Source organism: Dehalococcoides sp. UCH007, assembly GCF_001010485.1.
GTDB lineage: Bacteria > Chloroflexota > Dehalococcoidia > Dehalococcoidales > Dehalococcoidaceae > Dehalococcoides > Dehalococcoides mccartyi_A.
The window spans coordinates 1,082,327-1,139,997 of sequence record NZ_AP014722.1; the positions used below are offsets into that span (position 1 = coordinate 1,082,327).

A 57,671-nucleotide genomic window follows, 5' to 3' on the forward strand; every position below is an offset into this window, starting at 1 on the left:
TGAGAGCACTTCCCGTACCTATAATCTATCTGGCTTAAACGGCAGTGCAGTTAAGGTAAAACTGATCTACCATGACGCGCATGACGCGGGCAGTTATTATGAAGTGGTCTCAAAAGCCAGCCTGAACGGCAAATCCATCACCACTCGGGCCACCTTAAAATATCAGCTAAGCGGAGGCGGGCTGTTTGATAATGCCATTACCTCTCTTGACGGTGATGTAATTATAAAGAACAACACCACTGTTTCCTCATTTCCCAATATGGATAATGGTAATATAATCGCCAATGGCGATATTATCGTAGGTTCTTCAGCTAATATTGATATCGAAGGTTCTGCTACCGCCAGCGGCACAATAACTGGTGGGGTAGGCAATATTGAACAAGGCTATTTCCCCAATACCGCCATAAATACTTCAACACTGGATACTTCTTTATTTATGCTTGAGGCAATGAGTGCTGCTGATGGCACTATTAAAATAGCCAGTGCCTACAATTCTGGCGGTACTATAAATGGAGACACCCATCTAATTGGCAATCTCAGCATCAGCAGCAATAAAACCCTTACAGTTAACGAAAACCTTTATATAGAAGGCTCATTCACAACAACAAGCAATTCCACATTTAACTTCGGGGGAACAGCTCTTTACGTAAGTGGTAATCTGGATTTCAAATCAAACTCGCATATAAATTTTACTAACCCTGCCGGTTGTCTTGTTTACGTTGCTGGCTCAATGACTGTATCTTCAAACAATACTTTTAATGGTCCGCTCACATTTATCGCTAACGGCAACCTTACACTGAATTCCAATACAGATTGTCTTCTTACCCCGAATCAACGCCCCCCTCTTATTATTTCCGAAACAGGCACAGTAATTATAGATAGCAATGTTGATATTATCGGAATTGTTTATGCCCCGAATGGGCATCTTGAACTTTCAGCAAATACCGATATAACCGGCTGTGTAATTGCCCAAAGTATCACCATGAACAGCAACTCTTCCATCACTTTCCGCACTGACTGGAATTTATCTGCACTTGATCCATATCTCAATGGTAATTCTGTTGAACTTAAAATACTCACATGGGACACACAGACTGTACTAGGCGGCTAAGGAGTATTTATGAAAATAAGTAAAACGTCGTGGGCACTGCTGGCATTCGGTTTAATTATCATTGCCGGAGCCAGTCTGTTTATCCTCTTCGAAAATGAGGATAGCCGCAAAACAGACCTGGAGAACCGCATTGCTCTGGCAGAATTGTCTATACCCAAAGTAGCTGGAGATATTGCCACCTCTACCGAACAGGCAAACCAGCTGGCCGCCCAGCTAGAGGAAGCCCTAGGTAAACTTGCTCAGGCAAAAGGCCAGTTCCCGGAAATGATTCAATCTATAGAATATGCCAGCGTACTGGTACAACTAGCGGCTGAATCCGGACTGGATGTACTTAGTTTCTCATCATCTGAAGCTACCAAACTGACACTGAATAAACTTGACTTCAAGATAACCGAATTCAAGATTGTAGTCAGGGGGGATATCCACCCTATCCTCAGTTTTATATCAGCTATAGACAAGGGTGAAGATTTTCTGACCGGCAGTATGGATGTTATAGACCTGACCTTTGATACCACCACCGCCGATGATGCACTACCCAAACCTGCAATAACCATTACTCTTTTACTGATAAGTTACGAGGGTTAAATAATATGGCTAAAACAACGACGCTATATATTGAAGATGCCGAAATAAAGGTCCTTGTAAACAATGGTAAAAAGATAGAGAAATGGGCCAGTGCCCCTCTTGAAGCAGGGCTGGTTGTAGACGGGCTTATTCAGGATGAAACCAAGGTTTCCGAAGAAATAAAGGCTCTGCTCAGCCGTGAAAAGATACCGGCAGGCAGAGTTATAGCGGCTATGAGCGGTCTTAAATCTATCTTCCGTATTATTACCTTGCCGGCCGTACCAAAAAATATACTCGACGAAGCTATTAAAAATGAGGCTAACCGGGTAATTCCCACCCCCATGGACCAGAATTACCTGTCTTACCAGATACTCCCTTCCGCTCAGGGAGAAACCAAAGTATTTATTGTAGCCCACCCGAAAAACACCACTGATTCCGTAATAAAAACAGTAAACAAAGCCGGGCTGAGGCTGGAAGTGCTGGATATAGCACCGCTGTCTCTTTGCCGCTGTGCCAATATGGAAAAGGTTATTATTGTAAGCAACTGGCTGGATAACGTGGATATTGCCGTCATTATTGACCGCATCCCACAGGTTATCCGCAGTTTGTCACTGCCTATTGAAAGCCAGTCTCTAGCTGAGCGGATAAGCACCATTACCGAGGAATTGGCCAGGACTATCACTTTTTACAATTCCAGTCACACCGAAAGCCCGCTGGATGAAAGCGTACCGGTGCTGGTCTCCGGTGAACTGGCAAAAGAGCCTGACTCATGGCCTTTACTGCTTGATGAGCTGAGCAATCAGATTTCCAGCCTACCCTCCCCGTTTGTTGCCGGCGAAGGCTTTGACCCCAGCGTTTATATTGTAAATATGGGTATGGCACTGAGAGAACTGCCTGTCGGAGCAGATAACCAGAATTCACTAATCAACATTAACGCCATGCCGGGTTTTTACAAACCCAAGGGCACTTCCCCTGCATCTGTACTTGTCCCCACTGTGATAGCCCTTCTGGTGGGAGGGCTTGTCTGGGGCTGGTTTTATATTGATGATATGAAACAAAAGAACAACGCACTTGAACCGCAGGTACAGGCACAGGAAACTGCCCTGGTACAAAAGAGAGCGGAACTTTCGACTATCAATGCCCAGATTGCCAACACTCAGAAATCTCTTGCCGAGGTAGAACCGGTGGTAACCGTGCTTAACAACATGCTCTGGGATATGTACCAGGGGCGGGAAACCATTACCGGCGACTATAAAGCCATTTACAACCTTCATTCCAGCAATATTGGATTTTACACTATAGATTACGGGCCATATCAAGGTGATAAGATTGTTACAAAAACTAATGTCCTAACCATACGAGGATATTGCTTAACCAAGACGGCTATTTTGGAATATGCCGGCATACTCCGCGGCAGCAACCGCTGGCAAAATGTAATCATAACTGAAATGATGGAAACCATCTTGGACTCCGAACCTATATATCATTTTGAAATTGTTTTAATAAACTAGTCTGGTAAAATATGGATGTTATAAAACTAATCTACGAAGCCGAAGAGAAAAAAGGCTCAGACCTGCATCTGGTAGCCCAAAGCCCGCCGCTGGTCAGGGTACGGGGAGACCTTGAAGCCCTGAACTCCCATGAACAGCTGCAACCGGCAGATATTAAAGCAGCTTTTGAGCAGCTGACTACCCATGAAGAACGGGAATCTTTTTACAAGGAATGGGAGTTGGATTTCGGCTACTCGCTTGATGGTGTGGGACGGCTAAGGTGCAATGCCGCTATGCAAAGGGGAGCTATCAGTCTGGCTATACGCCTGCTTCCGCCCAATATACCCACTATCAGTGAACTGGAATTGCCGGATATATGCGAGAAACTGATAACCAAACCCCGGGGTTTGGTTATTGTGACCGGCCCCACCGGCAGCGGTAAAAGCACTACCCTGGCCGCCATGATACAGCACCTGAACAACACCGAAAATAAACATGTGGTGACTATTGAAGACCCTATTGAGTATGTTCACCCATGTATAAAATGCGCCGTTACCCAGCGTCAGCTTGGTTCAGATACACTTTCCTTCGGCCACGCCCTGAAGCATGTACTCCGCCAAAACCCTGATGTAATAATGGTGGGTGAAATGCGTGATCTGGATACAGCCGCTGCTGTACTGACAATTGCGGAAACAGGCCATCTGGTACTCTCCACCTCCCACGCACCCAGTGCTTATCAGGCTCTGGAACGGATCATAGACCTGTTCCCGCCCCATGAAAGGCATCTGGCCCAGACCCGTCTGGCTTCGCTGATTGAGGGTGTACTCTGCCAGACTCTGGTACCCCGTGCTAATACTAACGGACGGGTAGTGGCAGTGGAAATAATGCTGGGAAGCCCGGCAGTCAGAAACCTTATCCGCGAAGGCAAGTTTTACCAGCTGCCGAATGTTATCCGCACCAGCCATGATGAGGGCATGATAACCATGGACGAGGCCCTGGTAGAGCTTTACCGCCAGCAGGTAATCAGCCGTGAAAACCTGTTTAACTACTGTCAGGATGCGGCCGAGGTGGAAAAGCTGATAAGCAGCAGCTCAAGCAGCCAGAAACGCAGAAAAATGGTTGAGAGCGGCAAGAGTCTGCTCTTCTAGACAGTTTTTTTGCTGATAAAATCAAAGGGGCGGTTCATGTGAACCGCCCCTTTTGTTTGGCCGTTTAATGCGGGTAAATATAATAAAGGCCTGCCGTAAAGCAGACCCTTATTAATTAGCTAATTAATAGAAGTTACTCTTAGGTTGTTGCCTCAGCCCATTTTCCATCAGACCATACTAAATCTCCATATGAAGTACCAGTAATGGTCCCATCAGTACCAATTGTATAAGTACCAGTTAATTCTCCCATAATGTAACTGGACAGAGCAGCAGTATCTGCAGGTACAGTACCGCCATTCTCAGCCATATAAGCTGTTACAGCCAATTGAACATTATGAGCTTCTGTATTGGCAGCTTCTACAGTACCGGAGCCGATGAATTTAGCAACGTTGGGGACGATAACAGCCGCCAGAACGCCCAGAATGGCTACCACTACCAGAAGTTCAATCAGGGTGAAACCTTTCTGATGCTTGCGGAGTTTCTTCATGAATTTGTACATTTGTCTTTCACCACCTTTCGTTTTTGTATTATGTTTTACCATGTTTTGTAATGATAGTTACTTTAAAGATAGTTTATAGACCCTTATATGGTCAATAGTTATATAGTAACACCTTTATACAGGGATTATAATACACCCTATGCCCATTTGTATATATCCTCACCAGTACTTTCGTATATAAATCACTTGACGGTTCGGCAAAAAAAAGCCACAATATATTTTATGTTTATCGGTTGGGTTATTTTCTTTTTCCTGCTGGGGGCTGTCCTGGGCAGTTTTATAAACATGCTGTCTGACCGTTTGCCGGCTGAAAAATCCATCGTCACACCCGGCTCTGTGTGTGATACCTGCGGCAAAAGATTGGGTGTGCCTGACCTGATACCTATTTTGAGTTTTATTTTCCTCAAGGGGCATTGCCGCTATTGCGGGGCGAAAATACCGGCAAGAGCTTTGTGGGTGGAAATAGCCACTGCCTGCCTGTTTTCCCTGTTCTGGGTAATACTGGGTCCAGGTGTGGCACTGGCAATAAGCCTTGTGTACCTTTGCGTATTTATAACCTTGTTTGTAATAGACCTTGAAAAAGGGCTTATCCTGAACGTAATTATTTACCCTTTTATGGTGCTGGCACTGTTACTTTCGCCCTTTTATCTAACGGGGGACAGTCTGCTGGCAAACCTGTCTTCTTCGTTTTTTGGCGGGCTGACCGGTTTCGGGCTGTTTCTGCTGATATATATTGCCTCACGCGGGGGCATGGGAGAAGGGGATATAAAGATGGCCGGTTTTATCGGGCTGGTCTGCGGCTTCCCCAATATCTTTGTAGCTATATTCGCAGGCATAGTGCTGGGTGGTCTGGCAGCCGCCGCTCTGATGCTTTCCGGTAAACGCCGCAAAGGTCAGACTATTCCCTTCGGGCCTTTTCTGGCAGTCGGGGCTGTAACCGCCATGCTCTTTGGCAGCCAGATTATGGACTGGTACCTGAGTTTGGCCTGAGCTTTTCCGCCGCACCCTTTTCAAATTGTCCTTGGCACCTTGATACCTGTCCGGTTTCAGCTTAAAATAAGGCGTATCCGCCGTACCGGTATATTTATACCTGTTTAAAGGAGTTTTCCCGCTATGCGAATTGAAAGCCTGCGCCCCGCCGAACATCTGGGAAACGTAACCATACACGGCGTAAGGCGTTTTTTAGAACTTGATTCCGGTGCTCCCAGCCTGCCGCACCTGCAGGAGAGCCGCGAAGTAGAGATGGTAGACCAACAGGCTATTTCAGATGTTGAAAAGAAAATGGCTATCATCCTGCCTATAAAGGACGAAGACCTGAAGGTTTTTGAAGGTGTACTGAGCGGCGTACCCCATGACTGCCTGATGATAGTTATCAGCAACAGCTCCAAACAGGAAGTGGATAATTTCAAGAATGAAAAAGACATAGTAAACCGCTTCTGCCGTATAACCCACCGCCAGGCTATAGTTGTCCACCAGAAAAACCCCGAACTGGCAAATGCTATTGCAGATGCCGGCTACCCCGAACTGCTGGGGGAAGACGGGCTTATCCGCAGCGGCAAGGCAGAGGGTATGATACTGGGTATTATACTGACTATGTTCAGCGGGCGGGAATACGTGGGTTTTATAGATACCGACAACTACATACCGGGGGCAGTTTGGGAATACGCAAAACATTTCGCCACCGGTTTTAATCTGGCTCAGTCGCCATATTCCATGGTAAGGGTGCTCTGGAAGTACAAGCCCAAGCTGGTAGGAGAACTATATTTCAAACGCTGGGGACGGGTGTCAGAGGTTACCAATAAACACCTCAATCACCTGATATCCAGCAAGGGTAAATTTGAAACCGAGATAATCAAAACCGGCAATGCCGGTGAACATGCCATGAGCATAGAGCTGGCTAAACGCCTGACTTACGGCACAGGTTATGCGGTGGAAACCAAAGAGATTATGTCCATACTGGAACAATTCAGCGGCATATTGCCTATAGAAGACAGGGAAGTAGCTGAAGAAGGGGTGGAAATACTCCAGACTGAAACCATTAATCCTCACCTTCACGAGGACAAGGGCGGCGACCACCTGATACAGGATATGCTTTTACCCAGTCTGGCGGTCATATATCACAGCCCTCTGGCTGACGAAGCCGGCCGGAAAATGATTGAAACCCAACTGGCAGGAATTGAGGGAATGGAAAGCAACCCTGAGATACCCCATATAAAGCTGATTCCTCCCCCCCAGAAAATGGACCTTCCGAAATTTTCAGCCACTATCGAAAAATACCTGCCCCAGATGGTTTTGCCGGACGGAGAGCTCATTTCACGGGTAGCCCGCCCTTCCCGCCTGCCTTCATCAGGACAATTTAAAAAGATTGTATATACTGACTTGGACGGCACTCTGCTGAACCCTTTGACTTATTCATATTCAACCGCACTGGATGCCCTGCGTTTGTTAAAAGACAAAGAACTGCCTCTAGTATTCTGTTCTGCCAAGACCATGGGGGAACAAGACCTGTACCGCAACGAACTGGGTATAAAAGACCCCTTTATAACTGAAAACGGGGGAGCTATATTTATCCCCAAAGATTACTTCCGCCTGCCCTTTGCTTATGACAGAGTAGCCGGGAATTATCTGGTGATTGAACTGGGAATGAACTACAAAGATATCCGCCATATTCTTAAAAAAGCCTTGGCGGAAGCCTGCACCGAGATAGAAAACTCTGAAAAAGCCGGCAATATATTTATTACCAGCTTCGGGGATATGTCTGTGGAGGATGTCAGCCGCCTTACTGACCTTAACCTGAAACAGGCTGAACTGGCCAAACAGCGTGAATACAGTGAAACCGTACACATAGAGGGTGATAAGAGAAGCACCAATATTGTTTTGAACCATATACAGCAAAGCGGGCTGGAATATAGTTTCGGGGGACGTTTTTACGAAGTCACCGGCGGGAATGACAAAGGCAAAGCCATAAAGATACTAAACGAACTTTTCCGCCTGAATTTCGGCAATATCCACACCTTTGGTCTGGGTGACAGCGAAAATGACTATTCCATGCTGGAAACGGTGGACTCTCCCATACTGGTGCAACGCCCCGGCAACAAATGGCACAAGATGCGATTGCGTAATCCCAGTTATGTCAGAGGGGTGGGGCCGGAGGGTTTCAGCCGGGCAGTTACTGACATAATACTGCCCATGGAATAAGTGATAAAACAGCCCGCTTAAAAATTGACCTGCGCTATTTCCTGACAAAATCCGCCTGCGGTAAAATATATTCCGCGGAGATTTCACCGGTACTGTTTAAGCATGTTCTGCTTTCGGGTTACTAGGATTAAGCCCTATTTAGATGTATAATACCCCCAAGCCAAGTCTGGCAGGAGTGTGCATTAATAATGACCCATATAAAAAGCCCTTTAGCTTTGGAATTTGCCGGTTTCTGGCGGCGATTCGGAGCATTTATTATAGACGACATAATTATCAGTATTATCTCTTCGACCTTTGTACCTGTACACTGGTTTGAAATACCGGTTTTCTGGAATATAGACAGCCTATCCGGTATCTGGTGGCTAGCAGCCCCGGTTATAGCATTTACCAATGTGCTTTCGCTATCTGTTTTGGTAGCCTATTTTGTATTTTTCTGGTACTGGCGCGGACAGACCCCCGGTATGATGGTTGCCCAGATAAAAGTTATCCAGACAGACGGCTCAGGGGTTTCACTGGGAATTTCCTTTATCCGCTTTCTGGGGCTTATTCTGGCCAGCCTGCCCTTGGGATTGGGGCTTTTCTGGATTGTCTGTGACCGCCGCAAACAGGGCTGGCATGATAAAATGGCAAATACAGTAGTAGTCAAACTACCCAAACCACCTGAGATTACCGCACCCCAAGCTACCTGAAACTAAATATCCAAACAGCCCTCCGAATGACGGGCTGTATCTATAAGGCAGGACAAAATGACAAATGAAGTAAGAGTACGCTACGCCCCCAGCCCAACGGGTTACCCCCATCTGGGCAATATCCGCACTGCTATGTTCAACTGGCTCTTTGCCAGACACAACGGCGGTAAATTTATTGTCCGCATAGAGGATACTGACCGTGAACGCTACGTGGAAGGGGCGGTGGAATCTATACTGGAAAGCCTGAACTGGCTGGGGCTGGACTGGGATGAAGGCCCGGACAAAGGCGGTGATTATGCCCCTTACTACCAGTCTGAAAGACTTTCCCTCTACCGCAATGCCGCCGAAAAGCTGGTTGCCGAAGGCAAGGCATATTATTGCCACTGTTCTTCCGAAAGACTGGATAAAATGAGGGAAGACCAGATAGCCCGTAAAGAACCGCCGGGTTATGACCAATGCTGCCGTGATTTGTGCCTTGGACAAAAAGAAGGTGCAGTTATCCGTTTTAAAATACCCCGGGACGGACAAACCACTTTTACAGACCTGATACGCGGGGAAGTAACTTTTGACAATGCCAAACAGGACGATTTTGTTATCTTGAAATCAGATGGTTTCCCCACCTACCATCTGGCAAGCGTAGTGGATGACCACGCTATGCAGATAAGCCATGTCCTGCGGGCGGAAGAGTGGCTGCCTTCCACCCCAAAGCATCTTTTACTCTACCGGGCACTGGGTTATAACCCTCCCCTTTACGCCCATTTGCCCATGATACTTGGGCCGGACCGCTCCAAACTTTCCAAGCGGCACGGGGCAACTTCAACTATAGAATATAAACAGGCAGGATACCTGCCGGAAACTATGGTAAATTTCCTGTCCCTGCTAGGCTGGGCTTACGATGATAAGACCGAACTATTCAGCCGGAATCAGCTGATAGAGTATTTCTGCCTGGAAAAGGTCAGCAAAACTGCCGCCATTTTCAACTACGAAAAGCTGGACTGGATGAACGGCATGTATATCCGCACCCTTTCCGCCCCGGACCTTGCCAGCCGGGCTATGTCCTTTCTGGAAAAAGATGAACGCATTGCCGCATCCGGACGTTTAAACCTTGACTACACCACCAAAGTCATGCCCCTGATACAGGAAAGGGTCAAGAAGCTAAATGAACTGGCAGAGCTTTGCTGGTTTATATATTCAGACTGTATCAGCTATGACCCGGCTTTGCTTATTGATAAGAAACTGACTAAAGAAACCAGTCTTTTTGCCTTGAAAGCAGCCAATAACCGGCTTGCAGCATTGGCGAATTTCGATGCCGCAAGTATGGAGGAACATATCCGCCCGCTGGCTGCTGAGCTGGAACTAAAACCGGGACAGTTATTCGGTATGCTTCGAACTGCATCCACCGGCCAGCTGGTTGCCCCTCCCCTCTTTCAGACAATGGAGGTGCTGGGCAGGGAAAGATGCCTTGGGAGGATAGCTCTGGCTATTGCCAAACTGTCTGAAATGCCTTCCTAGGGTAGTTTAATAGATAGTGAAGGGATAAGGCCAAACATACTGTTACCGGCTAGATTACGGGGATTGTTACAGCCGAAAAGATATGGCAGCAGGTACGGAAAAACCCGCCGCAAAGCACAGCTAAACAAACGTTTAGCAGAAACTTGACCATCAGTTATTTGATAAACAGTGACGGAGAAGTAAAGTGATGGCAAACGAGGGTTCTAGATTTCAAAAGGAATACCCCTGTATTGCCCTGTGCGGACTGGAGTGCTATGCCTGTCCGCGCTACCACACCAGCGGCTCATCACGCTGTCCGGGCTGTGCCGGCAAAGATTTCGCCGAAAAACACCCCTCCTGCGGCATTATCAGCTGCGCTTTTAAACACGGCAAACTGGAGAGCTGCGGGCTTTGCCCTGAGATAGATACCTGCAGCCGCATAAGCCGCCTGAAAGCCGTTACCAAAGACTTACCCGGTTATCCGTCATACCAAACCCGCATAAACAATTTATCCAAGATAAAAGAAAACGGTTTTGAAGCCTTTTTAGATACCTGTCTCCGCAAAGAAAGTCTGCTGAAAACCCTGCTCGGTAAATATAATGACGGCCGCAAGAAAGCATTTTACTGCCGCGCCGTTCAGTTATTGCCCCTGACAGACCTTGAAAATTTACTTGATGAAAACAGCAAAAAGAGGTATAAATCAGTAGGAGATGCCACTCTGGCTGTAAGTAACAGCCTGAAAGAACTGGCAAATAAACTTGGCATAGAGGTCTGCTGAATATGACAATAGGTCACTCCTCGTTTATCCCCCCGCCCGGCAAGCACTGATACCCCCACATTTTCCCTATATAACTTTGACTGACGAGGAGTATATATGAGCCAGCAGGTAAATAAAGAAGAAGCTATTAACTGGTTGATAAAAATAGGCACCATCCCCTACTGGGATTCTATAGATAACCGCCCCCTGTTCCGCCGGATTGTAAAGAAAAACGACGGCACTAAGGTTGACCGGGTAACCGAAGAAGAAGCCTGGCCGTTTATAATAAACGCTTTGGGTATGAAAACCGAGGCTGAAACTGAATCTGTACGTAAAACCATTGAAAAAGCCCTGAAACTGCAGGGAAGGATTTAGGTTGAATAGGGATACAGACGAGTACACTCCCAGGTACCTTGAGCTTTATGAATCCGGAGAGCTTCAAAAGAAGCTCTTGCGGCTTGAGGAGCGTATGGCGGAGTGTGACCTTTGCCCCCGTAAATGCGGAGTAAACCGCCTTTTAAATGCTGAAGGGGGATACTGCCACAGCGGAAACGCCCCTTTGGTAGCTGCGGTTTGCGAGCACTTGGGTGAAGAACCGGCTATATCCGGAGATTACGGCTCCGGCACTGTTTTCTTTTCAAACTGCAACTTGCGGTGTGCTTTCTGCCAGAACTACCAGATAAGCCAGGATTTTGAAAACCAGCAGAAAAACCAGACAGACTGCCAGACTCTGGCCAGACAGATTGTAGACTTACAAAATACCAAAGGGGTACACAATATTAACTTTGTTTCACCCTCTCACTTCGTCCCCCAGATGCTTCGCACCCTGATAGAGGCCATACCTCTGGGACTGAGAGTGCCTGTGGTCTACAATAGCAACGCCTATGACTCTCTGGAAACGCTGTATGAGCTGGACGGAGTGGTGGATATATACCTGCCGGACCTGAAATATGCCAATAACGAATGGGCGCGCCAGATTTCTGGCTGCAAAGACTACGTCGGCCATGCCCGTGCCGCCATACGGGAAATGTTCCGCCAGGTGGGACGGGTACGTTACAACGCAGATGGCATTGCCGAGAGGGGGCTTATTGTGCGCCACCTCATTTTGCCGGATGATTTGGCCGGCAGCAAAGAATCACTCAAATGGATAGCAGATTTATCAACCGAGATTACAGTCAGCCTGATGGCCCAGTATTACCCCTGCCACCGGGCTTTAGATATGCCCCCGCTTGCCCGAACTATATCTGTGGCCGAATACCGCACCGCCATAAATATGCTGGATATTTTGGGAATAGAAAACGGGTGGCTTCAGGAACCGGATGCCAAGGACTACTGTATCCCTGATTTCCAGCGCAACGGCCACCCGTTTATAAGTTACTAGTTAAAGTTTTTTGAAAACTAACCGTGGCGTTTGCGGTTGCAGAAAGCAAAGTGAATCTTCAGACCGCTGACCTTATCCTTTTTGTTTACCCCGGTTATAAAGGTTTTGAGGTCAGGCAATTCCTGAGCAGTTTTGGTATTTTCAATCTTTTCGGTTTTGACAGCCATTATATTTACTCCGTAATTATTTACAAACTGAAGAAGCATTATAGCATGTATTCGCTTCCAACAAAAGCCGCTTCGCCGCAGACACCGCTTAAAGCCTGATTGTACCACCTTTCGGGGCTGTGATATTATTTAGGCATATGGAAATAAACGTTATAGTTAAACCGCCTTTCAAAAAACTGGTATCTTCCCAATTTCTGAAAAAGATAGCTTCCGAAACCCTTAAAACCCAAGCCGCAGACCCGAATTCGGAGCTGGGTATAGTTATTACCGGTCAGGAAGAAATAAAAGATTTAAATTTCAAATACCGAGAGCTTGACGAGCCTACAGATGTGCTTTCGTTTTATATGCTGGAGGAAAACCCTGAAAATCTGACCGCATCTGATGATTTTCCCACCCCGCCTGACGAAAATATCCATCTGGGAGAGGTAATAATCTCTTACCCCCAGGCAGAAATTCAGGCAAGTGCCGCCGGTCACAGTGTCAATTATGAAATAGCCTTTTTACTGATTCATGGGGTGCTTCACCTGCTGGGCTATGACCACCACGAAGTTGTGGCCGAAGCAGTTATGAAGTCTCACCAGGATATAGCCATGAAACATATACGGGAGATACTGGAATGAGAGTACTGGGTTTATCCGGCAGCCCCCGTTTGGGCGGCAACAGTGATACCCTGCTGCACGAAGCTATCAGAGGGGCCAAAGACAAAGGGGCGGAAACCCATATTATTTACTTATCAGACCTGACCATCGGCCACTGCCCTGCCTGTGATGACTGTTTTTATACCGGTGAGTGCCGCTACCGCGATGATATGGACGAAGTAATCAGCCAGATGGAAAAGTCTGACAGAATAATAGTATCCAGCCCTATTCACTTTATGGGTGTAAGCTCACAGCTTAAGGTTATGATAGACCGCTGCCAGTCACTCTGGGCACGCAAATACAAGCTAAAAACCCCGCCCCTGGGTGACGACCGTGAACGCAAGGGCATGTTTATGGCTACAGGCGGTATGAAAAAGAGTGATGTTTTTGAAGGTGTCAGAGCTACCATGAGGTCTTTTTTTGCGGTATTGAACGTAAAATATTCATACGAACTGCTGGTAAGCGGAGTGGACAATCTGGGTGCTATCCAGACCCAGTCTGATACCCTCAAGAAGGCTTATGAACTGGGCCAGATGCTGGCAGAAAAATAACCTAGCTTCTGGCTATGCCCACTATTTCCCGTATGCTTTTCAGCCCCTCGGCTCTGGCATAAGCTTCCAGACCCTCAAGCACCTCTATAGGGGCACGCGGGTTGACCAAGTTGGCTGTGCCTATCTGAACAGCGGTTGCCCCGGCCATTATAAATTCAAGCGCATCTTCGGCAGTCATAATACCGCCGCCACCGATAACAGGCACATTTACCGCACCGGATACCTGATAGACCATACTAACAGCCACCGGTTTTATAGCCGGACCTGAAAGCCCGCCGGTATGGTTACCCAGTATGGGACGCCGTTTTTTAATATCTATACGCATACCCCGCAGGGTATTTATAAGCGAAATAGCATCAGCCCCGGCATCTGCCACTGCCCTTGCCAATTCGCTAATACTGCTGGTATTTGGGGTAAGCTTTATTATCAGGGGCAAAGTGGTAGCATTCCTGACTGCATCAGTCACCCTGGCGGCAGATTCGGGTGAAGAACCGAACTCTATACAGCCGCACTTGACGTTTGGGCAGCTGATATTTACTTCTATACCGCTTACACCGGGCACTTTATCCAGCCGCCGGGCAAGCTCAGCATAATCTTCTATGCTTTCAGCCGCAATATTTACTATTACAGGCACGTCCCAGGTGTACCACTGGGGCGCTTTTTCCCGGATAACCGCCTCCACCCCCATATTTTGCAGCCCGATGGAATTAAGCATGCCATTTGGAGTTTCTGCTATGCGCGGCTGGGGGTTTCCCTCCCTCGGTTTCAGGGTAGTGGCTTTGCAGACAATGGCACCCAACCGGTTGCGGTCAAAAAGGTGAGGGTACTCATCACCATAGCCAAACGTCCCCGAAGCCACTATAACCGGATTGGCAAGCCTAAGCTGGCGGGCGTTATACGGGGCGATATCTACATTTAAATTAAGTTCAGCCATACGCCCAAGATTATAAGGCTTGGAGACAACAGAACACAACATTTCCTTTAAAGCTAAGCAATAATATTTTATCTTGCTTATTTGGGTTTTATAGACTACACTGAAAACATAAAGCGAAACACCTCCTGTTTTGGCTTTGTTGTTATTAGGGGACACACAAAATCCTATTTGGGTAGTTTGTTTGTTACGCATACGGGAGAAGGACAGGCAGATTTCAACCAGGCTTCTTCCCGAATACTGAGTTAAAAAACCGTAGCCCGGTTTTTCATTCGGAATTTTCGGCAAGCCGGCACAGTACCGAAACATACCCGAAGGTATCATAGCAACCAGGAGGACCCGATAGTGGCAAAGAAAAATAGTGGATTAAGCCCGATATATCGCTCACGGCTGGAAGCAGACCTTAAAAGGCTGACCGACCAGCTTGAACAAATGCGTGCTTTACGCGTGGCTGAAGACCGGCGTGAAGGAAGTCCTTTTGGCAAACGTGAGGAAGAAGCAACCGAAACAGCCGAGCTTGAAAACGGGCTGGCTATGGAAAAGAAACTGCTTGACCAGATTGCCGAAACTGAGTATGCACTGGATAAATATGACCGGGGTGTTTACGGCCTCTGTGAAATGTGCAAAGAGCCTATAGACCCTGCCAGACTTGAAGCTTTGCCGCAGGCCAGACTGTGTATGCAGTGCAAGTCCAAAGCAGCCAAGTCTTACTAAATCAGGTTTAAAAAGGTTGGGGGTTAATGACCAGGGGATTTGTGTTTTTTGTCAGCGCCGCTTGCGGCATTCTGGCTGACCAGTTTAGCAAATTTATTATCACCGCTAACCTTACCACAGGCACAGCCATACCGGAAAATAGTTTTTTCCAGATTGTCCACGTGCATAACACCGGTGCGGCCTTCAGTATTTTCCGGGGACATATAGAGTGGCTTATTGCCGCCAGTTGCCTGGGAGTAATACTGGTCATGGCAGCTTTTTTTATCAGGAAAAAGCTGCCATTTTTAGATACCCGCCCCGGTTTAGCTGCTTTAGGAATTATTCTGGCAGGTACAATAGGTAACCTGATTGACCGGGTGCGGCTGGGTTATGTTACTGATTTTATACAGGCAGGGGATTTCCCTACTTTCAATATCGCTGATTCGTGTCTGACAGTAGGCGTTATCTGGCTGGTGCTTTTATACCTTACATCTTCCAGTTCGGGAGGAGATGCCAGTGAAAACGCGTAAACTGGTTGCCGAATCTGACGGTGAACGGCTGGATAAATACATAGCCCAAAAGGAAACTGACCTTTCCCGCAGCTTTATACAGGCACTGATAGACTCAGGCCATGTACAGGTAAACGGGAAAACCGCCAAACCCAGCCTGAAACTTAAAAACGGTGACACTATAACTATAGAAATACCTCCTGAAACCCCGCCCGAACTCAAAGCCGAAGACATACCCCTGGAGATAATCTTCCAGGACAAGGACCTGCTGCTTATAAATAAACCGCCAGGGCTGACCGTTCACCCTGCCCCGGGGCACCCTGACCATACCCTGATAAACGGAGTGCTGGCACTTGAACCTGAAATGGAAGACTTTGACGACCCACTTCGTCCCGGAATAGTCCATCGTCTGGATAAAGATACCTCAGGGTTGCTATTGGTAGCAAAAAACCGCGAAACGCTGGCTAATCTGTCTGCCCAGTTTAAAGAACGAACAGTACGCAAGTACTATCTGACATTGGTGAAAGGGGAACTGCATCCTGCCGAGGGATTTATCGAAGCCCCTCTGGGGCGTGACCCCCAAAACCGCCAGAAAATTGCGGTGGTATCTAACGGAAGGCATGCCCGCACCGGTTATAAAGTGCTGCGTTATATTCAAGGATACAGCCTGCTTGAGGTTAAACTTGAAACCGGCCGCACTCACCAGATACGTGTCCATTTTGCAGCTATCGGACACCCTGTAGCAGGTGATGCGGTTTACGGACAAAAAGAGACTTGGTTAAAAAGACAGTTTTTGCATGCCCACCGTCTTAGCTTTACACTCCCTTCAAACGGACAGACCGTGGAATTCACCTCCCCCCTTCCGCCAGACCTGGAAGAAGCTTTGAAAATACTGGAAAACCCCTCCTGAAAATATTTTTAAAAATATTTGAAATTAGGGGGTTATATTCGGCTTGCATGGCATAGTATAATAGTAACTCCGTAGTAGATAGTAATGGGTCAAAAGGGTTATGAGATTAGACCGCAGACGTTCTAGTATAGAGATTATCGCTGACATGCTCAGGCTGGGTGAAGCCGGCAAGACTGAGATCATGTACAGCGTCAATATGTCTTATTTCCAGCTTCAGAAATATTTGAACTTCATGCTGGACAGGGAGCTTATTGACCGTGTACAGCTTGGCAACCCTTCTGTTACCTACAGGGTGACTGCCAAGGGGCTTGAACTTTTGCGCAGTATTGATAATATATTAGACACACTGGACCTTAAAGATAATGAACAGGACGAAGCCTAACTTACTGGGGCAGTAAAAGGAGATACCATGTCTGACAAACGAATGCTGATTGTACCGGCGGAGCTGGTAAGGCGGATTGATGAAAACCGCGGCGACCTGAGCCAGGCGGATTTTCTGAATTACCTTATTGACTCTCAGCTTGGCGGTGAAAACCGCAAGGAAAACGGAATCTCCAACCAGGAGTTTGAAGCCCTTAAGCAGGATGTCAAGAAACTGCTTGAAAAATCCAACAAGTCCGCCAGCAAAGAAGAACTGGTCTCCTTCCAGGAAGATACCAAGAAACTCCTCAAGAGTTTCGTGGATTTCTTTGTAGGCTACGGATTGGAACTGGGCAAAGGATCTTCCGCCATGAGCGACCTTGAAGCCCTGAGCAAACTGGGCGGTGCCGGCAGCAAAGATGAAACCCCCGGCGGTGAAGTAAAACTCAAGTGGAAATAATCTAAAACAGGTTTTTAAAAGCCTTTTTAAAGCCCTCTTCATACGGAGAGGGCTTTTCTTTTTTCCCTCAGCTTTAATAGAACATTGTTCTAGTATTTAAAACCTTCCAAGTGTATTTTCTGTCTGCCATATTTAGAACATGTTTTATGTATTTATCGGCGCAGTCGGTTTTTCTCTGGTACATATCTTTGACTTTGTGGCCTTGAAAAAGCTGCCGCTCCTTAAACCCATACTCTGGCTTTCGGGTTCGGCTCTGCTGGTTTATTCGGGTTTCATGGTCTGCTTCAACGGGAATCCATTATCCTTGCCCGCCTGGCTAAATGCCGCCGGTTGGGCGGTATTTGCAGTCGGCATATATTTCTTTCTTTATTCCCTCTTTATAAATCTGCCCTTCGGTAAAACTTATGTCAAAACCGGAGTGGGAGACAAACTGATTACCAGCGGGTTTTATGCCCTGGTACGCCACCCCGGCGTACCCTGGTTTGTACTGGCGATGGCCGGTATGGCATTGGGTGCGGGTACTGACTTTGCCCTGTGGGCGGCCATTATCTGGAGCCTTTTGGATATAGCATTGGTATACGTACAGGACCGCTGGGTATTCGGAAAAATGTTCCCGGGCTATGCCCAATACCAAAAAACTACCCCCATGCTGATACCCAACCGCAAAAGCATTGCGGCTTATATAAAACAGCGTAATTTTTCAAATACTATACAAGGAGAAGTAAAATGACCCAGCTTGGTGAATTATTCGTACAGGGTAAACTGGAGGAAATCTGGGACCGTTGTTGTGGATTTATTGACCTGAGCATTGAAGACTTTATGAAGATACAGGAAAGACTCCTTCAGGAACAGTTGGAGCTTCTTAAGAAATGCGAACTGGGCAAGCATATCTTCAACGGGGCAACACCGACCAATTCGGAGGAACTGAGGCGAAGCGTACCTCTGACCACTTATGCAGATTATGCTCCTTTCCTGACTAAAAGGCGCATGGATATACTTCCCAAAAGACCTATTCTCTGGCAGTATACCTCCGGCAAAAACGGTGAATATGCCCATCGCTGGGCTCCGGTAACCGCCCGCCAGATGGATGAAGTAGAGTCACTGGTATGGGCAATGGCTCTTTTCAGCAGCTGTAAAAAACGAAAAGATATAAATATCCGCCCCAATGATGCGGTACTCTACGGCATGGCACCGCCGCCTTATGCTACAGGGACTATTGCCCGCTGTTTCCCCCATGAAAAGTTTAATTTTCTGCCCAAAGTGGAAGAGGCCGAAAGAATCCCCTTTGAAGACCGCATAAAGAAAGGTTTCCAGATGGCCCTTTCGGAAGGATTGGATTACTGTCTGTCCATGTCCAGTGTAACTGTAGCCATGGGTAACCGTTTCAGCCAGAGCAGCGGCAAAATAAGCATGAAATTCCTCCTCTCCAATCCCAAAGCCATGCTGAGGCTGGCAAAAGGTAAAATCAAAGCCAAATTGGCCGGACGCCCCATGCTTCCCAAAGACCTTTGGAAAGTTAAAGGGCTGATGACCTACGGCATTGACGGCAGTGTTTACCGTGAGAAAATCAAGGAGCAATGGGGACGCTATCCGCTGGATTTCCACGGCTGCACCGAGGCATTTTTAATAGCTACCCAAACATGGGACTATTCCAGCATGACCTTTGTCCCTTATATGCAGTTCTTCGAGTTTATACCTGAAGAAGAAGCAATAAAAAGCTGGCGTGATACCAGTTACCAGCCCAAAACCCTGCTGATGAACGAACTGAAACCCGGCAACTACGAAGTGGTCATAACCAGCTTCCATGGAGGCCCCTTTGTCCGTTATCGCTTAGGACATCTGGTACAGATAACATCTCTGCGCAATGAAGCTTTGGATATAGATATCCCCCAGATGATTTATCTGACCAGAGTGGATGACCAGATTGATATTGCCGGTTTTACCCGCCTTTCCGAAAAGGGCATCTGGCAGGCTATAGAAGACAGCCACGTGGAATATGTGGATTGGGTAGCCTGCAAAGAAAGGGTAAACAATACACCCCGCCTGCACCTGTATATTGAACCCAAAGACAACACTACCCAAGACAAGGAACAGGTGATTGCGGCTATTCACGAAGAATTGAAAAATGTGCACCCCGGCTATGCAGACCTTGAGTCTTTCATAGGCCTGATGCCGCTGGATGTAACTTTCCTGCCCAAAGGCGCCTTTAAACTGTATAAAATCCGCCAGCAAAATGCAGGCGCAGATTTGGGCAATCTAAAGCCGCCTCATCTTAATCCTTCGGCCGAAGATTTGGAATTTATGCTGCGTACTACAGCTAAAGTAACTGTGAAACAGGGAGAGCCTGTAAGCGTTTAAACCGAAAAGTAAACAATATCAGCCACAAAGGGGCGGTAGCCAAAGCTACCGTCCCTTTGTTTTATCAGTTGTCCGTATTTGACAACAACCTACTTGTACTTCATAATGGCTCAATACAAGCTTAATTCTTGACTATGCACCCGGATATTACGGGTAATAAAGAGGCATTTTCGTGACTATCTGGGCTCTGGTACCGCTTGTAACCAGTATTGCATATATAGTGCTGCTGGCCGTCGTTCTGCTTTCAAAACGGCAGCCTATCACCAGAGTTTTCTCTGTTTTCTTAGGCGCGGCCACTTTCTGGAGTTTCACCTCTTTCATGCTCCATATTGACGCCCCACCGGAACAAACCCTTTTCTGGCACACCCTGCTGAATATCGCTCTGTTTGCCGCCATGCTTATGTACTACCAATTCATCCGCGCCTATACCAACCGCAGAGGCAAACTTTTTCTGATAATAGGCTACCTAGCACTGGCGCTGGATATTTTCTTTAACCTCACCGGGCGGCTGGTTACATCCGCTTATATAGAGGACAATGTTGTTTACCACACAATAACCCCTATATTTTATGCCGTTTTTATATTTGCTTTATTATTCATTGGGGTAATTATTTACCATCTGGTGCAGAAATACCGCCAGTCTACAGACCCGGCTGAACGCAACCGCACCCTGTACCTGGTATTGGGATGGGTAATCGTAGTACTCTCAAGTTATACCAATTTAAGTAGCAACCCCAAAATCTACGGGCTCCCTCTTGATCATGTGGGTAACTTTATAAATGCGGGAATTATTGTTTACGCCATTACCCAATACCGTTTGATTGACATCAAACTAATAGCCCGCAAAACCCTTACTTACGTGCTTCTGTTCTTTTCCATGATAGCCATATACGCAGGTGCTTTGTTTATAGCTACGCGGATATTCCCGGCGGAAGAAATATCCACTATTATCCTTATGGCAACCCTGATTGTACTGATACTGGCTATGACAGCCCGTCCTTTAAGAGCATTTATCGAAAAACGCATAGACCAGCTGTTTTACCAGGAAACCTATGAATCCCGTCTGGCACTTATGGGCTTTTCACGCAAGATGGGCAATATTCTTAATCTGGAAGAATTGGCAAAATCACTGCTGCCTGACTTAGCCAAATCTCTAAATGTAAATAAAACCGCTTTGCTTTTCCCGGATGTTGCCAGCGGTGAATTTTCACTGCAATATATTCACCCCGCAGACGAGCACCTTAAAACCCAGTTTAAGCTGGCTTCGGATAACCCTGTCATTGCCTGGCTGGATAAAAACAATGCCCAGCTCTACCTGAATAAACTGGACAGCCTGCCTGAACTGAAAGGTCTGTGGCAGATAGAGAAAGAACAACTTCAGAAATCAGAAATGGGGCTGCTGTACCCCATTAAAAGCCGTGAAAAGCTGATAGGCATTATCGGACTGGGAAATAAAAAACGGGGAGGCATATACTCCACCGAAGATTTAGACCTGCTGATAAGTGTGGCCAATCAGGCCGGTATCATAATAGAAAATGCCCAGCTCTATACTCAGGCTACTATCCGCGCCAATACCGATGAGCTTACCCGCCTCTACAATCACCGCCACTTCCATGAACGCATAGAACAGGAAATTGCCCGCGGTTCACGCTTTGGCAACACCTTCTCCTTGATACTGCTGGACCTTGACCTGTTTAAGGTCTACAATGACGTATACGGCCATCTGGCAGGTGACCAACTGCTCCGCAGGCTGGGTAAAATACTGGAAAACTCCATCCGTTCTATTGATATGGCTTTCCGATACGGCGGCGAGGAATTTGCCATTATGCTGCCCGGCACCAAGATTGAAGACGCTTACCATGTAGCTGAACGTATCCGCAAAAATATTGAATCCAAATCTTCTTTCCGTGATATGCCCATAACCGCTTCTTTGGGTATGGCTAACTGGCCCAATGACGGGGTAATGAAAGAGGAGATTATAGCCAAAGCCGATGCTGCTCTGTACCGTTCAAAAGAGACCGGACGAAACCGCACCAGCCTTCCCGCTGACCTTAATAACAACCCCACTCAGGTAATCAGCTCTGAGTTGGAAGCCCGCCCCAAAGCCATGTCTATTATCTATGCTCTGGCAGCTACAGTTGATGCCAAAGACCACTATACCTACGGGCATTCGCGCAAGGTTAGTGAATATGCAGTGGCACTAGCAGAGATATTAAAACTGTCTGAGGAAAAAGTGGAAAACATACGGGCGGCAGGCCTGTTGCATGACATTGGTAAAATAGGTGTGCCGGACCATATCCTGACTAAGCCGTCTGCATTGGATGACGAGGAATGGGAACCTATCAAGACTCACCCCGAACTGGGTGTGGAAATATTAAAACGGATAATGGATTTGGTGAACTGTTTGCCGGCTATACTTCATCACCACGAACACTTTGACGGCAGCGGGTATCCGTTTGGACTCAAGGGAGAAAATATACCTCTGGAAGCCAGAATACTGAGCATTGCAGACGCCTATGATGCAGTTACCTCGCCACGCCCCTACCGTACGCAACTTCACACTGAGCAAGCTATCGCCGAACTAAAACGTTGTGCCGGCTCTCAGTTTGACCCGGAGCTGGTGGATATATTCTGTCATGTCATAAAACCAGAAGACCACCCCCAGCTGAAAGCCTCACCGTAAACCGGCACTTGGGAATTCTGTACCAAGTATTCTTTTTAAGCGCTAATCTAAGCTATTATTCATTTGCCTGCTGTTGAATGGGAAATTCCAAACTGAAATCCAGCGCTGGAGCAGAGTGAGTCAAAGCCCCCACTGAAATAACATCTACCCCGGTCATAGCCACTTCGCGTATATTATCCAGTGTAATATTGCCCGAAGCTTCTATTTTAATGTTCTCCGGTATGATATCAACCGCTTTTTTCATATCTGCAACGCTCATATTGTCCAGCAAGATAGAGTTCGGCGCACCCTCCACGGCCTGGGCTACCTGTTCCAGTGTATTTACTTCTACAGTCACCGGCAATTTGCTTTTATTGGTTTTTGCTTTCTCAATAGCTTCTTTGATACCGATACCCTTAGCAGACAAAGCCATCAGGTGATTGTCTTTTATAAGTACTCCGCAAGCCAAATCAGGCCTGTTACTTTTGCCGCCTGCGGCATACACGGCATATTTTTCCAGTATACGCATACCGGGTATAGTCTTACGGGTATCTGCCAGAGATACATTCAAACCTTCCACCTTGGATATGTATTTGGCGGTCAGAGAGGCAATACCGCTCAGGTGGGTAAGGAAATTCAGAGCGGTACGCTCACACTTTAGTATGTTTATCACTCTGCCGTTAAGCACCATGACAACATCTCCGGCTTTTACCTTCTTGCCGTCTTCTACCAGTATTTCAATTTCCATGGTGGGATCATGTTTTACAAACACAATCTTGGCTACTTCAGCTCCTGCCATTATTCCATCTTGTTTGGCAATTATAATAGCCCGCCCTGCTAAAGAAGACGGGATAAGTGTTTCAGTGGTAACATCACCCCGGGCAAAATCTTCGTCACAGGCATTGTCAATAATTTTCTCAATTTGAGACTGGGACATGTTAATCCTCCTTAATAAAGACTATATGTTTTTCCCACTCGGGCTGGTGGTCGGGAAAATCTGTACGGTAATGCGCTCCGCGGCTCTCCTGTCTGAGCAGGGCTGATTCTACCATAAGCCTTCCAGCCAGAATAAGGTTTGCCAGCTCTATTCCTTTGCGATTGGAAACGTCACCCAGACTGTATTGCCAGCCTGAAAGAATCTCCTGAGCTTTCGCCAAACCGGCATAGCTTCTTATTATACCAGAGTCTTCCCAGAGAAGCTCCTGGAGTGCCGGTATTGAAGGTTCAGGCAGATTGCGTACATATTTCCCCCACCCCAGCAGGCGTTTGGTCAGTTGGGGAATAGGTGCCAGCATTTCAGGCTGGTTTTCACCTGCACTGTATTCTATAATCCGCCTCCCGAAAACCAATACTTCCAAAAGCGAATTTGAAGCCAACCGGTTTGCCCCGTGAACACCGGTGCAAGCTACTTCGCCGCAGGCAAAAAGCCCCTTGATATTGGTTTCTCCCCAGCTATTCACCTTTACCCCGCCTATCATGTAATGGGCAGCCGGGGAAACAGGTATAGCCTCACGGGTAATATCCAGTCCATGGTCCAGACAAAAACGGTATATCTGGGGGAAGCGGCTGCTTACTTTGTGGGAAGGCAGGTGAGTTACATCCAGATAAACGTGGTCAGATTTGGTTTTAAGCATTTCAAGGTGAATACTGCGGGCTACCACATCTCTTGGGGCAAGTTCGGACTGGGAGGAATATTCTGGCATAAAACGTTTGCCTTCTATATTCCGTAAAATTCCGCCTTCACCTCTGACTGCCTCGGAAATAAGAAACGGGGCAACCCCAGGCAGGTGAATGGCAGTAGGGTGAAACTGGTAAAACTCCATGTCCTTTATTTCTGCCCCTGCCCGAAAAGCCAAAGCTACCCCATCTGCGGTGGCAACCTCCGGGTTGGTGGTAAAGCTGAAAAGCTGTCCTGCACCACCGGTTGCCAGTATTACAAAACGGCACTGGTAGTGCTGTATGGCACCGGTATTGGTATCCAGTGTTGCCACACCCTTGATACGGCCGTTTTCCACAATCAGCTCTTTGGCCAGAGTATCTTCCAAAACCTCAATCTGGGTAGTGCGCACCCAGTTGTTCAGGGTAATTTCAATGTGTTTACCGGTGGCGTCTCCCCCGGCATGAAGGATACGGGGGCGGCTGTGGGCAGCTTCCAGCGTAAGAGATATTTCGCCGTTTACACTATCAAAAGGCACTCCCAGATAAACTAGCTCGGCGATACGCTGGGGGGCTTCTTCAGCCAGCAAGCGCACCATCTCACGGTCACACAAACCATCTCCGGCTATCAGGGTATCTTCAAAATGCAAACGTGGAGAATCATCCGGGCCGATGGCGGCGGCTATGCCGCCCTGAGCATGGCGGGTATTGCAGTCTTGTATCTTGCCCTTGGTGACCAGCAAAACACTTCCCCGCCCGCGCGCCAGCAAAGCGGTATATAAACCGGCAATACCGCTGCCAATAATTATATAGTCGTAGCTGGAACTCAAAATATTCCCGTCCTGGGGATTTTACTTTTTATCTTCGGGGGTTTTCTTGTAGCCGATAGCACCTCTGGAAACCTTGAGCAGAGTGCCTGATTCCACTTTGATAATTACACTGTCTTCAGCTACAGATTCTATCACTCCATGAATACCGCCTATGGTAATAACGCCATCCCCCTTTACCAGTGAAGACATAAGATTAGCATGATCCTTCTGGCGCTGGCGCTGCGGCCTGATGATAAGAAAATAGAACATACCAAAGAAAAGTGCCAGTAAAACAAACATCGTAATAGTCTGCTGATCCATATTTTCTCCTTTAACTTTCCAGTATATTTACCAGCTTTGCCTGCAAAGACCAGGGGCTGGCTTTAAATATCTTTACACTTATGAGACATCCTTCAAGCGGCTGGTCGCTTTCCAGAAATACCAGTTTACCACCTAAAGTGCGTCCCTGCCACTTATTCTTTTGCCTGCCCTCCACCAGCACCTCGGCAAAGGTATCTACAAGGGCAGCATTTGCTTTGGAAACTGTTTCTTTCTGCAAGTCTTCTATAAGCTTCAGGCGGCGTTTTTTCTCGGCAACCGGTACATTATCCGCCATATCACGGGCAGCTACAGTTTGGGGGCGGGGCGAATATGCAGCCACATGGATAGCGTCATAACCGATATCTGACATAAGTTTATAGCTTTGGTCAAACTGTTCCGCAGTCTCAGACGGGAAGCCCACTATCAAATCTGTCTGCAGGCTGATATCCGGCATGGCGGTTTTCAGACGCCCCACCAGTTCTCGGTACTGTTCACTGGTATATCCCCGCCGCATAGCCGCCAGAATAGTATCAGCGCCTGCCTGCACCGGTAAACTCAGAGAGTGGCATAATTTGGGCAGGCTGGCCATAGCATCTATAAGTTTCTGGCTGATATCCTTGGGGTGGCTGGTTAAAAAACGTATCCGGAGTAAACCCGGTATGTCATGAAGGGCATGAAGCAAATCTGCCAGACAGGGCTTTTCAGGCAGGTCATGCCCGTAGGAATCAACATTCTGCCCCAGCAGCACCACCTCACGGCTACCCCTCCTGACCAATTCGGCCGCTTCACAGTAAATTTCGGCTATGGTACGGCTTTTTTCCCGCCCGCGGCGGTAAGGCACAACACAGTAAGTACAAAAATTATCGCACCCCTGCATAATAGTCACGCTGGCACTTACCGGCGGCTTAAGCGGCAGAATAAACCCTTGCGGAATTTCATGCCAATCAGGTATACTGCCCGGCTGGAAAATATAATCTATAAACGGAAACTTTTTACGAATGGAAGAGATATCCTGCCCCACCAGGCAACCAGTCAGAGCTATTTTCAAGCGGGAATTTTTATCCTTCAGTTTACGTAACAGATGCAGACGGTTAATCACCTTGTTTTCGGCATGCTCGCGGACAACACAACTGTTTACCAGTACCAATTCGGCATCTTCAGCCTTATCTGCCGGGGAGTAGCCCCACAACTCAAAAAGCCTGCCCAAGCGCTCGGATTCGGCCTGATTCATCTGACAGCCAATAGTCCACAAATAGTAACCGGGCATAAGCAAAATATCTCCGCATTCAGATTAAACTAAATATAGATTATACCCTAATACGAAGCAATATCATAAATATCCATACAGAATATCACAGGAGTCTGACCTAGATATGGTTGCGGTAAGCCGTAATCAAACTGGCAGCGAATACAATTATCCCCAAACCCCAAAAAAACGGGTTGAAAGCCAAGCCGACTACTAAAAAAATATATCCCATAAAAAACAGAGCAGAACCTACTGCCGCTCTGGCATTCAGGTTATTTTTAAGAACCAGAAAAAAACTTGTCCCCAATACCAATCCGGTTATCAAATATTCTATCCCTACCGAAATATCCACATCGGTAAACAGCTTAAAAAAAGCCATAAGGGTGAATAAGACGGAAGCTACCCCAAGCAGTACAAGCCATACCCTGAATAATTTTTGGTCCAGAGTAGTGTTTCCTTCAGTCATAAAATTCTCCTTATGGCCATTGCAGGCCGTATTTTTGCCTGAGCGGCACTTCCCGTTTGCCTCTAAACCGAATACCGGTAAACAGACCCGTTATCTCAAGTAGTGTATAAACCGGCATACCGGTCTGTCAATGCCACTCAGGCAAACTGGGCGGTACTTTTATCTTTTTGGGTCTTGTATTTGCACCTCTGGCGGTATTAGTATGCTATCAAACCGGACGATGGGAGGGAATATGTTTAAAGAATTTAAAACATTCATTATGCGCGGCAATGTAGTGGATTTGGCGGTAGGTATAGTAATAGGTGCAGCCTTCGGGGCAATTGTCAACTCACTGGTAAAGGATGTTTTAATGCCTCCTGTCGGGTTACTATTAGGCAATGTTGATTTCAGCAATCTGTTTATAGTTCTTAAAGAAGGTGCCGCCAGCGGACCATATGAATCACTGCTGGTTGCCCAAACCGCCGGAGCAGTAACAATAAACTACGGGGTATTTATTAACGCGCTTATCAACTTTCTGATACTGGCTGCTGCTATTTTCTTTTTTATAGTCAGGCCGCTGAACCAGCTGGCCGCCCGCCAGAAAAGCAAAGATGCCGCCGCCCCTGCTCAAACAGATACCAAAGATTGCCCTTACTGCGCTACCCGCATACCCTTGAAAGCCAAGAAATGCCCATACTGCACATCAGAGCTGAAACAGACAGGATGAAAAAACAGCAGGGGATACAGAAAACTGGTGGCGGAGGGGGAGGGATTCGAACCCTCGACCCCGGTTTCCCGGGGCAAGCGCTTAGCAGGCGCCCGCACTAGACCACTATGCGACCCCCCCAGTGTCTAAACAAGAAGATAATATAGCATAAGAGCCCATTTGATACAACCAAAAGCCGCTTTTAAACAAGCTTGCGTATTATGATTGGCAATGAGGACAGAAGTAGCAGGCCCGTTGGCGTATCAGCTGGCGGGTTATAGGTGCACCGCACTCAGGGCAAACCTCACCCCGGCGGTGGGCAACGTTAAACTCCAGCTGGGCGCCTCCCTTTGAGCCGTCAGGACGGTGATAAGTGCTGACACTTGCCCCCTTGTTCTGTATAGCTTTATGTAAAACTGACTGGATTGCCGAATGGAGTTTTGTTACCTCTGCTTCGCTCAAGCTGTCAGCCGGGCGGAGCGGGTTCAGACAGGCTTTAAACAAAGCTTCGTCCGCATACATATTACCCACCCCAGCCAGCACCTTCTGGTCTAGAAGAACAGCCTTGATAGGCCCTTTACGCCCTGAAAGACGTTTACTAAGCATTTCCGGGGTAAAATCCCCTTCCAGAGGTTCAGGGCCAAGCTTTTCCAAAATAGTATCCAGACTGGTAAGCAAGTTTATCCGCCCGAATTTGCGTATATCCGTGAAATATACTTGCTCCCCGTTTTCCAAATGGAAAACCGATCTGGTGAAACGGGGAGGCTGTCCGTTCTCGGCCTTGACCGCCGTCAGCCCGCCGCTCATCTTCAAATGCACACTGATAAACAGCCCGCCGCTTAAGCTGATGATAATATACTTACCGCGGCGGCTAAGCCCGGTTACCTGCAAACCTGAGACCAGTTTGTTAAACTCGGTTTCAGGCGGGCAGAGCGTTTTTGCCCACAACGCTTCCATGCGGGTTATCTTTTTGCCCAGCAAATGGGGCATTATTTCGTTTTTTACCGTTTCCACTTCAGGCAGTTCAGGCATGATTTACTCCTTTGGTTAATTTGTGCTTCAGATAGGTCAGCCCTATTCCCAGCACTGCCCCCGAAAGCAGGTATGCCCCCAGCACATCACTTGGCCAGTGGGCATTTAAATATACTCTGGAAATACCCATAAAGACTACCGGCACAAGGCAAAGCAGCCGGAGTATAAACCTGAGTACAGGGCGGCGGATAAATTTGGGTATGATAAAAAATATCACCCCGTAACAGGCCAGAGCATAAGCGGTATGGCCTGAGGGGAAACTGGTGCCGCCGTCTTCCAGACTGCCGGGACGGGGGCGGTCAATAAGCCATTTGAATATATACCCCAGGAGGGCGGCAATGCCGGGCACCAGAGCACAGATTACGGACTGTAAACGGTAGCCTTTGCACCACAGCCAGATTACCGCCGCCCCCGGCGGAATAATCCAGACCGGAAAACTGCCCAAGCAGGAAATAAACTCCATAAACCCGTCAAAACCGGGCAGTGAAATGTCCTGAATAAACCCTGAGATAGATGAATCCGTGGCTAAAACAGGGTTTAAAAATACCAGCCATGCCAAAAGGATAAACACACCCAGCAGTATCAGATACGGCAGGTAATCACGCAGTTTTGCCAAGTCCGGTTTTACTCCATATCTCCCCAGTTAGCCCCGGACTTAAGCTCAACCTTGAGCGGTATTTCAAAGGCAACTGCACCTGACATGGTTTCTACAAGCAAATCACGCATCCGCCCAAGCTCTGCTGTGGGCACTTCAAATATAAGCTCATCATGCACCTGAAGCAGCAGGCGGCTTTTCAGCTTTTCTTCTTTAATCTTTTCGTCCAGCCGGACCATAGCCAGCTTGATAATGTCAGCAGATGTCCCCTGTACCGGCATATTGATAGCCATACGCTCGGCTGATTCACGCAGAATACGGTTGGGTGAATTGATTTCCGGAATATAGCGGCGTCTGCCCAGCAGGGTTTCCACATAACCCTGAGTACGTGCCTGCTGCTTAATTTCCGCAAAGTAAACAGCCACCCGCGGATATTTTTCAAAATAAGCCTTTATAAACTTGTCAGCTTCTTCCAGCGAAAGCTCGGTAGCCTGTTCCAGCCCGTAGCTGCTCATGCCGTATATCACCCCGAAATTTACGGTTTTAGCCAAGCGGCGTTGTTCTTTAGTCACTTTGGACGGGGAAATGTTAAGCAATCTGGCGGCGGTAGCGGTGTGAATATCCTGGTCACTTTGGAAAGCCTCTATCAGGGCGGGGTCTTGGGAAAGATGGGCCAGCACCCTGAGGTCTATTTGGGAATAGTCTCCAGCCAGCAGCACTGTGCATGGAGGTGCAATAAATGCCCGCCGTATCTCCCTGCCCATTTCCCCCCTGACAGGTATGTTTTGCAGATTAGGCTCGGAAGAAGATAACCTGCCGGTAGCTGTACGGGTCTGGTTGAAACTGGTATGCAGCCGCCGGGTATGCAGGTTTACCATACGCGGCAAGGTATCCAGATAGGTAGATTTCAGCTTTACCAGCATACGGTATTCCAGTATCAGGTCTACAATACGGTGCTTGCCCTTCAGCTCTTCAAGCACCTCTGCCCCGGTGGAATAACCAGTTTTGGTCTTTTTGATAACCGGCAGTTTCAGTTCGTCAAAGAGTATCCGCCCCAGCTGCTGGGGGGAGCCTATGTTAAAGCTATGCCCTGCCTGGGCATAGATATCTTCTTCCAGTTTAAATATCTGCCTGCCTGTCTTTTCAGCCATAGCCTTCAGCAAATCTGTATCCAGCATAATGCCTGTGCGTTCCATACCCAGCAGAATGGGCAAAAGGGGCATCTCCACCCTGGCAAATAAATCCATCAGCTTGGTTTCGGCAAGCTGGGCGGCAAAGATACCTTTGAGGCGGAAAGTGTAATCAGCCGCAAGCTGGGCTGCTTCTGAAAGCTGAACCTCGCTGAAAATGGTTTTTTTGCCGTTTCGGGTCAGTATATTTTCAATATCCGCAATCTCTATGCCGAAATGCTCAAAGATAAGATCTTTGATAGCCAGATTTTTTTCACCCAGCAGATGGGCGGCAATCATGGTATCAAAATCCAGCCCTTTTACTTCTTGCCCGGCAGATAAAAGCAAATTCATAAGGTACTTGGCGTTATGGGCGGTTTTACATATTTTTTCATCACCAAGCAGAGCTGCCAAGCCGGAATGCCCTTCGGTGGTAAACATCTGCCCTTCTGAAGCACTGCCGATAAACTCAGCGGGTACAAAACAAGCATCACCCGCCACACTTGAAAGTGCCAGTGCCGTCAGGCGGGCATCCATAGCTTCTTCGGGAGTACCAGAAACCGCCAGCGCCAGCTCTTTGGCATTTGCCAGGCGTTTAACGATGCTGTCTATATTTTGGCTGTCTGCCACCGTATAGCGGGTTTCAACCTTTGGAGCGGCAGCGAACATATCCGGCGTACCCTGAAGCTGGTTTTCCCCTCCCGGCAGGCGGTCAATCAGCCTGAAAAACTCCAGCTCGCGGAATAGGTCTACCACTTTCTGGCGGTTATAGTGCTCTGCCCGGCATTCCTCAATACTGAAATCAAGCGGCAAATCACGCACGATAGTTGTCAGTATTTTACTGTCACGGGCTACTTCGGCATTGTCTGCCAGCTTTTTCTGAAGACCGGGCGGGCTTATTTTATCCAGATTTTTATAAATATCTTCTATGCCGCCGTACTCTTCTATAAGTTTCTGGGCGGTTTTCGGGCCTATGCCGGGTACTCCAGGGATATTGTCAGACGGGTCACCCATAAGGGCTTTGTAATCTGCAATATGCTCCGGCCCCAAACCGTATTTTGCCCTTACCGCCGCCTCGTCATACAAACTGGTGCTGGCAAAAGAACCTGCCGGACCGGGATACAAAATGCGGATATCCGGCCCGACCAGCTGCATGGAATCTGCGTCTCCGGAGGCTATAATAACCTCCATACCTGCGGCAGCGGCTCTGGTTGCCAGCGTACCCAGCACATCATCAGCCTCAAAGCCGCTCTGTTCGTATACCGGCATATTAAAAGCATCTACAATCTGGCGTACCCGCCCCAGCTGGCTGACCAGTTCGTCAGGCATAGGCGGACGCTGGGCTTTGTAATCTTTGAACATTTCATGGCGGAAGGTTGGGCCTTTTCTGTCAAAGGATATGGCGTAACAATCCGGTTTAAGGTCTGTTAAGACTTTAATCAGTATGGAGGCGAAACCAAAAGCGGCACCCACTACTTCACCTGTTTTGCGGATTGCAAGCGGAGGAAGTACATGATACGCGCGGTGGACCAGATTAGTACCGTCAAAGAGGACTATTACAGGTTTATTCATAAACACATTATAGCAGATGAGACCAAAAGAGGTTCAGGTATTTTAGCCACTGTGAAGAAGCCTGAGCTAGGTTTCCAGCTGCAGTCCGCCGGATATCCAGACGTTTATGCCACCCTGCATGTTATATATGCTGGTAAAACTGTTCTCCAGCATAAGCTGGGCAGCAGATATAGAGCGGTTGCCTGAACGGCAGTAAACCAGGTAAGTTTTATTTTTATCCAGCAGGAAAAGCGAATTTTCAAAGGAAGCGTAATAATCCAGATTTACCGCACCCGGAATATGCCCCTGGGCATATTCGGATGGGGTACGCACATCCAGAATGACAAAGTCCGCAGAGCCGGAATTCTGGTCTATAAGGGCTTTGGCTTCGGCAACAGATATATTCTGTACAGCGGGCAGATTTACATCATCAACAGGAGAACCGGTAGCACAGCCTGTCAAAATCCCGGTACATACCAGCATAAATGCCAACAAGGCGGTTAAACCACGTTTGAAAGACACAGAGCTAAACACCGATAAAATTAGGCTGGAGCTTAACCCCGGAATAACCTGCCATAGTCTGCAAACAGGTTTCTTCCCGTTGGGTAATCCAGGTAGATACGCTTGTCAGCCCGAAATCAGACAACTGGCAGAAAGTAACCATAAGCTCATTGCCATAGCCGTAATAACGTGAAGAACGGTTGTCAAAGCTGACATTTCCCGTATCTGCCATCTGCTCTATTAAAGTGCGCAGTTTCAGGCGATTATAATAGGCCGCCCGCATTCCCGCCAGCATACCTTCGAAAAAAAGCTGAGCACGGAAGTTTATCATCTGACCTTCATTATTGAAAACCACATCAAAAGAGCCTCCAGTAGCACCGGATTCCTTAAACTGAAAAACCTTCTGTTCATAACCTATGGGCAAAGGAGGAGTAAGCTCAGGCAAGCGGATTTCAGGTGCTTCGGTAATGTCGGTCAGGCTTTTACCGCCGAAACGGCGGATTATATCCTGAGGAGACTGAAAGGTGCTGTAATCACCCAAAATTTCTGACACGATTGTCAGGTAAGACAGTGATTCTTTCGGGTCATACTGACGCAGTCTCATACTTCCTCCATGCATACTTGAGTAAAGCTAATTGAAACAGGTGTAAAATGTATCAAACTGATACGCTTGTCTTTTCCATCTCCCTGGGATATTCGGTAACCACCAATATCAATCGGATAACTATACGGAGCGGAATAACAATAAGAACCCGCCATTTATTAAATAAGCGGACACTTCTTACGCACATTTCACGGGCAAGTCCTTGAGACTTGTCCCGCAGATGAACAACGGGGATTATAAACTTATCTTCTGTCATAGTTGCTGCAAGTGATAGATACATTATAATACCCCTTGTGAACAGGGTGTCAAGTGTAACCCCATAGCCAAAGTCTGACAGTTACTTTAACGGTAAATACAACCGTTTTTTACAATTATTTCCCAGACACCCATGCTAATAATATATCATATATCAGTTGTTTGTATAAATATTCCTACAAACAACTCTAAGCCCTGACGGCTAAAGTATCCAGAAAAGTACTTTAATGCTATAATTAAATGTAATTATGTGCCGGAGGCTAAAAGTGAACACCAAGGATCTGCTCTCTATTTCAGACCTTTCCCCTGACGATATCGGGCGTCTTCTTTCAGATGCCGTTGAACTTAAAGCCAGGGGTTGGAATAACAGCCTCTCAGGCAAAACTTTGGCTCTGGTCTTTGAAAAACCGTCCCTGCGTACCCGTGTCAGCTTTGAGCTGGCTATGAAACAGCTGGGAGGGGAAGCGCTGTATCTTTCACCGGCGGAAGTGGGCTTGGGCAAACGCGAACCCGTTGCTGATGTAGCCAGAGTTCTTTCCCGTTTTGTAGATGTTATCGCCTGCCGCACCTTCGGTCATGATACTCTGGTACAGCTGGCAAAATATGCGGATATACCCATCATCAATGCCCTTTCGGATTTGGAACACCCCTGCCAGGCGCTGGCGGATATCATGACCATTTACGAGAAAAAGGGCGAACTCAAGGGACTTAATCTGGCATATATAGGTGACGGCAATAACTGTGCCAACAGCCTTTTGCTGGCCTGCGCCATGACGGGTATAAACTGCCGTTTGGCTTCACCCGAAGGTTATCTGGTAGACAAGAACATATTTGCCAAGGCAAAAGCTTATGCAGATGACAGCGGAGCTGAACTATACAGCGGAACAGACCTTAAGACCGCCCTCCGCGGGGCTGACGTAATCTATACAGATGTCTGGACCAGTATGGGGCAGGAAGCTGAATCTGAAAAACGTCTTAAGGATTTTGCGGGTTTTCAGGTTAATGCGAAGCTGGTTTCCCTGGCCGATAAAAACGCCATCATTATGCACCCTTTGCCAGCTCATTACGGCGAAGAGGTTGACCGTGAAATACTGGAATGCCCCCAGTCTGTTATTTTTGACCAGGCCGAAAACCGGCTGCATGCCCAAAAAGCTGTTTTAAGAGATATGCTGGGTGGATTGGAGATAGGCGGCAGGCACTAAGCTGCCGTGAAAATATATGAATAATACTACCCCTATTATTGCAATTGTGGGGCGGCAGAACGTGGGTAAATCCACTTTGCTTAACCGCCTTGCCCATAAGAATCTGGCTATTACTGAAGACCTGCCCGGTACTACCCGTGACCGCCTGTTTACTACCGTAAGCTGGTTGGACCGAAAGCTGATTATGGTGGATACCGGAGGGCTTGACCCGGATTTTGAAAGCGTTATCGGCCAGCAGGTGAATATCCAGATAAGTCTGGCCATAAAAGAAGCTGACCTGGTACTTCTGGTAGTAGATGTAAAAACAGGTTTAGTTACATCTGACTACGAAATGGCAGATATTATCCGCCGTACCGGTAAACCGGTAATACTGGTTGCCAACAAGGCTGACAACCTGAAAATGGGACAGGATGCCGCTGAATTTTACAGTTTGGGTTTTGGCGAACCTTCGGTTATAAGCGCTTTCCATGGAAGCGGCATCTCAGACCTGATGGACCGGGTACTGGAAGAATTGCCTGACCAGCCTATTGCCAGCCCCGAAGAGGACAATTCAGTAAAGCTGGCACTTGTCGGAAGGACCAATGTAGGTAAATCCACCCTGCTTAATACCTTTCTGGGACAGGAACGCTCAATAGTAAGCAATATACCCGGTACTACCAGGGATGCTATTGACACACCCCTTGACTTTAATGGTACTAATGTGTTACTTATAGATACTGCAGGGATAAGACGCCGCGGCAAAGTTGAAAGCGGTGTTGAAAAATACAGTGTACTCAGAGCCCTGAAAGCCGTTGACCGGGCAGACGTAGTCCTGCTGGTTATGGATACTGAAGAACTGGTTACCGCTCAGGACACTCACATTGCCGGATATGTCCGGGATACCGCCAAAGGTATTATAATTATCCTGAATAAATGGGATCTGGGTAAAGGCCAGGACAAAGCTGAAGTGACGCAAACTATCCAGAGTAGATTTAAGTTTCTAGATTACGCTCCGATATTGTTTGTTTCAGGCAAAACAGGGCGTGATGTTGATACTATTATCCCCATGGCTCTGAAGGTACAGGAAGAACGCAGCAAGCGTATCCCCACCGCCAAGGTAAATAGCGTAGTTACCGAAGCTCTTTCCGCCCATACTCCGCCCCGTCAGGGAAAAACCCAGCTGAAAATCTTTTACGCTACCCAAGCGGAAATCAATCCGCCTTCTTTCGTATTTTTTGTCAACAATCCCAAACTGGTTCATTTTTCTTATGAACGTTTTATTGAAAACAGGCTCAGAGAGTCTTTCGGATTTTTCGGTACGCCTATCCGTTTAACTTTTAAAGCCCGAGGTGAAAAATGTTAATTGTCAAGCTGCTGCTTGTTGTTATAGTCAGTTATATCCTTGGTTCAATACCCTTCGGCTATCTGGTCAGCCACCGCGGTTCGAAAATAGATATCCGCAGTTTCGGCAGCGGACGCACCGGTGCTACCAATGTACTGCGTACTATGGGCAGAAAAGCCGCTTTGCTGGTGGCCGCTTTGGATGTTATCAAAGGGGCTTCGGCTGTAGCTTTTGCAGGGATGGTTATCGGTACTGAAGCACTGGCTTTCGGCACCAACGGCATGGCCATATTATTTGCCCAGGTACTGGCCGGGCTGGCGGCAGTTGCCGGTCATATCTGGCCGGTATTCCTCAAATTCCGCGGCGGCCGCGGTGTGGCTACTTTCTTCGGAGGCATGATTGCCTTGTGTCCGGTAGCGGCCATATTCGGAGGCGAAGTGTTGATAATAGGCGCAGGGCTTTCCGGCTTTGCTTCCCTGGGTTCAATAACCGGGGTAGTCGGGGCGTATGCTTTACTGGTGCCCCTTACTCTTATCAGCGGATTTCCCACCGAATATATAATATACGCAGTGATAGGGTCACTTCTCATCACCGTTATGCACCGCGATAATATTAAACGGCTGTTGGCGGGTAAAGAACGCAAGCTCAACGAAAAAGCCCGCTAAATACCCCTTGGCTAAAACCGATTCGGCATTAGAAAGCTTGGATTTTTCATGTCTAAAGTTTGTATTATAGGCACTACTACCTGGGGTATTACTCTGGGTACAGTTATAGCCCATAAAGGGCGTGAAGTAATGCTCTGGGCACGCACCGAGGACGAAGCCGCACTTCTTTCTGCCCAACGCCGCCCGGCTGACTTTTTGCCGGAAGATTACCGTTTCCCTGAATTTATGAACGTAACCGCCAATTTGGAAGATGCTATTACAGGTGCAGATATGATTCTGATGGCTGTACCTTCCCAGCGGATGCGTCCCAATATAAAGCTGGTTGCACCCCTGCTGACCAAAAACATGCTGGTCTGCAGTGCCGCCAAGGGGCTGGAAATAGGTACTGCCAAACGTATGAGTCAGGTAATTGCCGATGAGATTTCCCCGGATTTTGCTAAAAATATCTGCGTTCTTTCGGGCCCAAACCTGGCTATGGAAATATTAAAGGGGCTACCGGCTGTGACTGTACTGGCTGCAGATACCGAAAAATCAGCTAAAAAAGCCGCCAGGCTGGTAACCGCCAGCAATTTCTGCGCCTACACCAATACCGATATAATAGGGGTGGAACTAGGCGGCTCACTTAAGAACATTATAGCTCTGGGAGCAGGCATAGTGGACGGGCTGAATTTCGGCAACAACGCCAAGAGTGCCCTGATTACCCGCGGGCTTACTGAGATTTCTGCATTGGGAGCGGCTTTGGGGGCTAACCCCCTGACTTTTTCGGGTCTGGCAGGTCTGGGTGACCTGATTGCCACCTGTTCCAGCAATCTCTCCCGCAACCATTTTGTGGGGGTGGAACTAACCAAAGGCCGCAGTCTGAATGACATTATGTACAGTATGAGTAATGTAGCTGAGGGTGTTTCTACTACTGCGGTAGCCTATGAACTGGCCCGTTCTATGGATTTGGAAATGCCGGTAACCGAAAACATATATGATGTGCTCTACAATAATGCAGACCCGAAGGAAGCCGCCAGAAAGCTTATGGATGCCCAAGCTACCCATGAGTTGGCAGGACGAAAATGGAACCTGTTTAAAATGTTCAGAAAACGCAGAGCCCGCAAAACACCCGAACTTAACCCTGATTAAGAGTTAAAATCCGGCTACTTTTTATCCTCGGCAAAAGACTTCTCCAACTCTTCAAAGAGCTGCTTCTGTTTGCGGCTAAGCTTCTCGGGGGTAACAACGTTCAGGTGAACCATCTCGTCACCGCTGCCAAAGCGATTCAAATGGGGAATACCCTTGCCCTTCAGGACAAAGTATTTGCCGTTTTGGCTGCCAGGGGGTATTTTCAGCTTGTGCTCCGTATTAAGACCCGGCACATTTACTTCAGTGCCCAAAGCCGCTTGGGCAAAATTTATCTTAAGTTCATAAACAACATCATCACCGTCACGTTTGAAATCCGTATGCTCGGCAATGCTTACGTTTATATACACATCTCCTGCGGAAGCGCCCTTGTCACCTACACCACCGTAACCATTAAGGCGTATTTGGTTTCCGTCTGCCACGCCGGCGGGTATTTTTACCTGAACAATCCGTTTGATATATTCTTTACCAGTACCCCGGCATTTAGTACAGGGTTCGCCGATTATAGTACCCTCGCCACGGCATTTAGGACAGGGAGTTACACTGGTGAAACGCCCGAAAACACTCTTTTGCACCTGATATACCTGCCCTGTACCATTACAATTAGTACATTTTACAGGCGAAGTGCCGGCTTTGGCACCGGTACCGCTGCACTCGGTACAATATTCAAGTCTTTCGGTAGTAATTTCTTTTTCAACACCGGTTGCGGCTTCCTCAAGACTTATCTGTATATCATAGGACATGTCAGGCCCGCGGCGGGGACCACGTTTGGCACCCTGAGTAGCACCGCCAAAAAAGGTTTCAAAAATACTGCCTAAACCGCCAAAATCAAAGTTTTCAAAGCCGCCCTGTCCAAAAGCATCTGCTCCGGCACTAAACCCAAACCGGTCATAAGCCGCCCGCTTTTCGGGATTGGAAAGAACCTCGTAGGCTTCATTTACTTCTTTGAATTTTTCGGCAGCACCCTCTTCGTGATTACGGTCAGGATGATGCTTCATAGCCATCTTGCGGAAGGCTTTTTTTATATCTTCGTCAGAAGCACTGCGTTCAATACCCAGTACCTCGTAATAATCTCTTTTATTAACCATAATTTGTCATTATAACCTAAATTTTCGTTTTATAAAAATAAACCAACTTAAACAGTGCCAAATTTTATTTGCCAGAAAACTGCCAAATAAAGGCGGGAGGGGGCATCAAACCCCCTCCCAGAGGCCGCAGAGCCAAATTCCCGGCCTTTATTTAGACTTCGCGGAATTCTCCCTCTACCGTGCCTTCATCATCAGCCTTTTTGCCTTCTGCTGAGGGTTCTTCCTGAGCAGAAGCACCCTCTTGCTGCTTACCATAAACAGCGCTGCCAACACTCTGAAGAGCGGTGGAAAGTTCCTGAGTGGTCTTCTTTATTGCTTCCACATCGGTACCCTGAAGGGCAGTGCGAACGGCCGCTATCTTGCTTTCCAGTTCGGTATTCAGCTCCGCCGGTATCTTGTCCTTGTTGTCACGCAGGGTCTTTTCGGCATTGTAAGCCAGATTATCCGCCACATTACGGGCTTCGATTTCTTCCTTGCGTTTATTATCCTCAGCGGCATGAGCTTCCGCCTCGCGAGTCATCTTTTCGACTTCTTCCTTGGAAAGGCCTGAAGAAGCGGTGATAGTTATCTTCTGTTCACGCCCAGTGCCTTTATCTTTGGCTTTGACGGAAAGTATACCGTTGGCATCAATGTCAAAGGTCACTTCAATCTGGGGGACGCCGCGGGGGGCGGGTAAAATACCATCCAGCATAAAGCGACCCAGAGTGCGGTTATCTGCCGCCATGGGGCGTTCACCTTGCAGGACATGGATTTCCACGCTGGGCTGGTTATCAGCCGCGGTAGAAAACACCTGGCTCTTGGAAGTGGGAATGGTGGTGTTGCGGGTAATGAGGGAAGTGGAAACACCGCCAAGTGTCTCAATGCCCAGAGTCAGGGGGATAACATCCAGCAGGAGTACATCACTTACTTCACCCTTAAGCACACCGGCCTGAATGGCAGCACCGATAGCTACCACCTCATCAGGGTTTACACCCTTGTTAGGTTCTTTGCCGAAAAACTCTTTGACCTTCTGCTGTACCAGCGGCATACGGGTTTGTCCGCCCACCAGAATAACTTCATTGATTTCTGAGGCAGTTTTGCCCGAATCTTTCAAAGCCTGACGGCAGGGCTCAAGGCTCTTGTCAACAAGATCCATTACCATCTGTTCCAGCTTTGCACGGGTAAGAATAATATTAAGGTGCTTGGGCCCCGAAGCATCTGCTGTGATAAAGGGCAGATTTATTTCTGTCTGCTGAACAGTAGAAAGCTCTATCTTGGCCTTTTCAGCCGCCTCTTTCAGACGCTGCAAAGCAGTCTTGTCTTTGGAAAGATCAATGCCCTGGTCTTTTTTATATTCAGCTATCAGCCAGTCAATAATCTTCTGGTCAAAGTCATCACCGCCCAGGTGAGTGTCACCGGCAGTGGATTTTACCTGGAAAGTGCCTTCGCCCAGTTCCAGTATGGAAATATCAAACGTACCGCCGCCCAAATCATAAACGGCGATAGTTTCGTCTTTCTTCTTATCCAGACCGTAGGCCAAAGCAGCAGCAGTGGGTTCGTTTATAATCCGCAGAACTTTAAGTCCGGCAATAGCCCCGGCATCCTTGGTTGCCTGACGCTGGGCATCGTTGAAGTAAGCCGGTACGGTAATAACCGCTTCGGTTACCTTTTCACCCAAATAGGCTTCCGCATCTGATTTTAGTTTCTGCAAAATCATGGCGGAAACTTCGGGGGGGCTGAAATCCTTGTCACCCATAACTACCCGGACTTCATTGTTATTACCCTGAATAACCTTGTAAGGTTTGCGTTTTGCATCTGCCTCCACCGGCAATTCACGCCCGGCGGGTTCGCCCCATTTGCGTCCCATAAAACGCTTGATGGAATAAACAGTGTTTTCAGGATTTAAAATAGCCTGATTTTTGGCCTGACGGCCAACAATGCGTTCGCCGTTTTTATTTATCGCCACTACCGAAGGAATAAGGGTGCTGCCTTCGGCAGAAGGAATAACTACCGGCTCGCCGCCCTGCATGACGGCAACTTCGCTATTTGTAGTACCAAGATCTATACCAACTACTTTACCCATTTAATTTTTCGTCCTCCTTGTTTATTTAAAGAAATTTATCTCATATCCGAATCAGACCGGCAGGGCTGGTTTCCGTTCCCCACCACTACCAGCGAGGTTCTGAGTATCCTATCCCCCACTGTATACCCCCGGCGGGCTTCATGAAGAATAATTCCTTCCGGTCCGTCTTCACAGGCAACTGCTTCGTGTAAACGGGAATCAAACGGCTCACCGGCCGCCGGAATAGCCTTGACCCCCTGATTATCCAGAATAGCCTGAAACTTACGTACTATCAGATCAAGCCCTTCAATAAAAGGCTGGCCGGCAATATCAGCGGGAACAGATGTCAATGCCCGTTCCAAATCATCCAGTACCGGCAGTACCAGCATAAAGGCATTTCCTCTGGCCATATCGCTCTGGATATTTCTTTCCTGTTCTATATACCTCTTGTAGTTAACAAATTCGGCTCTGGCCCTTTTCAAACTGTCCAGATATTCTTCTGAATGTTTCTTTTCCTCTGCCAACTGGGCATTCAGATTTTCCGCTTGGGAATCAGATTTAGCCTGATTATCTTCAGGGTGTTCACTTCCTTCTTTATCGTGCATTTTTCTATCTGTCATAATACCTTCCTAAATTGAAATAAAAATGCATTACGCACCAAAGGCGATTTTATTCATCCTTGTCAACAGGTGCTTTACCGTAAAGCTCGGCAACCAGAGTGCTCATAACCAGAGACAAATAACTGACCGCTGACAATGCTCTTTCATAGGCCATACGGGTAGGCCCTATCACTCCAATAGTACCCACTGCTTCGTCCGGTATACCGTACTGGCTGACTATCAGACTGTAATCACGTATCTCAGCAGAAGCATTTTCTTGCCCGATGTATACCTGCACGCCCCGGTTAAAAGGTGCAGGCGGTGCAATCATCTTGGAAAGCTTTTTCTGCTCAAGCAGCTGCATTATCTCCTGAACCCTTTGGTTCTGGTGGAATTCGGGTTGTTCAAGCATATAGTGCAACCCGTCAAAAAACGGCTCACGGCTTTCCTGCTCGTCTTCACCCCGCATCATCTTTACCAGACTGTCCCTGACTTTGAGTTCATCAGGGTTAAGATTAAAAAGCTTTTGCTCTATCTGGAAACGGGTCAAGCCAGCATAGGCATCATTCAAGCGGTTGGATATAAGCGTAAGCTCGGGCTGGGAAACAGCATCCTCAAAGTTTATAAGCTGCTGCTTTACCTTGGCGCCGCGCAGTATCAACACTACCAGCACCAGATTATCCTGCAGGCTGACCAGCTCGATATGATGCACTTTGCCCTGTGTCTGGCGAGGCATGGTGACAACAGCCATGCTCTGTACACGCTGTGAAAGGACTGCTACCGTCAAGTTCAGCCATTCTTCCATCTCTTTTTCAACCTGATGAAAAAGGTGGCGGATAAGAAACTTGTCATTGGTGGGCAGTTCCACATCTTTCAGGGATTCCACGTAATAACGGTATCCCTTGTCAGCCGGTATACTGCCGGCAGAGTGATGGGGACGGAGAATATACCCCTCGGTTTCCAGCCGGACTACCTCATTCCGTATAGTGGCAGAACAAATATCAAGACCGCAATCTTCCAGTATGGAAGATGACGAAACCGGCACCGCTTTGGTTATGTACTGCCTTACTATAGAACGCAGTATTATCTCTGCCCGTGATGTTAGCACTCTTGCTACCTCGTTAGCACTCTGTTGGTTAGTTTGCTAATACAGGTATAATTTAGCATGACTGCCAATTGGCTGTCAAGGGTAAAAATGACACCCTGAGGTAAATTATAATAAACCGGCCAGCTTCAATTGACCCTCTGAAAGGGGTCTGATATAATTCAGCCATATGGAAATTAAATGGTTAGGTCACTCGTGCTTCCGCCTTAAAGGCAAAAATACTACTGTAATTACTGATCCGTTTCCCCCGAATCTGGGGTATGCGATGGGCAAACAGAGTGCTGAGGTAGTTACTGTAAGCCATGCCCATACCAATCATTCTTTTACCTCAGCTATTGACGGTAATCCCCGCATTGTCAGCGGACCCGGTGAATATGAAATCGGAGATGTCATCATTCTGGGCCTTTCCACCTTTCACGATGACTCCAAAGGCAGTGAACTGGGTAAAAACACTGTTTACCAAATGGAGATAGACGACCTGTCCATCTGCCATCTGGGAGATATCGGCCAGGGGCTGACTGACAGCCAGATTGAAGAGCTGGGACGGGTGGATATACTCCTTCTGCCGGTTGGCGGCGGAAATGCCATCAGCCCAGGTAAGGCCGCCGAAATCATGCGAAAACTGGAGCCGTCCGTTGTTATCCCAATGCACTTTCAGAGTGATTTATCAACCAGCTCCCTTTTGCCGATAGGCCAGTTTCTAAAGGAAATAGGGTTAAACAGTCTTGAACCCCAAGCAAAGCTGAATATAACCAGAGGCAATTTGCCTGTTACCACCCAGGTTATGTTACTGCAGCCATAAACACCCGGAAACCAAGAACTGTGCGGGAGGATAAGCGCTGAATGCACTACCTGAAACGGGTTACCATTTCCCTTATTCTGGCTCTGGGTCTTACCGCAGGGCTTCTTCCCCAAACACCGCTTGCGGCTGCCTCCTCACATGAATACTGGGCGGTAGTAGTAGGCATATCCGATTACCAGAGAATTACAGATGTAATAGGCCTGGCTAACGGCGCCCAGAAATTTGCTGATTCTCTCAAGGAAGCCTGGGGTGATGACCACGTAACGCTGCTGACCAACAGCAACGCAGACAAACACTCTATAAAGTCAGCCCTGGACTGGATGATAAACCAGGAAGATGACAATGATACGGTGGTCTTTTTCTTTGCCGGACACGGCGACAGCCATTCATATATAGCCCCTTATGATGCTTATTACGCCTCGGAGTGGATTTCCAGCCAGGAGCTTTCAAACTGGCTTTTGCCGCTGGAGTCTCACTATCAGGCTGTGATACTGGAATCCTGCTACTCAGCCAGCTTTGCAGATGATTTAAACCAGCCAGGGCGTATAATCCTGTATTCTTCACTTGCTGCGGAAGTTTCCTGGGCGGATGGAGACAGCGGGCTTTTTTCCGGATATATAAATGATGGACTAAGCTATATACCCAATGCAGATATAAACGGCGATAACATCATATCTCTGGAAGAGCTTTTTTACTACGCCCAGCCACGTACTACAGACGAATCCCGAATAACTTCCTCTCTTCAGCACCCGTTCCTGTCGGATGGAATAGGCGGAGAGCTCAGCCTTATCGGCAAACTACTATTAACGACCTCCATACCTATATCAGGCAACTATAACTATCTGATAGTAGACGGCAGAACCTATTCACTCAGCACCACACAATTTAACTTTACCCCTGGCACAACTCATGAAGTTACCGCTTTAAATATAGAAACCCTTCCTGGTATCCGTTATTTCTTTAAAAACTGGGCGGATGGAATTACTTCAGCCAGCCGCTCATTTACCAGCGGTGCAAACCTGCAAGCGGTTTATTCGCGCCAGTATCTTTTAACCATAGACTCCCCTACTTCAGCGGTTACCGGCGGTGGCTGGTATGACCAAAACACATTTGCCAATCTTTCCGCCCCGAATATTGAAGAGGGCGGCATACGCTATATATTTACCGGCTGGAGCGGAGATATTACCGGGCCTTTTGAAAGCACCCGCCTTGTGATGGATAAACCAAAGACAGTCAAAGCCAACTACGACACCGAATACCAGCTTTTACTATCTTCACCCTACGGCACACCTGACGGCGGAGGATGGTATGCCGCAGGCAGCGCTGTAAAGCTAAGTGCACCCTCAGCACAAGGGTTTTTAATCCGCCAGGTATTTGAAAGCTGGAGCGGGGATTACACCGGTACAGATACAAGTGCAGTCATCACCCTTAGCAAACCAATGAACATAACCGCCAATTTCAAAGCAGACTATACTTTCCTGTATATTGCCGTTGGATTAGGGGCAGTCATAATTATCTGGCTGATACTGGCAATATCCAAACGCCGCAAGAACTATTACAATACTATCTGACAAACTATTCCCCGTGTTTGAGAAAAGGACAACTTAAAGCCCGCATGGAAGCATATTTAGATATTGAAACAACCGGTCTTTCCCCCTATCAAGCAGACCTGACAGTCATCGGCATCCACCTGGTAAATGGCAGTTCCATACCGGGGCTGATTCAGTTGGTAGGCAAAGAATGCACCGCAGAGAATGTCATGTTATCTCTTGCGGGTGCGGATACACTATATACTTATAATGGCAAAGGCTTTGACCTGCCGTTCATTCACCGCAAACTGGGAATAGACCTGAGCCGCCATTTCAATCACCGTGACCTTATGTTTGACTGCTGGGCTAAAAACCTTAAGGGCGGACTGAAGAAAGTGGAATGTCAATTGGGTATTCCACGCGAGTTGACCGAGGTAAATGGTTACGTTGCTGTTCAGCTATGGTGGAACTACATAAACAAGGCTGATACCGGGGCGCTGGAAACATTGCTAGCCTACAACCGTGAAGATATAGTAAACCTTAAAACCCTTAAGGACATATTATTAAATAACTGTACCTATTGACTGGCAGGTGAGTCCTAACTATAATCATCTATAATTTAGTTTTGGAGGCGTAAATATGGAATGGTATGAAATCCTTCTTATTGTGGTTGTACTCTGGGCAGTAGGTCACACTTACATGGATATGCAGATTAAGAAACAGGTTGAAAAACTCCAGAAAGAGTTTAATTCCCACAAACATTAATTGGTTTTTGGTTTTGTCTATAAGGCCGGATTTTCCCGGCCTTTCTTTATTCCATTAAAGTCTGTTTCAGGCCGATATCCTCACCCCCCAGTTTGCCATTTCAGACGTTTTTCTTTTCTTTTCAGTCTAACTCTTTGCCGTCATTCAAAATGTCCAGTTTTATCCTGTAGCCATTTTCAGACGCTTGTTCTTACTTTATGTAGAGTTTGTAAATCTTAAATCATTCCAAATTTAATATTTCATCCAAAATATAAGAGCCCCCCGTTTCCGGGGGGCTCTTTGGTTACTTTCGGACCGTTAGTCCGTTTTCACTTTGTAGTTTATTAGACTACGCGGCGAGTGCGAACAATCAGGACGATTACAGCGACGGTCAGTACAGCACCGACAGCCACAATCAGCCAGATGTAGGCAGGAGTTTCAGCCTGAGGTACGGTCAAAGTGATAGCCGGAGGATTATTGACCTCTACCGGGGCTGCATCAGCCTTAACGGTGGTAAAGACAGCCGGGAACCATTCACTGGTGCTGTTGGCGGTATTGACGCGAACCTTCCAGTAGTAGCTGGTTGAGTTGCTCAAAGTGCCGTCATAGGCCCAGTAATTGGTGGTCAGGTTCTTGGTAGCCAAAACCTTGGTAGCATCAGCGAAGGTAGGATCGGTGCTGAGTACGAGGTCATAGCTGACAGCAGTAGAAACTGAATCCCAGGCGAATACGGGTTTAACGGGTACATTGGAAGCACCGTTGGTGGGCATCAGGTTGAAGGTGTAGGTCAGTTTTTCGGGCTGGGTGGAGACTGAAGCAGTACCCACGAAGCTCATGACCGGGCTGACAGCCCAGACGCTTACCTGGTAAACAGTGTCTTCAGCAATCACGAAGGCACCAACGCCATCTTTAAAGGTGGCAGAAAGAGTAGTGATACCATTTTTCTGGTTGACATCAGCAGCGGTAACAGCGTAGGCAACTTTGTAAGCGGTAGCATTATCAGTCACAACCACAAAGTACTTAACAGTTACATTGCTGTTATCAACAACCAAAGCGTCCCAGGTTACCTTGATAGAATCAACGGTAGAGGTAGCTTTGACGTTAGCTACAGGCACAGCCATCTTGTCGGTGTAAACATACAGTTCGGCACCAAAGATACCATACAGCATGTTAGCGCCGGGAGAGGCTACACCAATCAGTTTGGTAGCAGGGCCAGTAGCGGTGGAAGGTTTAGCAATAATACCGGCGGTATAGTTAGTACCAACATTGGTGATACGGATCAGGTTGTCCCAATTACCATCCAGTACATACAGGACGTTTCCGCCTGAAGCAATACCGGAGAAGATACTAACGCCGTTATCAACATCAGCATAGCTGCTGCTGTCAAAGGCATAAGCACCGGTAACAACGTTATCAATCTGGTCCCATTCAGGAGCGGCGGCAGCGAAATCATAAACATATGCACCGCCAGCGTCACTGGTCAAGTAGACAACGCTGTTGCTGCCATTCTGGAAGGTTACTGTAGAAGTACCAGCAATAGCGACATCAACAGTGGGGGCACTCCAGGTAGCGCCACCATCGATAGATTTGGAGATTGCGCCAGTGGAACCGCCGGCTACCAGAGTAGAACCGTCAGTTGAAACGGCAAAGGATGTAACAATGCCAACAGAACAGGTGCGGATAAACCAGAGAACGCCATTGGTGCTGGTCTGATAGACAACATTATTGCCGCCAATCAGGATAGTGTTGGCATTGGAAACAAACCATGAATTGATAAGAGCAGCACCATCAACTGTGGTTATGCTGCTTACCTGAGCGGTAAATATTTGACCCAATTTACCAGTAGTCTGATCAACCAGTGAGCGCCAAACCATAGTACCATTAATGGTCGCTACGAATAAAGCATCACCTGCGGGTGAAACAGCTACATCAATAGTAGAACCATCTTCAACAACCATAGAGGTTGAGAAGACACGCTCGTAAACACCATCAGAGAAACGCCAAACGCTCTCTTCGAGATAGTCACTGGTAACAATAAATAAATTACCAGCCATATTGTCAACGCTGACAATAGCCTGACGCATCATGGAAATAGTATTCCAAGTTTTGCCAAAATCAGCTGTGTAAGAAACGCCACAATCCCAGCCAGCAGTGCCAGCAAGAGCCTTGCCGGAAGTATTATAGTCACCCATGGCAAGTACGGTTACAGTAGCAACAGAAAGACCCCAAGAGCTTGCAGCACCGGTAGGGGCTTTAACATTAGCTGAGAAGGTAAGGCGATCAGAAGAATACCAAGTAAGAGGTGCAGAAGCAGCTGCGATATTATAACCACCAATAATCAGTCTGGCATCAGCAATACCGCCAATACCATCAATATCGGTTACTTCTGTAGCAGTGCCAACACCGGCAGAATAACCACGGACGTTAAGGTCTATGGTTGTTAAGGTATTACCATACCACAAATACACATCACCTTGACCACCAGAAGTCTGCAGAGCAAGCCAACCCTGGAATTTGCCGGAGGCTATGTTGGAGTTGAAGTCAGAGGGCAGCCAGAGTTCGGCATGGTAAATACCGGTGATAGAATCAGTGTTGTTTTCTTCGACTGCGGTATCAATGCAGGTTGAAGGCATATTCCACTGGTTGCCAAAATATTTGGCGGTTATGTAAGTAGCTTCGGCACCCAAAGTGGTGTCTTCAGCAACAGCAATAACACCCTGTTTGGTGGCGAAGTCAGTGGGATCAACAACTACATCCCAAACATTACAACCATCCCAAGCGGCTTCACGTTGATTAATAACATCAAGATCGGTCCAAGGCATACCGAAGGCGGTTTCCTGGCACATATACACGCCGTTAGCGCCCGGAGCTACGCCAAGGGAAGCAGTACCTGCAAAGACGTATTTTGTAGCGCCAACTACAGCGGTGTCCAAAGTAACAATGATACCATCAGGAATAGCTGTTACAAAATTGGAAGCCGCATAAGTATAAAGGTTTGACATTTTGTTCCAAGTTGCACCACCATCTTTGGTGGTAAAGATGTCATGACCGTCAGTGAAGTAAATTTCATTGGCATTAACGCTAGAAGCGACCATATCAAAAATACGGCCACTAGCTGCCAAAGTATAAACATCACCGTCTTCAAAGACCATCTTCCAAGAGCGACCGGAGTTAGTAGATTTAAATACACACATAACACCATCATACTCGGCAGTGGCATAGATAGCAGATTTATCTGCGTTCCATTCCAAAATGCCGATGTTGTCAAAGCGGACGCTAGGAGTGCTAACTACATAGCCGCCGGTTGCGCCGGAGCCAGGCAGGGAGATCTTGCTCCAATCCTGGTTGGCAGCAGCTACGGGGGTAGCGACTGTGAACATGGAAAGAACCATGGCAGCAGTCAGGACTACGCCCAGAACTTTACTTATTTTTGTCTTAAACATCGACCTATAAATTTCCTTTTAAAATTATTTTATGCAAATGTCTTCATATTATATATGTATATATGAAGACCAAGAGTGGTCCAATTCAGCATCAATCAAAGACGCTTCCCCTTACGGGTGCACACCAATTACACCACCTCCTTTCAAGGTTTAACCTATCTTATATAATAACACAGCCTGTCAATACTTTATTAGTATTTTGACCCAATTTGGCTAAGAAGTACTATAGTTTTTATACGTTTTACGTTTGAAAATATTTTTTTATCCCTTTTAGCTTACATTTCTTTCTGGAGGTTAGCCAGGAAGTCAGCATTGTTTCTGGAGCGGCGCAGGCGGTCCAGCAGGCGCTCATTAACCTCTGTATAGTGGTTAGCGTCATCAGCGATAATGGCAACCATCCTCCGCAAAAGCTGTACCTGCTTGTAGTTATCACCCAGCAGCAGCTCTTCACGGCGGGTGCTTGAGCGGGATATATCCAAGGCAGGGAATACACGGCGTTCGGCCAAGCGGCGTTCCAGATGAAGTTCCATATTGCCGGTGCCCTTGAACTCTTCGTAAATAAGGTCATCCATGCGGCTGCCGGTTTCCACCAGACAGGTGGCAATGATGGTAAGCGAACCGCCTTCCTCAGTATTGCGGGCAGCCCCGAAGAATTTCTTGGCGGGGTGGAGGGCGACCGGGTCAATACCGCCGGAAAGGGTGCGGCCTGATGAAGGCATAGCCAGATTGTAGGCGCGGGTAAGGCGGGTAATACCGTCCAGCAGTATAAAGACGTCTTTGCCGCTTTCTACCATACGCTTTGCCCGTTCCAGTGCCAGTTCGGCTACCCTGGTCTGGTTTTCCACCGGTTCGTCAAAGGTGGCGGCCATAACTTCGCCCCGTACGTGGCGGCGCATGTCGGTTACTTCTTCAGGGCGTTCACCTATAAGGACTACCATTATATGTATATCGTTATAATTGGTAGCGGTTGCATTCGCTATGTTTTTAAGAATAGTGGTCTTGCCGGCTTTGGGCGGGGAAACAATAAGCCCGCGCTGTCCCCGGCCTATGGGGGCTATCAGGTTTATGAGGCGGGTGGCAAGTTCGGTGGGAGAGGTCTCCAGATTTATCAGGCGGTCAGGAAAAGTGGGAACTAAAGCACCAAAATTCGGGCGGCGTTTGGCCATTTCGGGATTGAGGTCATTTATGGCTTCCACCCGCAGAAGGCTGTAATATTTTTCACCCGGCTTGGCAGGCCGTCCCTGCCCTATTACCATATCACCAGTACGAAGCCCGAAACGGCGTATCTGGGACTGAGACACGTATATGTCTGACGAGCTGGGCAATAAAGAGGCCTGCCGCAGAAAGCCGTATCCGTCCGGCATTATTTCCAGAATACCCGAACAGAATACATTCCCCTGTGATTCGGTATAAACCTGAATAAGGCGCATCACCAGGTCCTGCTTTTTAAGGGCAGTCACCCCGTTCACACCCATTTCTTTGGCAATATCCAGAAGCTCTTCCCGAGTCTTCTTTTCAAGTTCACTCAGCTCAAATTGTCCGATTTCCATTGTGTCTCACCCCCTATCTACAACGAGTTATCTGTATTTTAGTTTCTATATATAAAGGAAGCACCTGTGATAAACAACCTTAAATATTATTTCTGGACACTTTTCCAGTCAGCCATGAAACGGGCAATACCCGAATCTGTCAGCGGGTGCTGCATCATCTGCATAAGCACCTTGTAAGGTACGGTGGCAATGCCGGCACCAGTCTGAGCCGCCTGAGTGCAGTGAAGCGGGTGGCGGATACTGGCAGCTATCACCTGGGTTTCAAACCCGTATTCCTTATATATACTGACTATATCATTTATCAGCATCATACCGTCATGCCCGGCGTCATCCAGCCTGCCCACAAACGGGCTGACAAAGGCTGCACCTGCCAAAGCCCCCAGCAATGCCTGATTAACCGAGAAGCAGAGTGTCATATTGAAACGGACACCTTCTTTGCTCAGCTTGGAAATAATCTCCAATCCCTCAGCGGTTGCGGGTATCTTTACCACAACGTTGGGTGCCCACTTGGCGATTTCACGGGCCTGCTTGAGCATTTCGGCGGGGTCTTCAGCCGTAATTTCGGCGGAAACATCACCCTCCGGCAGCAAGGCACATATCTGCTGGACTACGGATTTATAATCACTAATGCCTTCTTTAGCAACCAGCGTGGGATTGGTAGTTACACCGCTCACCACTCCCAGTTTCAGGCCTTTTTTAATCTCTTCAATATTAGCGGTATCCAGAAAAATACGCATTTCTACCTCAGGCTCGGTTTTATATTCATGCCCACACTTTTAGGGCGAAAGCGGCAAAGAAGGCTGTTCACCGTCACGTATAACCTTTTTAGCAGCATTTACAAATTCACGGAACAAAGGATGTGGACGATTAGGCCGGGAGAGAAACTCCGGATGGAACTGCGAACCAACCATAAACGGATGGCCGCTAACCTCGCAAATCTCTACCAGCTTGCCGTCAGGAGACAGTCCGCTGAATACCATACCTGCCTTGGAAAGGGTTTCACGATAATCATTATTAAACTCAAAACGATGACGATGACGCTCATTTATCAGCTGATTCCCGTAAGCCTGACCGGCCATGGTATCAGGCTGGATAAGACAAGGATAATTGCCCAGACGCATAGTCCCGCCCTTGGAATCCACCCCCCGTTGCTCCGGCAAAAGGTCAATAACCGGGTAAGGAGAATCAGGTTCAAATTCGGTAGAGTGGGCTTTGTCAGACTGAAGCACGTGGCGGGCAAATTCAATAACCATAACCTGCATACCCAGACACAAACCCAGATAAGGTATGCTGTTTTCACGGGCATACTTGACAGCGGTTATCATGCCCTCAATACCCCTTATGCCGAACCCGCCGGGTATAATAATACCCTGAACGTGTTTCAAATATTCATCCGGGCCGTTTTTCTCAATATCTTCAGCATGCACCCAATCTATCTGAATATCCCGCCCGTTATGAATGGCGGCATGGCAGAGAGACTCCCGCACCGAATAATAGGCATCTTTCAGCTCCACATATTTGCCAACCAAAGCAATCCTGACCGTAGGGGTAGGTTCTTTAATTTTCTCCACCAAACCGCGCCAGATACTGAGATCAGACGGGGAAGCATTCAGGTGAAGGCGGCTGACCAATAAATCACCCACACCCTCAGACTCCAGCTTCAGGGGGACTTCATATATAGTGGAAACGGTGGGCATAAAGATAACCGCCTTACGTTCCACATCACAGAACAGTGAAATCTTGTCACGAATACCTTCGGATATAGGGTAATCTGCCCGGCAGACAATGATATCAGGTTGGATACCTATCCGCCTGAGTTCGTTAACGCTATGCTGGGTAGGTTTGGTTTTAAGCTCCTGGGTAGACTGTATATAAGGAAGGAGGGTTACATGGATATACAGAACATTATCCCTGCCGGTATCGTTGCGCATTTGGCGGATAGCTTCCAGAAAGGGCTGCCCCTCAATGTCACCTACAGTGCCGCCCACTTCCACTATCACCACATCGGCTTTAGACCGGTCTGCCAGACGCTGTATTCTGGCTTTTATCTCCTGGGTAACATGCGGCACTACCTGTATGGTACCGCCCAGATAATCACCCCGGCGCTCTTTGTTTATAACCTCGGAATACACCTGCCCTGAAGTAACAGTGGAATCAGCAGTAAGCTCAATATCTATAAAGCGTTCATAACTTCCCAAATCAAGATCAGTCTCTGCCCCGTCCTGGGTTACAAAAACTTCGCCGTGTTGATAGGGAGACATCGTGCCGGGATCTACGTTCAGATAGGGATCCAGCTTTTGAACCGAAACGCTCAACCCCCGGCTTTTGAGAATATTCCCCAGTGAGGCAACGGTAATGCCTTTGCCCACAGAGCTAACCACACCGCCAGTTACAAAAATAAATTTTGACATAATAACCTGCTAAGACTTGATAAGATGAGAGTAAAATAGAAAGGCAAATTTTGAACCTTTGCCACAAATTTGGAAACCCATGGAAAAAGCAGAAGTCTGATTCATTAAATCGTGTTTTATTATAAGGATGTACCAAAGGCTTGTCAACATTATATATAGGGAAAAGAGCCGTGTTTCTTAAACAGATTTAACACTATTTTATTAACTTTAATAATACCCCATTGACACTATTTATAGCATCATAATATAATATTAAACAGGTATTTCCCAAGGGGGAATTATATGGCTAATGAAAAAAACTTGTACGAAACACTGGGCGTTTCGAAAACCGCCAGCGCAGACGAAATAAAAAAGGCATACCGCAAGCTTGCCCGCAAATACCACCCTGACTTAAATCCTGGGGACAAGGCGGCTGAAGAAACATTTAAAAAGATAAACCAGGCTTACGAAATACTGAACAGCCCTGAAAACAGGGCTAAGTATGACAAGTATGGTGACCAGTGGCAGTATGGCGAACAGTTTGAAAAGGCCCGAGCCAGTCAGCAGCAAACCCAGGGCAACCCCTTTGGCGGGTATGATTTCAGCTTTGGCAGTTCCGAAGGCGGCGGGTTTGAAGATATTTTAAGCCAGATGCTGGGCGGCCGCATGGGCGGGCGCCGAAGCCGCTCCCAGCCTGGACAAAGCATTGAACAACCCGTAGACATTTCGCTGGAAGAAGCCGCCAGTGGTACCAGCCGTCTGCTAAGTTTCCAGATGCAAAAACCCTGTGAAACCTGCGGAGGCAGCGGTGTAAAAGATAAAAAGACCTGCCCAACCTGCCAGGGTACAGGTATAAATCCGGGTATTGAAAGACTGGAAGTCAAAATACCAGCGGGTGTAAATACCGACTCCAAAATCCGTCTGGCAGGCAAGGGAGGGTATGGACAGGCGGGTGGACAAAGGGGTGACCTGTACCTGCGCATTAATGTCCGCCCCCATGAAAAATTTGAACGCAAAGATGACGACCTGACAGTAAATGTGCCGGTAAACCTGACTACCGCCATGTTGGGCGGGGAGATATTTGTCCCCTCTCTCAAGGGTAAACTGGCACTGAAAATACCGGCTGAAACTCAAAACGGACGCACTTTCCGCCTGAAAGGACAGGGTATCCCCCATTTGGGAAAGGATGGAAGTGGAGATTTGCTGGCGAAAGTCAGCATCATACTGCCGGAAAAACTTACCGATACGGAAAGAAACCTGTTTGAAAAACTGCGCCAGCTTCGGCCGGACAGTTAAAGGGAGACAATCATGGAAAATACTAATCAACCGCGTTATGTAATCTCGGTAGCCGCTGAAATACTGGGCATGCAAACCTACACCCTGCGCTATTACGAACGGGTAGGTATTATCAAGCCATTCCGTTCGCAGGGCAGAATAAGATTATACTCGGAACAGGATATTGAACGGTTAAAACTGGCCAAGACCCTGCTGGATGAGCTGGGTATAAATATGGCCGGGGTTGAAGTTATTTTAAATATGCGTAATCGTATTCAGGAGCTTATGTCAGAAAACGAAGCCCTGAGGGAAGAAATACAGCTACTCAGAGAGGGGGAGTAAACCCGTGAGACAGGAGAAATTTACCGAACAAGCCCAGGAAGCACTCAGCGCTTCACAGTTACTGGTGCAAGAATATCAGCACAGCCAATGGGATGTGGAACATGTGCTGCTGGCACTTATCCGTCAGGAAAAAGGACTGGTGGGTGAAATAATAAAAGAACTCAAAATAAACTCAGAGGAGATAACCAAACAGCTGGCAGAAGCTTTAAAACGTTCGCCCAAAGCAGTAGGCGGCAACGTCCAGATATACCCCACCCCCCGCATTATCAGCCTGCTACAAACCGCCAATAACGAAGCAGACCGCCTGCGGGACGAATTTATAGGGACAGAACACTTGCTGGTAGCTATAGCAGGAGATACCCAGGGAGAATCCGCCCGAATTTTGAAGCAGTTTGGTATTGACCAGGAAAAAGTATATTCCGCTCTCCAAAAAATACGGGGCGGACACCGGGTGACCGATGCCAGAGCTGAAAGCAAATACAGGGCACTGGCTAAATACAGCCGTGATTTAACTGAACTTGCCAAACAGAACAAAATAGACCCGGTAATAGGCCGCGACCAGGAAATCCGCCGGGTTATGCAGATACTCTCCCGCCGCACCAAAAACAACCCGGTCATTGTGGGTGAAGCTGGTGTTGGTAAAACCGCCATTGCCGAAGGGGTTGCCCAGAAAATTGCGGATAATGACGTACCCGAATCCTTGCGTGACCGCAAGGTAATGGCCCTGGACATGGGCGCTTTGGTTGCCGGAAGCAAGTTCCGCGGAGAGTTTGAAGAACGCCTCAAGGCCGTGATGGACGAGGTGCGGCAATCCGCCGGTGAAATTATTCTTTTCATAGACGAAATCCATACCGTAGTCGGGGCAGGAGCGGCTGAGGGGGCTATAGATGCCTCAAACATGCTCAAACCGGCTTTGTCCAGGGGTGAACTCCAGACAATAGGGGCTACCACTCTGGATGATTACCGCAAATATATAGAGAAAGACACTGCTCTGGAACGCCGTTTCCAGCCGGTATTTGTAGAAGAACCCTCAGTCGACCAAACTATCGAGATATTAAAGGGTATCAGACCCAAGTACGAAGCCCACCATAAGCTGAAGATAAGCGATGCCGCACTGGAAGCAGCCGTCAGGCTGTCCAGCCGCTATATTACGGAGCGCCAGCTGCCTGACAAGGCCATAGACCTTATTGACGAAGCCGCAAGCAAACTCCGTCTGGATAGCGAAAGTGCCCCGCCGGAAGTAAAGAAACTGGAAAATGAACTCCGCCAGACAGGCATTGAGGAAGAAGCAGCTTCTCAGTTGCAGGAATACGAAAAAGCGGCCGAACTCAAAGCCGAAAAGATGCGTCTGGAAGAGAAATTCAATACAGCCCGTGAGGAATGGCTGAAACAGGAAAAAATTGCCGAAGAAGTCACTGCCGAGCAGATAACGGCACTGGTTTCATCTATGACTGGCATACCGGTCAGCCAGATGCTGGAAGGTGAAGCTTCCAAACTGCTGAATATGGAAGACCGCATACACGAGCGAATGGTAGACCAGGAAGAGGCAGTAAAAGCCGTAGCTGAAGCTATCCGCCGCAGCCGGGCAGGGCTCAAAGACCCGCGCCGCCCAATAGGCAGTTTCCTGTTTTTAGGCCCTACCGGCGTAGGCAAAACCGAACTGGCACGCAGTTTAGCATGGTTTTTATTTGATGATGAAACCGCTATGGTCAGGCTGGATATGTCTGAATACCAGGAAAAACACACTGTCTCCCGTCTGGTAGGTGCACCTCCCGGATATGTGGGCTACGACGAAGGCGGGCAGCTTACCGAACTGGTCCGCCGCCGCCCGTACCGGGTTATCCTGCTGGACGAGATTGAAAAAGCCCACCCGGATGTATACAACACACTGCTCCAGCTGCTGGATGACGGCCGCCTGACAGACGGGCAGGGCAGAACGGTGGATTTTAAAAACACGGTTATCATTATGACCTCCAACGCGGGCATAGAAACTATCAAACGCGAATCTGCCCTGGGTTTTGCCGTCAGGAATGATGACTCCAAGACCCGGCAGGACAGCTATGAACGCATGAAAGACAAGGTCATGGCCGAGGTTAAAAAGACCTTCCGGCCGGAGTTTATAAACCGGGTGGATGAAATAATTGTCTTCCACGAGCTGGCTGAAGAACAGATACGCAAGATAGTAGATTTCATGATAAAAGATGTCTCCAAACGCCTTGATGAACGCAAACTCAAGCTGGAGCTGACCGATGCCGCCAAGGGCTGGCTGGCCAAGGTAGGGTATGACCCGGCCTTTGGTGCCAGACCCCTTCGCAGAGCCATTGAAAGATACATTGAAAGCCCGCTGGCTGGCAAGCTGCTTCGCAATGAGTTTAGTGAAAATGCTACAATACTGGTGGACAAGGCGGATGAAGCTCTGAGCTTCAGCCAGAAGACCGCCTGATACCAGGAAGGCCTTAGATGGCGGATCTGCCCGAAGAAGATATTTCAATATGCGCAACCGGTGCCGAGCTGAAGACCCGTGCATGGTTTAAAAGATGGGGGATTTGGCTCGGCGTTCTGGTTATAATTATCAGCATTGCCCTTTCGGTCTGGCTTATTATCCGCCGGGATATTATTCAGGATCTGGCCGGTTACGGATATATCGGCATGTTTGCCATAAGTTTTCTGGGCAGTTCCATCTCCATAGTTCCAGTGCCTATGCTGGCCATCCAGTTTACTCTGGGAGGGGTCTTGCCCCCGCCGGTGGGAGACCCGATACTGGGTCCTCTTTTTGCCGGAATAGTGGCCAGTCTGGCCGAAGCCCTGGGCGGTTTCTCCATTTACATGACTGGCTATTCGGGCAAATCCAGTCTGGCAGGAACAGATTCAGGCAGCAAATTAAACCGCCTGTACTGCAAAATGATGCACCTGATGGAGAGACGGGGTTCACTTATGGTTTTTATTCTCTCAGCTATCATTAATCCGTTTTTCTACCCTATGACTCTGGCTGC

56 protein-coding genes and 1 tRNA gene (2 of these 57 running past the window's edge) are annotated in these 57,671 nt (G+C 47.8%); 34 read left to right on the top strand and 23 right to left on the bottom strand.

Going from position 1 to position 57,671, the window contains the following annotated elements:
* The 4 genes in view from UCH007_RS05745 to UCH007_RS05760 are tightly spaced (at most 11 nt apart) and all read left to right on the top strand, a layout consistent with a single transcriptional unit that may run on beyond the window.
* Nucleotides 1–1,111, top strand: the 3' portion of a protein-coding gene (locus UCH007_RS05745; protein ID WP_046961297.1) for a DUF7305 domain-containing protein. Its footprint begins 233 nt before the window's first position; the window shows 1,111 of its 1,344 coding nt (coding positions 234–1,344); its start codon lies beyond the left edge, outside the window; its stop codon occupies nt 1,109–1,111.
* Nucleotides 1,112–1,120: 9 nt separating this feature from the next.
* Complete coding sequence (locus UCH007_RS05750) at nt 1,121–1,696, top strand: hypothetical protein (RefSeq protein WP_015407204.1); 576 nt, start codon at nt 1,121–1,123, stop codon at nt 1,694–1,696.
* A gap of 5 nt (nt 1,697–1,701) precedes the next feature.
* On the top strand, nt 1,702–3,186 hold the full coding sequence (pilM, locus tag UCH007_RS05755) for a pilus assembly protein PilM (RefSeq protein WP_046961298.1): 1,485 nt from the start codon (nt 1,702–1,704) through the stop codon (nt 3,184–3,186).
* 11 nt (nt 3,187–3,197) lie between these two features.
* Nucleotides 3,198–4,313, top strand: coding sequence for a type IV pilus twitching motility protein PilT (locus UCH007_RS05760; RefSeq protein ID WP_023652670.1), 1,116 nt, complete (start codon nt 3,198–3,200; stop codon nt 4,311–4,313).
* A 139-nt stretch (nt 4,314–4,452) separates the two neighbouring features.
* Here the strand turns inward: UCH007_RS05760 and UCH007_RS05765 are convergent, their stop codons facing one another.
* A complete protein-coding gene (locus UCH007_RS05765; RefSeq protein ID WP_023652671.1) occupies nt 4,453–4,812 on the bottom strand; it encodes a type II secretion system protein in 360 nt (119 codons plus the stop codon).
* Between the two features lie 222 nt (nt 4,813–5,034).
* On the opposite strand from UCH007_RS05765, the gene UCH007_RS05770 reads away from it, so the two are divergent.
* The 7 genes from UCH007_RS05770 to UCH007_RS05800 all read left to right on the top strand — a co-directional run bounded on the left by UCH007_RS05770 (nt 5,035) and on the right by UCH007_RS05800 (nt 12,328).
* On the top strand, nt 5,035–5,802 hold the full coding sequence (locus tag UCH007_RS05770) for a prepilin peptidase (protein WP_046961299.1): 768 nt from the start codon (nt 5,035–5,037) through the stop codon (nt 5,800–5,802).
* 123 nt (nt 5,803–5,925) lie between these two features.
* Complete coding sequence (locus tag UCH007_RS05775) at nt 5,926–8,010, top strand: bifunctional mannosyl-3-phosphoglycerate synthase/mannosyl-3 phosphoglycerate phosphatase (protein ID WP_046961300.1); 2,085 nt, start codon at nt 5,926–5,928, stop codon at nt 8,008–8,010.
* A gap of 188 nt (nt 8,011–8,198) precedes the next feature.
* Nucleotides 8,199–8,699, top strand: coding sequence for an RDD family protein (locus tag UCH007_RS05780; RefSeq protein ID WP_046961301.1), 501 nt, complete (start codon nt 8,199–8,201; stop codon nt 8,697–8,699).
* Between the two features lie 57 nt (nt 8,700–8,756).
* Nucleotides 8,757–10,211 carry a glutamate--tRNA ligase gene (gene gltX, locus UCH007_RS05785; RefSeq protein WP_046961302.1) on the top strand — a complete coding sequence of 485 codons (1,455 nt, stop codon included), beginning with the start codon at nt 8,757–8,759 and terminating at the stop codon, nt 10,209–10,211.
* A 187-nt stretch (nt 10,212–10,398) separates the two neighbouring features.
* Nucleotides 10,399–10,968, top strand: coding sequence for a DUF3795 domain-containing protein (locus UCH007_RS05790; protein ID WP_046961303.1), 570 nt, complete (start codon nt 10,399–10,401; stop codon nt 10,966–10,968).
* 96 nt (nt 10,969–11,064) lie between these two features.
* A complete protein-coding gene (locus UCH007_RS05795; RefSeq protein ID WP_012882408.1) occupies nt 11,065–11,322 on the top strand; it encodes a hypothetical protein in 258 nt (85 codons plus the stop codon).
* Nucleotide 11,323: 1 nt separating this feature from the next.
* Nucleotides 11,324–12,328 carry a radical SAM protein gene (locus UCH007_RS05800; protein WP_046961304.1) on the top strand — a complete coding sequence of 335 codons (1,005 nt, stop codon included), beginning with the start codon at nt 11,324–11,326 and terminating at the stop codon, nt 12,326–12,328.
* 17 nt (nt 12,329–12,345) lie between these two features.
* On the opposite strand, the gene UCH007_RS07795 is transcribed toward UCH007_RS05800, so the two are convergent.
* The gene (locus UCH007_RS07795) at nt 12,346–12,495 is read right to left on the bottom strand and encodes a hypothetical protein (RefSeq protein WP_010937057.1); all 150 of its coding nucleotides are present in this window, start codon (nt 12,493–12,495) and stop codon (nt 12,346–12,348) included.
* A gap of 137 nt (nt 12,496–12,632) precedes the next feature.
* Between UCH007_RS07795 and ybeY the strand changes: the two genes are divergently transcribed.
* The gene (gene ybeY, locus UCH007_RS05805) at nt 12,633–13,115 is read left to right on the top strand and encodes an rRNA maturation RNase YbeY (protein ID WP_046961305.1); all 483 of its coding nucleotides are present in this window, start codon (nt 12,633–12,635) and stop codon (nt 13,113–13,115) included.
* Nucleotides 13,112–13,684: a flavodoxin family protein gene (locus tag UCH007_RS05810; RefSeq protein WP_046961306.1), complete on the top strand. Its 573-nt coding sequence runs from the start codon at nt 13,112–13,114 to the stop codon at nt 13,682–13,684. Before ybeY ends, UCH007_RS05810 begins: the two co-directional genes overlap by 4 nt.
* Nucleotide 13,685: 1 nt before the next feature.
* On the opposite strand, the gene UCH007_RS05815 is transcribed toward UCH007_RS05810, so the two are convergent.
* Nucleotides 13,686–14,660, bottom strand: coding sequence for a dihydroorotate dehydrogenase (locus UCH007_RS05815; protein ID WP_046961565.1), 975 nt, complete (start codon nt 14,658–14,660; stop codon nt 13,686–13,688).
* A 300-nt stretch (nt 14,661–14,960) separates the two neighbouring features.
* Here UCH007_RS05815 and UCH007_RS05820 point away from each other — a divergent pair, with 300 nt between their 5' ends.
* From UCH007_RS05820 to UCH007_RS05855, 8 genes are all read left to right on the top strand, one after another.
* Nucleotides 14,961–15,329, top strand: a complete 369-nt coding sequence (locus UCH007_RS05820) for a TraR/DksA family transcriptional regulator (protein WP_012882414.1) — start codon at nt 14,961–14,963, stop codon at nt 15,327–15,329.
* A 26-nt stretch (nt 15,330–15,355) separates the two neighbouring features.
* Entirely contained in the window at nt 15,356–15,838 is a 483-nt protein-coding gene (lspA, locus tag UCH007_RS05825) for a signal peptidase II (protein WP_046961307.1), read from the top strand.
* Nucleotides 15,825–16,727, top strand: coding sequence for an RluA family pseudouridine synthase (locus UCH007_RS05830; RefSeq protein ID WP_046961308.1), 903 nt, complete (start codon nt 15,825–15,827; stop codon nt 16,725–16,727). Before lspA ends, UCH007_RS05830 begins: the two co-directional genes overlap by 14 nt.
* Nucleotides 16,728–16,827: 100 nt before the next feature.
* Nucleotides 16,828–17,109, top strand: coding sequence for a winged helix-turn-helix domain-containing protein (locus UCH007_RS05835; protein WP_010937064.1), 282 nt, complete (start codon nt 16,828–16,830; stop codon nt 17,107–17,109).
* 27 nt (nt 17,110–17,136) lie between these two features.
* Entirely contained in the window at nt 17,137–17,547 is a 411-nt protein-coding gene (locus UCH007_RS05840; RefSeq protein WP_023652684.1) for a hypothetical protein, read from the top strand.
* 139 nt (nt 17,548–17,686) lie between these two features.
* A complete protein-coding gene (locus UCH007_RS05845) occupies nt 17,687–18,277 on the top strand; it encodes a methyltransferase family protein (protein WP_046961309.1) in 591 nt (196 codons plus the stop codon).
* Nucleotides 18,274–19,905, top strand: coding sequence for a GH3 family domain-containing protein (locus UCH007_RS05850; RefSeq protein WP_046961310.1), 1,632 nt, complete (start codon nt 18,274–18,276; stop codon nt 19,903–19,905). Before UCH007_RS05845 ends, UCH007_RS05850 begins: the two co-directional genes overlap by 4 nt.
* Before the next feature lie 172 nt (nt 19,906–20,077).
* The gene (locus UCH007_RS05855; RefSeq protein WP_046961311.1) at nt 20,078–22,588 is read left to right on the top strand and encodes a diguanylate cyclase; all 2,511 of its coding nucleotides are present in this window, start codon (nt 20,078–20,080) and stop codon (nt 22,586–22,588) included.
* A 55-nt stretch (nt 22,589–22,643) separates the two neighbouring features.
* On the opposite strand, the gene nadC is transcribed toward UCH007_RS05855, so the two are convergent.
* The 5 genes from nadC to UCH007_RS05880 all read right to left on the bottom strand — a co-directional run bounded on the left by nadC (nt 22,644) and on the right by UCH007_RS05880 (nt 27,065).
* Nucleotides 22,644–23,504 (bottom strand): carboxylating nicotinate-nucleotide diphosphorylase, encoded by an 861-nt coding sequence (gene nadC / locus UCH007_RS05860; protein ID WP_046961312.1) that lies wholly within the window; start codon nt 23,502–23,504, stop codon nt 22,644–22,646.
* A 1-nt stretch (nt 23,505) separates the two neighbouring features.
* A complete protein-coding gene (nadB, locus tag UCH007_RS05865; protein ID WP_023652689.1) occupies nt 23,506–25,053 on the bottom strand; it encodes an L-aspartate oxidase in 1,548 nt (515 codons plus the stop codon).
* 21 nt (nt 25,054–25,074) lie between these two features.
* Nucleotides 25,075–25,353, bottom strand: a complete 279-nt coding sequence (gene yajC / locus UCH007_RS05870; RefSeq protein WP_023652690.1) for a preprotein translocase subunit YajC — start codon at nt 25,351–25,353, stop codon at nt 25,075–25,077.
* 10 nt (nt 25,354–25,363) lie between these two features.
* Nucleotides 25,364–26,620 (bottom strand): tRNA (N6-isopentenyl adenosine(37)-C2)-methylthiotransferase MiaB, encoded by a 1,257-nt coding sequence (gene miaB, locus UCH007_RS05875; RefSeq protein WP_046961313.1) that lies wholly within the window; start codon nt 26,618–26,620, stop codon nt 25,364–25,366.
* A gap of 100 nt (nt 26,621–26,720) precedes the next feature.
* Complete coding sequence (locus UCH007_RS05880; protein WP_046961314.1) at nt 26,721–27,065, bottom strand: hypothetical protein; 345 nt, start codon at nt 27,063–27,065, stop codon at nt 26,721–26,723.
* Between the two features lie 232 nt (nt 27,066–27,297).
* Here UCH007_RS05880 and mscL point away from each other — a divergent pair, with 232 nt between their 5' ends.
* Nucleotides 27,298–27,771, top strand: coding sequence for a large conductance mechanosensitive channel protein MscL (gene mscL / locus UCH007_RS05885; protein WP_023652693.1), 474 nt, complete (start codon nt 27,298–27,300; stop codon nt 27,769–27,771).
* Between the two features lie 28 nt (nt 27,772–27,799).
* Here the strand turns inward: mscL and UCH007_RS05890 are convergent.
* The 7 genes from UCH007_RS05890 to UCH007_RS05920 all read right to left on the bottom strand — a co-directional run bounded on the left by UCH007_RS05890 (nt 27,800) and on the right by UCH007_RS05920 (nt 33,482).
* Nucleotides 27,800–27,891, bottom strand: a tRNA-Ser gene (locus UCH007_RS05890).
* Nucleotides 27,892–27,969: 78 nt separating this feature from the next.
* Nucleotides 27,970–28,782 carry a DNA-formamidopyrimidine glycosylase gene (mutM, locus tag UCH007_RS05895; protein WP_046961315.1) on the bottom strand — a complete coding sequence of 271 codons (813 nt, stop codon included), beginning with the start codon at nt 28,780–28,782 and terminating at the stop codon, nt 27,970–27,972.
* Nucleotides 28,775–29,398, bottom strand: coding sequence for a phosphatase PAP2 family protein (locus UCH007_RS05900; RefSeq protein ID WP_046961316.1), 624 nt, complete (start codon nt 29,396–29,398; stop codon nt 28,775–28,777). The genes mutM and UCH007_RS05900 overlap by 8 nt, the downstream gene beginning before the upstream one ends.
* 8 nt (nt 29,399–29,406) lie before the next feature.
* Complete coding sequence (gene polA, locus UCH007_RS05905; protein ID WP_046961317.1) at nt 29,407–32,118, bottom strand: DNA polymerase I; 2,712 nt, start codon at nt 32,116–32,118, stop codon at nt 29,407–29,409.
* A 66-nt stretch (nt 32,119–32,184) separates the two neighbouring features.
* Nucleotides 32,185–32,619 (bottom strand): rhodanese-like domain-containing protein, encoded by a 435-nt coding sequence (locus tag UCH007_RS05910; protein WP_046961318.1) that lies wholly within the window; start codon nt 32,617–32,619, stop codon nt 32,185–32,187.
* 4 nt (nt 32,620–32,623) lie between these two features.
* On the bottom strand, nt 32,624–33,202 hold the full coding sequence (locus tag UCH007_RS05915; RefSeq protein ID WP_046961319.1) for a hypothetical protein: 579 nt from the start codon (nt 33,200–33,202) through the stop codon (nt 32,624–32,626).
* Nucleotides 33,203–33,254: 52 nt separating this feature from the next.
* Nucleotides 33,255–33,482: a hypothetical protein gene (locus UCH007_RS05920; protein ID WP_023652699.1), complete on the bottom strand. Its 228-nt coding sequence runs from the start codon at nt 33,480–33,482 to the stop codon at nt 33,255–33,257.
* A 241-nt stretch (nt 33,483–33,723) separates the two neighbouring features.
* On the opposite strand from UCH007_RS05920, the gene argF reads away from it, so the two are divergent.
* Genes argF through UCH007_RS05940 form a run of 4 tightly spaced genes read left to right on the top strand, consistent with a single transcriptional unit; the run spans nt 33,724 to nt 37,773 of the window.
* Nucleotides 33,724–34,659, top strand: a complete 936-nt coding sequence (gene argF / locus UCH007_RS05925) for an ornithine carbamoyltransferase (protein WP_046961320.1) — start codon at nt 33,724–33,726, stop codon at nt 34,657–34,659.
* 16 nt (nt 34,660–34,675) lie between these two features.
* The gene (gene der, locus UCH007_RS05930; RefSeq protein ID WP_023652701.1) at nt 34,676–36,001 is read left to right on the top strand and encodes a ribosome biogenesis GTPase Der; all 1,326 of its coding nucleotides are present in this window, start codon (nt 34,676–34,678) and stop codon (nt 35,999–36,001) included.
* A complete protein-coding gene (plsY, locus tag UCH007_RS05935; RefSeq protein ID WP_046961321.1) occupies nt 35,995–36,645 on the top strand; it encodes a glycerol-3-phosphate 1-O-acyltransferase PlsY in 651 nt (216 codons plus the stop codon). The genes der and plsY overlap by 7 nt, the downstream gene beginning before the upstream one ends.
* 48 nt (nt 36,646–36,693) lie before the next feature.
* Nucleotides 36,694–37,773, top strand: a complete 1,080-nt coding sequence (locus UCH007_RS05940; RefSeq protein WP_046961322.1) for an NAD(P)H-dependent glycerol-3-phosphate dehydrogenase — start codon at nt 36,694–36,696, stop codon at nt 37,771–37,773.
* Nucleotides 37,774–37,787: 14 nt separating this feature from the next.
* Here the strand turns inward: UCH007_RS05940 and dnaJ are convergent, their stop codons facing one another.
* The 4 genes from dnaJ to hrcA form a co-directional block, all read right to left on the bottom strand.
* Nucleotides 37,788–38,858, bottom strand: a complete 1,071-nt coding sequence (dnaJ, locus tag UCH007_RS05945; protein ID WP_046961323.1) for a molecular chaperone DnaJ — start codon at nt 38,856–38,858, stop codon at nt 37,788–37,790.
* Nucleotides 38,859–39,009: 151 nt separating this feature from the next.
* On the bottom strand, nt 39,010–40,920 hold the full coding sequence (gene dnaK, locus UCH007_RS05950; protein WP_023652705.1) for a molecular chaperone DnaK: 1,911 nt from the start codon (nt 40,918–40,920) through the stop codon (nt 39,010–39,012).
* A gap of 35 nt (nt 40,921–40,955) precedes the next feature.
* Nucleotides 40,956–41,519 carry a nucleotide exchange factor GrpE gene (locus UCH007_RS05955; RefSeq protein WP_046961324.1) on the bottom strand — a complete coding sequence of 188 codons (564 nt, stop codon included), beginning with the start codon at nt 41,517–41,519 and terminating at the stop codon, nt 40,956–40,958.
* A 49-nt stretch (nt 41,520–41,568) separates the two neighbouring features.
* Entirely contained in the window at nt 41,569–42,606 is a 1,038-nt protein-coding gene (gene hrcA, locus UCH007_RS05960) for a heat-inducible transcriptional repressor HrcA (protein WP_023652707.1), read from the bottom strand.
* Nucleotides 42,607–42,772: 166 nt separating this feature from the next.
* On the opposite strand from hrcA, the gene UCH007_RS05965 reads away from it, so the two are divergent.
* The 4 genes from UCH007_RS05965 to UCH007_RS07895 are packed head-to-tail and all read left to right on the top strand — an operon-like array spanning nt 42,773 to nt 45,699.
* Nucleotides 42,773–43,405: an MBL fold metallo-hydrolase gene (locus UCH007_RS05965; RefSeq protein ID WP_012882441.1), complete on the top strand. Its 633-nt coding sequence runs from the start codon at nt 42,773–42,775 to the stop codon at nt 43,403–43,405.
* Nucleotides 43,406–43,446: 41 nt separating this feature from the next.
* Entirely contained in the window at nt 43,447–44,976 is a 1,530-nt protein-coding gene (locus UCH007_RS05970; RefSeq protein WP_046961325.1) for a caspase family protein, read from the top strand.
* Nucleotides 44,977–45,020: 44 nt separating this feature from the next.
* Entirely contained in the window at nt 45,021–45,518 is a 498-nt protein-coding gene (locus UCH007_RS05975; RefSeq protein ID WP_023652709.1) for a ribonuclease H-like domain-containing protein, read from the top strand.
* A gap of 55 nt (nt 45,519–45,573) precedes the next feature.
* Nucleotides 45,574–45,699 carry a hypothetical protein gene (locus UCH007_RS07895; RefSeq protein WP_012882444.1) on the top strand — a complete coding sequence of 42 codons (126 nt, stop codon included), beginning with the start codon at nt 45,574–45,576 and terminating at the stop codon, nt 45,697–45,699.
* A 323-nt stretch (nt 45,700–46,022) separates the two neighbouring features.
* Here UCH007_RS07895 and UCH007_RS05980 read toward each other — a convergent pair whose 3' ends face one another.
* The 4 genes from UCH007_RS05980 to UCH007_RS05995 all read right to left on the bottom strand — a co-directional run bounded on the left by UCH007_RS05980 (nt 46,023) and on the right by UCH007_RS05995 (nt 53,082).
* A complete protein-coding gene (locus tag UCH007_RS05980; RefSeq protein WP_046961326.1) occupies nt 46,023–49,121 on the bottom strand; it encodes a hypothetical protein in 3,099 nt (1,032 codons plus the stop codon).
* 275 nt (nt 49,122–49,396) lie between these two features.
* Nucleotides 49,397–50,671 (bottom strand): transcription termination factor Rho, encoded by a 1,275-nt coding sequence (gene rho, locus UCH007_RS05985; RefSeq protein ID WP_046961327.1) that lies wholly within the window; start codon nt 50,669–50,671, stop codon nt 49,397–49,399.
* An 86-nt stretch (nt 50,672–50,757) separates the two neighbouring features.
* Entirely contained in the window at nt 50,758–51,408 is a 651-nt protein-coding gene (fsa, locus tag UCH007_RS05990) for a fructose-6-phosphate aldolase (protein WP_010937094.1), read from the bottom strand.
* Nucleotides 51,409–51,447: 39 nt separating this feature from the next.
* Nucleotides 51,448–53,082 carry a CTP synthase gene (locus tag UCH007_RS05995; protein ID WP_046961328.1) on the bottom strand — a complete coding sequence of 545 codons (1,635 nt, stop codon included), beginning with the start codon at nt 53,080–53,082 and terminating at the stop codon, nt 51,448–51,450.
* Nucleotides 53,083–53,364: 282 nt separating this feature from the next.
* Here UCH007_RS05995 and UCH007_RS06000 point away from each other — a divergent pair, with 282 nt between their 5' ends.
* The 4 genes in view from UCH007_RS06000 to UCH007_RS06015 are tightly spaced (at most 17 nt apart) and all read left to right on the top strand, a layout consistent with a single transcriptional unit that may run on beyond the window.
* The gene (locus UCH007_RS06000; RefSeq protein ID WP_046961329.1) at nt 53,365–54,357 is read left to right on the top strand and encodes a DnaJ C-terminal domain-containing protein; all 993 of its coding nucleotides are present in this window, start codon (nt 53,365–53,367) and stop codon (nt 54,355–54,357) included.
* A 12-nt stretch (nt 54,358–54,369) separates the two neighbouring features.
* A complete protein-coding gene (locus tag UCH007_RS06005) occupies nt 54,370–54,678 on the top strand; it encodes a MerR family transcriptional regulator (RefSeq protein WP_023652715.1) in 309 nt (102 codons plus the stop codon).
* A 4-nt stretch (nt 54,679–54,682) separates the two neighbouring features.
* Nucleotides 54,683–57,121, top strand: coding sequence for an ATP-dependent Clp protease ATP-binding subunit (locus UCH007_RS06010; RefSeq protein ID WP_046961330.1), 2,439 nt, complete (start codon nt 54,683–54,685; stop codon nt 57,119–57,121).
* A gap of 17 nt (nt 57,122–57,138) precedes the next feature.
* On the top strand, nt 57,139–57,671 hold the 5' portion of the coding sequence (locus tag UCH007_RS06015; RefSeq protein ID WP_046961331.1) for a VTT domain-containing protein. The gene runs 124 nt beyond the window's last position; only the first 533 of its 657 coding nucleotides appear in the window; the start codon lies at nt 57,139–57,141; the stop codon falls past the right edge of the window.

Coding starts and splice junctions, on each gene's coding strand:
- UCH007_RS05750 (WP_015407204.1), top strand. CDS start 1,121: ATGAAAATAAGTAAAACGTCGTGGGCACTGCTGGCATTCGGTTTAATT.
- pilM (WP_046961298.1), top strand. CDS start 1,702: ATGGCTAAAACAACGACGCTATATATTGAAGATGCCGAAATAAAGGTC.
- UCH007_RS05760 (WP_023652670.1), top strand. CDS start 3,198: ATGGATGTTATAAAACTAATCTACGAAGCCGAAGAGAAAAAAGGCTCA.
- UCH007_RS05765 (WP_023652671.1), bottom strand. CDS start 4,812: ATGTACAAATTCATGAAGAAACTCCGCAAGCATCAGAAAGGTTTCACC.
- UCH007_RS05770 (WP_046961299.1), top strand. CDS start 5,035: ATGTTTATCGGTTGGGTTATTTTCTTTTTCCTGCTGGGGGCTGTCCTG.
- UCH007_RS05775 (WP_046961300.1), top strand. CDS start 5,926: ATGCGAATTGAAAGCCTGCGCCCCGCCGAACATCTGGGAAACGTAACC.
- UCH007_RS05780 (WP_046961301.1), top strand. CDS start 8,199: ATGACCCATATAAAAAGCCCTTTAGCTTTGGAATTTGCCGGTTTCTGG.
- gltX (WP_046961302.1), top strand. CDS start 8,757: ATGACAAATGAAGTAAGAGTACGCTACGCCCCCAGCCCAACGGGTTAC.
- UCH007_RS05790 (WP_046961303.1), top strand. CDS start 10,399: ATGGCAAACGAGGGTTCTAGATTTCAAAAGGAATACCCCTGTATTGCC.
- UCH007_RS05795 (WP_012882408.1), top strand. CDS start 11,065: ATGAGCCAGCAGGTAAATAAAGAAGAAGCTATTAACTGGTTGATAAAA.
- UCH007_RS07795 (WP_010937057.1), bottom strand. CDS start 12,495: ATGGCTGTCAAAACCGAAAAGATTGAAAATACCAAAACTGCTCAGGAA.
- ybeY (WP_046961305.1), top strand. CDS start 12,633: ATGGAAATAAACGTTATAGTTAAACCGCCTTTCAAAAAACTGGTATCT.
- UCH007_RS05810 (WP_046961306.1), top strand. CDS start 13,112: ATGAGAGTACTGGGTTTATCCGGCAGCCCCCGTTTGGGCGGCAACAGT.
- UCH007_RS05815 (WP_046961565.1), bottom strand. CDS start 14,660: ATGTTGTGTTCTGTTGTCTCCAAGCCTTATAATCTTGGGCGTATGGCT.
- lspA (WP_046961307.1), top strand. CDS start 15,356: ATGACCAGGGGATTTGTGTTTTTTGTCAGCGCCGCTTGCGGCATTCTG.
- UCH007_RS05835 (WP_010937064.1), top strand. CDS start 16,828: ATGAGATTAGACCGCAGACGTTCTAGTATAGAGATTATCGCTGACATG.
- UCH007_RS05840 (WP_023652684.1), top strand. CDS start 17,137: ATGTCTGACAAACGAATGCTGATTGTACCGGCGGAGCTGGTAAGGCGG.
- UCH007_RS05845 (WP_046961309.1), top strand. CDS start 17,687: ATGTTTTATGTATTTATCGGCGCAGTCGGTTTTTCTCTGGTACATATC.
- UCH007_RS05850 (WP_046961310.1), top strand. CDS start 18,274: ATGACCCAGCTTGGTGAATTATTCGTACAGGGTAAACTGGAGGAAATC.
- nadC (WP_046961312.1), bottom strand. CDS start 23,504: ATGTCCCAGTCTCAAATTGAGAAAATTATTGACAATGCCTGTGACGAA.
- yajC (WP_023652690.1), bottom strand. CDS start 25,353: ATGGATCAGCAGACTATTACGATGTTTGTTTTACTGGCACTTTTCTTT.
- miaB (WP_046961313.1), bottom strand. CDS start 26,620: ATGCCCGGTTACTATTTGTGGACTATTGGCTGTCAGATGAATCAGGCC.
- UCH007_RS05880 (WP_046961314.1), bottom strand. CDS start 27,065: ATGACTGAAGGAAACACTACTCTGGACCAAAAATTATTCAGGGTATGG.
- mscL (WP_023652693.1), top strand. CDS start 27,298: ATGTTTAAAGAATTTAAAACATTCATTATGCGCGGCAATGTAGTGGAT.
- mutM (WP_046961315.1), bottom strand. CDS start 28,782: ATGCCTGAACTGCCTGAAGTGGAAACGGTAAAAAACGAAATAATGCCC.
- polA (WP_046961317.1), bottom strand. CDS start 32,118: ATGAATAAACCTGTAATAGTCCTCTTTGACGGTACTAATCTGGTCCAC.
- UCH007_RS05915 (WP_046961319.1), bottom strand. CDS start 33,202: ATGAGACTGCGTCAGTATGACCCGAAAGAATCACTGTCTTACCTGACA.
- UCH007_RS05920 (WP_023652699.1), bottom strand. CDS start 33,482: ATGTATCTATCACTTGCAGCAACTATGACAGAAGATAAGTTTATAATC.
- der (WP_023652701.1), top strand. CDS start 34,676: ATGAATAATACTACCCCTATTATTGCAATTGTGGGGCGGCAGAACGTG.
- plsY (WP_046961321.1), top strand. CDS start 35,995: ATGTTAATTGTCAAGCTGCTGCTTGTTGTTATAGTCAGTTATATCCTT.
- UCH007_RS05940 (WP_046961322.1), top strand. CDS start 36,694: ATGTCTAAAGTTTGTATTATAGGCACTACTACCTGGGGTATTACTCTG.
- dnaJ (WP_046961323.1), bottom strand. CDS start 38,858: ATGGTTAATAAAAGAGATTATTACGAGGTACTGGGTATTGAACGCAGT.
- dnaK (WP_023652705.1), bottom strand. CDS start 40,920: ATGGGTAAAGTAGTTGGTATAGATCTTGGTACTACAAATAGCGAAGTT.
- UCH007_RS05955 (WP_046961324.1), bottom strand. CDS start 41,519: ATGACAGATAGAAAAATGCACGATAAAGAAGGAAGTGAACACCCTGAA.
- UCH007_RS05965 (WP_012882441.1), top strand. CDS start 42,773: ATGGAAATTAAATGGTTAGGTCACTCGTGCTTCCGCCTTAAAGGCAAA.
- UCH007_RS05970 (WP_046961325.1), top strand. CDS start 43,447: ATGCACTACCTGAAACGGGTTACCATTTCCCTTATTCTGGCTCTGGGT.
- UCH007_RS05975 (WP_023652709.1), top strand. CDS start 45,021: ATGGAAGCATATTTAGATATTGAAACAACCGGTCTTTCCCCCTATCAA.
- UCH007_RS07895 (WP_012882444.1), top strand. CDS start 45,574: ATGGAATGGTATGAAATCCTTCTTATTGTGGTTGTACTCTGGGCAGTA.
- UCH007_RS05980 (WP_046961326.1), bottom strand. CDS start 49,121: ATGTTTAAGACAAAAATAAGTAAAGTTCTGGGCGTAGTCCTGACTGCT.
- rho (WP_046961327.1), bottom strand. CDS start 50,671: ATGGAAATCGGACAATTTGAGCTGAGTGAACTTGAAAAGAAGACTCGG.
- fsa (WP_010937094.1), bottom strand. CDS start 51,408: ATGCGTATTTTTCTGGATACCGCTAATATTGAAGAGATTAAAAAAGGC.
- UCH007_RS05995 (WP_046961328.1), bottom strand. CDS start 53,082: ATGTCAAAATTTATTTTTGTAACTGGCGGTGTGGTTAGCTCTGTGGGC.
- UCH007_RS06000 (WP_046961329.1), top strand. CDS start 53,365: ATGGCTAATGAAAAAAACTTGTACGAAACACTGGGCGTTTCGAAAACC.
- UCH007_RS06005 (WP_023652715.1), top strand. CDS start 54,370: ATGGAAAATACTAATCAACCGCGTTATGTAATCTCGGTAGCCGCTGAA.